We start from the raw sequence: 57,252 nt of genomic DNA, 5'->3' as shown, positions 1-57,252 counted from the left end.
CAACCACAATATTGCCACCCTGCACCGTTGTCAGATAGGCGATAATCGTCCACAGGGTGATCGTAATCATATTCCGAAAGCCCTGCTGAAACCCCCAGTACCCCCCCAGGGCCAGCAAAATCAACAGGAGCCGCGCACTATCCAGATCGACCTGAAAGCTCGCCTGCGCGAGAGGGAGCAGCGGCATTTCAAACAAGAGTGGGTGTGCAGCCGTCGCGTTATTCATCAGCTACAACTCCTTGCGGCCAGGCTGAGCACTGCTTCAGCCAGGTGGCGTGCCGCATCTGGACGGGCCAGGGCCCGACTCTGCTCGGCCATACGTTGACGTTCAAGTGGATTGTCGAGCAGTCGGGTGACCGCAGCAAAGAGCGGCCCCTCTTCTGGTTGATGCGACCCCAGCAAGGCTGCATCAGCCACTTTGACTGCCGCGCCACGTTCCACCAGGTAATCAGCATTCTCATCCTGATGCACATACGGATACGGCACAAGGACGGCTGGCAGGGCTGCTGCGGGCAGTTCAGCCAGGGTCGAAGCGCCACTCCGACAGATGCTCAGGTCAGCCGCACCAAAGGCTGCGGTCATTGATGGTTGGGATGCGCCATCGGTCTCTGCTTCGAGATAAGGGTAGAGGCGATAGCGGGCCTGGAGGGTTTGCGGCAAGGCCGCCGCAGCCTCTTTCAGCCAGACTTCATCTCCTTCGCGCCCGCATACATGGATCAGTTGGCACCGCTCGAGCAGTGCTCGCAAGAGCGCTGCAATCGCCCGGTTGATGCTCCGTGCACCGCGGCTTCCTCCATAGACTAACACGATGGGCAGCGCTGGATCAAGCGCAAAGCGGCTGACGCAGGTTGGCCGATCTTGCCCAAATAATTCGCTGCGGACAGGGTAGCCCGTCACGCGCACGCGTGCGTCGTTGCCCTGCAGCCCAAGCCGAGGCAGGGCATCTTCGACGTTGACGGCGGTGAGCGTCGCGATGCGTGACAGCATCTTTACCGCCAGACCAGGCACCACATCGGGCAAGTAAATCATCGTTGGTACACCCTTGCTGCGTGCAGCCAGAAAGAGCGGTACACAGACATACCCGCCTGTCCCCAGGATCGCACGTGGCTGAAGCGAGGTGAGTAAACGCCGGGCCATGCGGGTGCCTGCTACCATTGTGGCTAGCCCGCGCATCAGCGCCACCGGGTTGCGCCCGCGTAGCGCTGCGGCGGGCAAGGCCCGAAACGGCAACTGACTTTCCCGTGCGACAATGCGTTCCTCCATACCACCTTCGCTTCCCACATAGACGAGCGAGACAGGGGCTTGCCCGAGGTTGACGCTTCTTTTAACGTCGTCGAGCACTGCGGCTACTGCTAGCGCCGGATAGACGTGCCCGCCCGTTCCCCCGCCACACAGTAAGATGGTCGAGGAAGCGCAAGGCGGAACCACGGCGGGTGAACGGGCCATCACTACTCTCCTGAGCCTGTCCTGCAACCATGTGTTTGGAAATATTGAGCAAAATGCCCACTCCGATCATGGTCGTGTAGAGAGACGTACTGCCATACGAAAGAAACGGTAAGGTTAATCCGGTAAAAGGCAAGAGCGATGTGGTGACGCCAAGGTTGACCATCGCTTGAATAACGATCCAACTGGTAATGCCTACGGCTACCAGGGCGGCAAATGGATCAGGGGCGCGCCCGGCAATGCGATAACCCCGGTACGCAATCATCGCAAAGGCGATCAGAATGGCCGTCGTGCCAATCAGCCCCAACTCTTCGCCGATGATGGCAAAAATTGTGTCGGTGTGGGCCTGCGGCAACCACTGAAACTTCTGTCGCCCTTGCCCCAGGCCGAGCCCAAAGATGCCGCCGTTGCCCAGCGCATACATCGCGTGGATCGGCTGAAACCCGAAGGTGTCGTAGTATTTCCACGGATCCAAATAGGCCAGAATGCGGTAGTTGCGTACGCCCATCACGCCGACCAGCATCCAGAAGGCTAGAACTGCTGTGCCAATGGCCCCCGCTAGGTGCCAGAGATTGGCCCCAGCTGCAAAATAGACGGCGCCGCCAATCAGTACCAGAATGACCGCTGTGCCCAGGTCAGGCTGGAGCATCACTAGGCCACAGACAAGCCCGAGCATGACACTGAACGGGATGAGACCATAGCTTACGTTGCCGACATGCTCCCCCCGTCGAGAGAGCCAGTCGGCAAAGTAGATGATGATGGCTAGTTTCGCGAGTTCGGCTGGCTGAATGCTAAAGAGACCGAAGACCCCGCCTTCGCCAAAGCGGATCCACGAACGTGACCCATTGACTTCGGTCATCGAAGCCGGCAAAATTAGCACCAGGAAGAGCAAGAGCAGGCATATTCCCATGATGTGAACCGAGTATTTCCGCCAGACTTTATAGTCGATCCGCATCACGATGAGCAAGCCCACCGTCCCGATGACTGCCCCGACCAACTGTCGTAAGAGGTAGAAATACTGGTTTTTGTGGAGGACAAACGCCTCGATGAAGCTGGCACTATAAACCATCACGAGACCGAAGGCTACCAGCGAGCCGACGGTCGCCAGGAGGACATAGTCCGGCTTTGTGCTGCGATCGGTCACGCGCTTTTCCCTTTCTCAAACCTCCCCTGGATTTAACTAGCTCCGGGAAGGACGACTGCCAGGGCACTCAAGACGGCAAAGACGGCAACGGCCATGCCCCAGCCCCAGCTTTCAAAATGACGCACAAGCGTTGGTGGAAACCAGGTCTGATTGACGGTCAGACGTGGTGCGAGGGCAAACCCGACGGCAAGGCCAGCCATCAGGCCTCCCAGGTGGCCCCAGTTGTCAATCACACCTGGTGCCGAAAAGCCAATCACGAGGTTGATGCCGGCAATGGCCGCCATACTCTGCACCTGTGCTCGCCCCCAGGCGCCCAGAATCTGACGGTTGAGATAGAAGAAGATCCCAAGTCCCCCGATCAACCCGAAGATAGCCCCACTTGCTCCGACCGATGGCACGGGTGACATCAGGTACGAGGCGACGCTTCCTCCGATGCCAGCAATGAAATAGAGTGCGAGAAAGCGCCCTGTGCCATAGATGCGCTCACTCTCGGGCCCGAGGGCATAGAGGGCGAAACTGTTGAAAAAGATATGGACAAGGTTGCCATGGAGAAAGGTTGCGGTCAAGAGACGCCAGTACTGACCCTGGTCAATCAAGCTGTTCTCTTTGGCCCCGAGAACCAAGAGCGCCCGTAAACTTGGTTGAAACAGGCTCCCACTCAACAGACTACTCAGGATATAGATAACAATGATCGCCGCCAGAATAATCCAGACTGCAATCACTCTGGGGCGTTCACCTGATCCCGTAGCTGTCGTCTGGCCTGATGGCTCATCGGGAGGTGACGAGGGTGAAGGGTCGTTGTGCAACCGGTACAGGCCAATCCTGTCAATCATGCCGTTCCTGTCGTGCTCAAGTTTCATAGGTAGTTATGTGTCTGCTCGGGTCTGTTCGGGCGGGTCAGCTTCTTGCTGTGACGTCAGCGCGGTGACGTATTGCCGAAACATGTCGCCCCGGTGGAATTCGTTCCGAAACATGCCAAAACTCGCACATCCCGGCGAAAGGAGCACCGTATCACCTGGTTCGGCAAGTTCGCGTGCGCTGTTCAGTGCCGTCCCGAGATCGGGTAACGGCCCAACAACGGGGAGGTCGCGACGGTGGAGGGCGATGGTGCCAGCGAGCCGTGTGGTCGCTGTCCCTTCGAGTAAGATCAGGGCCTTGACCCGCTGCGCAATTACTGCCCCCAGGCTGGTAAACTCCAGGGCTTTGTCGGCACCCCCGGCAATCAGTACCAGCGGCGTTGTCAATGCCTCTAGGGCTGCAATGGTTGCCGCCGGATTGGTTGCCGTGGTGTCATTGACATAATGAACGCCGTCAAGCTCACGTACCAGTTCGAGGCGATGTTCAACACCAGTAAAATGCTGGAGGGCGCGCTGGATAGCGGCGCTAGCGAGGCCAAAGGCGCGTGCCAGGGCCGCTGCCTGCATGGCATTGGCGAGATTGTGCCAGCCCGGTACCCGTAGATCGGAGCGCCGGAAGAGAACCTCGCCCTCAACCGGGGTGGCCGGGCCGCTTCTGCCCCCGAGGTCATACCAGATCACCTCGTCGTGCCGTAGCTCAACGCGGGTTGAGACGTCACGAACAGATGGTTGCGGGTAATGACTGCGTACGCGTGACCAGTGTGGCCCCGCCCCAACCCAGATCGCCTGACCACCGCGCCGTGCGCCCTGTTCATCAAAGAGCGTGTAGTAGTCGACCGAACCGTCATCGGCTCCATTCAATACGACGGCCCCCTCAGCCTGTTGGTGCCAGTAGATCTGCCGCTTGGCCGCTGCGTACGCCTCAAGGGTGCCATGCCAGTTGAGGTGATCGCCCGAGAAATTGGTGAGCAGGCTATACTGGGGACTCAGCCCGATCGCCCCCATCCGCTCGAGTTGGAAACTCGACAATTCGAGCACGACCGGCGTTCCTTCGGGCAGGTGCTCCAGCGCTTCCAGGGCCGAGACCCGCAGATTGCCTGCCGCAAGGGTGGCAGGGTAGCGTTCGCGGAGCATAGCGGTCAACATCAGTGCCGTGGTCGTTTTGCCTTTGGTGCCAGTAACGCCCAGCACCGGCCCGCCGTAGGTACGCAAAAAGATCGTCATTTCGGTCTCGACCGGCACCCCGAGTTCGGCAGCCCGAGCGAGCCAGGGCGAGTCAGGCCGCACCGCCGGATTGACAACCACCAGATCCGCCGCTGCGAGGTCGGCATCCTCGTGGCGTCCCAGCGTATAGTGGACGCTCGTACCGAGCGCGCTTGCCGCTGTATCAAGCGCCTCGATCGAGCTAGCAAGCCACTCGCGTTCGGCGAGGTCTGTCACCGTAACTTGCGCACCCTGGGCAAGTAACCAGCGTGCCACGCCAAGCCCGCCACCGTGAACCCCCAACCCCATCACCAGCACATGTTTATCTGACCATTGCATACTATGGTTGACCTTCAACAACCTGCGAAGCTGGGGGCAACTCGGCGCGGATGGGCGCACTTGGAGCGGTGAAGATCAAGGCTAGCGAAATGCCAACCATCGCCGCAACGGTACCAATGAGCACAAAACGCTGCGTTACCTGCACCTGGCTCCATCCGAGCAATTCAAAATGGTGATGCAGCGGAGCCATGCGGAAGACGCGACGGCCTTCGCCAAAGCGCCACTTTGTCCATTTGAAATAGCCGGTTTGAATAATGACCGAAAGGGCTTCAACAACGAACACAATGCCGACGACCGGCAGCAACAACCACTGCTGCGATTGCAAGGCCACCACAGCCAGGGTTGCCCCGAGGGCAAGCGATCCGAGATCGCCCATAAAGACCTGTGCGGGATGCGCATTAAACCAGAGGAAGGCGGCACACGCCCCAACCAGGGTAAAACAAAAGCCCATCAGATTGATCAACTGTGGCTCGGCCAGGAAGGTCATCACCCCATACGCTGCAAAGGCGAGCGTCAGATTCCAACCAGCCAGACTATCGAGCCCATCGGTCAGGTTCACCGCGTTGGCCGTGCCTACGATGATGAGGGTCGCAATCGGAATGAAAAAAAGGCCGATATCGCGTTGCCCAACAAACGGTATCTGCACCAGGCCCTCGTGATCGAGGCCAAATGGTGGCGGTAGATAGAGGGCGAGGCTGGCGACCAAGGCCACCAAGATCATGAGCCAGAACTTGTAGCGTACGGTAAAGCCGTAGGTTTTTGACTTCGAGCCAGTCAGCGTCATCCAGTCATCAACGCCACCCAGGACGGCAAAGCTTACAAGCACTGCGAGGGGCAGCAAGATTGACCAGCGATCCACCACATTGACCAGCGCGGTCAAGACGACGACCGTACCCACAATCATCACCCCACCCATCGTCGGGGTGCCCATCTTCGTCAAATGGCTCTGCGGGCCATCAAGACGGATCTGCTTGCCAAGTTTATGTCGGCGAGCAAACCGTACCCACCAGGCCCCGACAAACAGGGTCAGCACAAAGGCTGCGGCTGCCAGCAACAAGGCTCGGGCCATATCTTGCACGAGAACCGCGCGTAGGACATCCAAGGTTTATTCCTCCTCCAGATAACGTTGTAGTGCTGCAACGATCTGCTCCATCTCCATACCGCGCGATCCTTTGATCAAGACATAATCGCCAGCGTGCAAGCTTGTGGTGAGCAGGGCAACCGCTTCGGTATTGGTTGCGCAGCAATGAATCTGATTAGTCGGCATGCCAGCGTCTCTTGCTCCTTCGGCGTACCAGTGTGCACGTGGCCCAACCGCAACTAGGGTGGTGACGATCGCCGCCGCGTATTGGCCAACCTCGTGGTGGCTGGCTTGCTCAACACTTCCCAGTTCTAGCATATCACCAAGCACGGCAATCCGTCGCCCCGGGGCTTCGGCCAGCAAGGCAAGGGCGGCACATGTTGAAGCTGGCGCTGCGTTGTAGGCATCATCAATGAGCGTCACTTCATGGCGTGTCTGGATGATGCTCACGCGACTCTGACTGCCCGAAGCTTGCAAGCCCGCAATGATTGCGGGCCATTCCATACCAAGAACGAGACCTGTACTGATGGCTGCCAGGGCTGTATATACATTATGTTTGCCTAGCAAGGGCACACGTATGTGTGCGGCATCAGTGGCAGTTGTGGCAACAAAGCCAAGACCAGCAAAGCCAAAACTCTCTACCTGCGTAGCACGCAGATCAGCTTCAGGGGCAAAACCAAAGCGGAAAACCCGCGCTGCGGTTTGCCCGGCCATGGCGGCTACCCGTGGATCATCAACATTGAGCAGACACCATCCATCGGCAGGCAAAGCCTCGGGCAACTCGGCTTTGGCGTGGGCAATCGCCTCGATACTTCCCAGACGCTCAAGGTGCGACGGCCCGACATTGGTGATAATCCCGACGTGGGGCCGGGCTAGTTCGGCCAGAAACCGAATCTCACCCGGCGCCCACATCCCCATCTCCAGCACCGCCACCTCGTGGTCAGCGGTCAACTGAAGCAGGGTTGTCGGAAGCGTTGCCTCGCTATTAAAACTACGTTGACTTTTTAAGGTTCGGAATTGGCGCGCCAGGACGGCTGCCGTGACTTCTTTTGTCGAAGTCTTGCCCACGCTGCCGGTGATACCAACAACGGTCGGCGTGAGCTTTCTACGATGGTAGACGGCCAGCCGCTGGATCGCCATCAGCGGGTCGTCTACGGCGATGAGCAGAAACGTATCGGGTGGAGCTTCGGCGAGGGTGGCCCCTGAAGCTGGATCAACCACGACCCAGGGACGCTCGCTTGTGCGTAAGCGTTCACTCCGCGCTTCAACCGCTGCCCGCGTGACGAGTGCCCCGCGTGCGCCGCGTTTCATAACATCGACCAGATAGTTGTGTCCGTCGGTACGCTCGCCACTCAGCGCCAGAAAGAGCTCGCCTGGCCCTACCTCGCGTGAGTCGGTGACCACCTTGCCGAGCGCCAGGCCCTGCCATTGGTGCGGCAGGTGCGGCATGCTCCGTGACCACGCTGGTTGCACACCATACAGTACATCTTCTAATTGCAGCACGATGCCCTCCAGAATTCCCTGTTTGTTCAGGGGCTACTGTGGGCAATTATAGCACCTCCCTCTTTCGTTCTGAGCATAGCTCATCCCTGCGTGCAATGATAGGTAGCTGATAGCGCCAGGGCAACTAGCGTTGCCCTGGGCTAAAGAGCGCCGGATCGGGTGGGATGCGTTCGTATTGCAGCAATTCTTTCATGACGTTGTAGAAGACCGGAATCGCCGTCCCTACACCCCAGATATCGTCTTTGGGCCGGTCAATTTTGACCAGCACGGCAAAATGAGCATCCTCGGCGGGCGCAAATCCGAGCACCGAGCCAATCGTATAGCTGCGATCGTACCCACCACCGGGCAGCGGAATGCTGGACGTGCCCGTCTTGGCCCCGATCTCGTAGCCCGGTACGAGCCACTGATCTGACCAGTTCCCGATCCGTGGCCCCCAGACAACCGGGGCATAGTGATTGGCCGACTTGACCATCATACGCCGTACGGTCCACGCTACGCCAGGCTCAACTGGCTCACCGGCTATGACAGGCTTGGTATCGGTGCAGTTTTCGTTTTCATAATCACATGTTCTTTCGATAATATATGGCTTCATCATCACGCCATCATTGGCGATCGCTGCTGCCGCTTGCACCATCTGGAGCGGTGTTACCGAAATGCTCTGACCGTACGAATTGATCAAAAATGAGAGATCGTTATAAAATGGGCTGCCTGGCCCATGCACAAGCCCAACTTCTTCGCCGCCGAGTTCAATACCCGTTGCCCGGCCAAACCCAAACGCATCAAGGCTGCGATAGAAGTTTTCTGGCCCCATCAACTCGTTGAGTTGGATGGCACCAACATTGCTTGAGTAATAGATCACGCCAGCCGAGTCGAGCATGCCATTGGCCCCGGCATTCCAGTTCCGCAGCATCTGATCGTGGCGAAAGATCACGCCGGTATCATTCACCAGCGTATCGGCGGTAAACGAACGACTTTGCAATCCCGCTGCCACCGTCACCATCTTGAACGTACTGCCTGGCTCGTAGAGGTTGCTGATCGCTGGGTTGCGCGCATAGACCTCTTCGGGATACTCGGTATACCGATTGGGATCAAAGGGCGGCCACGACGCCATGCCTCGAATCGCTCCAGTCCGCGGATCCATCACGATGATCGAGCCACCATCGGCGTTGTGGCGTTCCACTGCCTGTTTGAGTTCATTTTCGATCACATACTGAATCAACGGGTCAATCGTGGTCTGGATATTGATCCCATTGCGGGGTGAGATGGTACGGCTCTCGGCAATCGCGATCAGTTGCTGGCCGGGGCCAAATTCGCCCTCAATAGAGCCTGCAACCCCCTCGAGTTGACGATTGAAGAAGCCCTCAATCCCACTGATACCATCACCATTATGGTTGACAGCCCCAATAAGCTGCGCTGCAAAGGAACTTTGCGGATAGATGCGCCGCGGTTCGTGGATCAGCCGCAGCCCTGGCTCGCCTAGCGCCTCGATCTGGGCCGCTACCTCTGGTTCAAGCCAGCGGGCAATGGGGAGCCAGTAGAAGCGGGTATCACCAAGGGCCGCAGCGATGTTGTCGGAGTTTTTGCCAATCAGTGCCGACAGCGTGAGCGCCAGGCGTGTCGTACGGTCTTGATTGATGTGCGCTGGTACAACCCAGAGACTCTCGCGTTCAACATCCATCGCCAGCACATTGCCTGCATGATCAGTAATCAGACCGCGGGTGGGCAACAGGGCAATCTCTTGCTCGATCTCGCCCCGTGCCTTCATGCTCAATTCTTCATGGCGCATGACCTGCAATTCGCCGAGGCGCAAAAAGATGCGCCCAACGAGGATGACCGCAAAGAGCAGCAAAAAATTGATTCGCCAGCGCGGGAGCCGCACCCTGCTGGGCGCGGCTGACGCCGGAGGGCGTGTGCCAAGACGAGTTGTCGTGCGGGTTGCCATAGCTAGTGCTTGTGCTCCTCAATCCTCACGGTTGGCTCTCTTCTGTCGTAGCACCAGAAAGTTCTGGCGCTAGCGGAACGAGCGCTGGCTTGATCATCAGATCGACATAGCGCACCTGATCAGCGGTAACTGGCCGCATGCCAAGTTGCTCGGCTCGCCGACGAATTCGATCCAGTGACTGCGCACGCGCCTGGCGTTCTTGCAAGAGGCTTCGCTCGCGCAGCAAGGTCACCTTCTCGGCTTCGAGACCCGCGAGGGCGTATCCCTTGGTTGCAACAACCCCGGTCTGGACAAGGACAATGAGGCTCATCAGGCTCAAAATAAGCACTAGCCCCAGTAGGTAACGGCTCCCATCGATGCGTAGGTAGCGGGGCAGGGCCATTCGCCGTGCTCGAGCCCCTTCGATGAGCGAGATGCGTTGAGAATTGATAGCCATTGTGGCGTTCCCTTCAGCACAGAGTCAACTACGACACGACCTACAGTTTCTCGGCAACCCGCAATTTGGCACTACGCGCACGCGGATTCGCGTCACATTCGTCGGGGCCTGCCATGATCGGCTTGCGCGTGATGATGCGTAGACGGGGTGTTCGTTCATTCATGCTGCCGCCATAGCCTGATTCATCACGAAAAAATTGCTTGACAATGCGATCTTCTAACGAATGAAAACTGATTACTGCCAACCGCCCTCCCGAGCGGAGCAACGCCACCGCCTGGGGTAAGACACTTGTTAGTTGCTCAAGTTCGTCGTTCACCGCGATCCGTAGCGCCTGAAAGGTGCGCGTTGCCGGGTGGATGCGGTCACGCCCTCCTCGTCCAAGCGCCTGGATGACTAGGTCGGCCAGTGCGGCGGTTGTTGTGATCGGGGTGTGCCGCCGGCGTTCGACAATCAAACGTGCAATGCGGCGTGAGCCGCGTTCTTCACCATAACGATAAATAAGATCAGCCAGTTGCTGTTCGGTCAGTTCGGCGATCAACTCGGCTGCGGTTGATCCTTGGGTTGGATCGAGGCGCATATCGAGTGGGCCGTCAGCACGAAAACTAAAACCTCGTTCCGGTGTATCAAGTTGGTATGACGAGACCCCGAGATCGAGGAGAATGCCATCAACATTCACCAATTGAACTGCTTCAGCCAAGGTGGTCAGGTCACGAAAATGGCCGTGGCACAGATGAAACTGGTTTGTCGCGATCCCGCCTGCAACCAGGCGTTCGTGCGCCCTTGCAAGGGCTATTGGGTCAGCATCAAGGCCCAGCAAGTGACCATCTGGTTGGCTGGCTGTAAGCAAGGCGAGCGCGTGCCCTCCGGCCCCCAGGGTACAGTCAATGAAGCGACTGCCCGGCCCTGGGGTGAGCATGGTCTGAACTTCCTGGGGTAATACGGCAACATGCACAATTCTTCCCACCCTCGCTTCTTCGTCATCGCTCAACGCGATCCACGCTACCCTTCAGTTGGCTAGATCCCAAGTTCAGCCATCTGTTCGGCAATCGAGCTGCCACTGCCTTGCAACTCTGTTTGCAAGGTTTGCCATTGTGTCCGTGACCACACTTCAAAATAGGTGTTCATACCTGTGATCAGTACCTCTTCGGCGAGGCCTGCATACTCGCGTAACCCCTGGGGAATGACAATGCGCCCCTGACGATCAAGTTCTACTTCTGCGGCTGGTGCAAAGAGGATGCGCCGCATGTTACGCGCCTGAGGACTGCCGAGGGGCAACCGATCAACTTTTGTTGCGAGTTGTTCCCACATCATAAGTGGGAAGGCCTGAAGACATAGCTCAAAGCCCCGGGTCAACACAAAACGCTCGCCGAGCGCTTCACGAAAGCGGGCTGGAATGGCGACACGGCCCTTGTCGTCGATAACATGCTCGAACTCTCCAAGGAACACCGGATCCTCCATCTGCATAGTAAGAGAAAAGAGAACTTTCGTTCATATTCCCCACTTTGCCCCACTTTGCCCCACTTTTTGCTAGTTCTTAGGCATTATATACCAGTCCCTCCTTCATTTCAAGCAGAGATACGCGTGATTTTGCCGCAATCTGGGCTAGATCATGATCGATAGCACGCTTTTTGTGCTGATCGCTTTTGTGCCTAGCATAGCATAGCCGACGTAAAAAGTCTACTACAATGCGTGGTAAATAGCACAAAAGTGAAGAGAAAGTGTACAATGGGGTGACGATTTGTCACGATGTAGATAGATTATGAAGGAAAATAACACATATGAGCGAAGAGGAGTCTTCTTTAACCCATCTTGATCAGCAAGGCCGTGCGCATATGGTGGATGTAGGGGCAAAAGAGGTAACGCCACGTGAGGCGATCGCTGCTGGCCGTGTGGTTATGCAACCAGCTACCCTGGCCCTGCTTCTGCAGGGTGCTATGCCTAAAGGCGATGTGCTTGCCACCGCTCGCATCGCTGGTATTATGGCAGCTAAACGTACCCCCGAATTGATCCCGCTGTGCCATACCCTCTTGCTCACCCACGTCCATGTCGCCATCGAGCCTGTCGCTGATGCTTCCACCCTCGATATTCAGGCAACGGTACGTACAACTGGTCAGACCGGGGTCGAGATCGAGGCCCTGACCGCCGTGAGTGTGGCGGCCCTTACGATCTATGATATGTGCAAAGCAGTTGATCGCACCATGCGCATTACTGATGTCCGCCTGCTCGAAAAACGCGGTGGACGCAGTGGCGAGATGGTGCTTGAATAAGCGTATCGTATGCTTGACATTGTACAAATGTTCTGATATACTCGGGGCATAAGCAGAGGTTTTTACGTAACTGTTAGTGTCGGGCAAGTCGCTCGTGCGTCGCAACTTGTCTGGCTACAAAGGCCTGTGATGATGAATGTGCAAAGCCCGCCCTTTCTCGTCTGGTATGACGATAATCCCAAGATCAGTGTTACCCAGAAGATCGAGGCGGCTATTGCAGCGTATGGTCATCGTTTCCGTGGGGTTCAACCAACGCTGGTGCTCGTCAATGAAGCTGAAGTGACTGAACTCCAGGGCGTTGAGGTGCGCAGTGCCACCAATGTCCGCCGCCATACCTACTGGGTGGGGCTCGACGAGCAGACCGCCGCTGCGCTCCCCTCTCGCGAAACGGAGCCGCTCAAGCCTGCACCTGCCTCGCGCCGCAAAAAGTGACATCGCCAGTCTCCTAGTCACTGCTGCTCTCTGCGTCTCTGTGCCTCTGCGCCTCTGCGCCTCTGCGTTAAAAAAGGAGCCTGGATGTAACGTAGGGGCGTAGGGGCGTTGCGGCGCTACCTCACCTCGATCCGTTGCCCGTCACGCCCGATCTCGGCCTGCCCCGTAAACCCACCCGCCCGTATCGCCGCCAGAGCTTGCTCTTCAGCCATCGTCCAGCGTGGGCTATAGTGAACGAGAACCAGCCGCCTTACCCCCGCTGCCGCCGCTACTGCGCCGGCTTGCTCGGGTGAGCTATGTCCTTCAAACGGCTCCGCTGTGGTCGCTTCATGGATAAGCACCGTTGCCCCATTGGCAAGTTCCTGCACTTCAGGGCTCGGTTCGGTATCTGCCGAATAGACGAGCGCTTGCCCAGTTGCACTCTGTTCAAAGCGCAGGGCAAGGCACGGGCGGCTATGTTTGGCCGGTGCGGTCAGCAGGTGCCAGCCCTCATCAAGCGCAAGACGACTGCCTGGCGGCAACTTTTGCCACTCGAGTGGCACATGGTACTCGACCTGCATCGCCCCCATCGTCGCTTGTACGATGGCCAGCGTGGCATCGAGACCATAGATTGGGAGTGGGTCTTCCCGTCCTGCTAGGCGCATACTAAAGACCAGCCCGGGCAACCCGTTGATATGGTCACAATGGCTATGGGTCAACACAACCCCGGCTAGTTTCTGCGGATCAATCCCGGCCCGCAACAACCGCTCGTATGTACTTCCGCCTGCATCAATGAGGAGTGGGCCGCCTGGACCATCCCAAACCATATGTGTATTGCCCCGATCCACATCGGGCAGCCCGGTGCCGGTTCCCAATAAAATCATGGTTGCCATACAGCCTCCCTCCTTCTACTGATCATCCATTGGAACCAGACGTTTGCGCAACGCATAGATCGCCACCTGCGTGCGATCCGCCAGATGCAATTTCGAGAGGATATTGCTTAGGTGCGTTTTGGTCGTCTTTTCCGAGATAATCAGCGCTTCGGCGATCTCTTTGTTTGACATCCCCCGGGCAACCAGGCGCAACACATCCATCTCGCGGGGGGTCAATTGATCCACCGGCGCTTCGTTGGGGCGCGGTGAGCTAAATTCTTGCATCAGTTTCGTCGCGACCTCGGGGTGCAAGACGGCTTCATTGCGCTGCGCAGCACGAATGGCATGGGCCAGTTCTTCTGGTGAGATATCTTTGAGGAGGTAGGAAATCGCCCCCGCTTTGATCGCCGGAAAGACTTTTTCGTCGTCGGCAAAGCTTGTCAGGACGATCACCCTGGTGCTCGGACTCACCGCTTTCAGCCGTCGCGTTGTTTCGACGCCGTCAATCCCGGGCATGACCAGATCCATCAGCACCACATCGGGCAACAGTTCACGCGCCAGTTGCACGCCCTCTTCGCCACTTGATGCTTCGCCCACGATTTCAATCTCGTCTTGCAATTCCAGAAAATCGCGTAATCCCTGCCGTACAACGCGGTGATCGTCAATCAACATGACATTGATGGTATCCATCAAGGCTCCTTTCGCTCTCGCACTCGTGGTACCCTCACCAGTACCTCCGTTCCAACACCCAGGGTAGAGTGTAGATCCATGCTGCCGCCGAGTTCGATGGCACGCTCACGCATACTCAGGACACCAAGATGACCCCCGTGGCCGGTTGGTAATGAGGCAAGATCAAACCCAGTGCCGTTATCTGTGATGCGAACTTTGACATGTTCAGTGGTGAACTCTAGGACGACTTTTACATGGGTGGCCGACGCATGCTTGATCACGTTATTCAACGCCTCCTGGACAATCCGATAGAGGGGCTGTTCTAGGTTGCGTGCCAGGCGCTCATCGCCAACGACGGTCAAGCCGATGGCGATGCCTTCACGCCGTGAGAGCATCTGTGCGTGTTGTTGCAAGGCTGCCACCAGACCTTGATCGCGCAGCGCTGGCGGGCGCAGTTGAAAAATCAGCGCACGCATTTCGGCAAGGGCTGCTGCCGAGGTCTCTTGCAAGCGTTCCAGTTGCAATGCAACGCGCTGGGGATTGCGTTCGAGTTGGGCGCGTGCTGCCTGCGATGTCAGCGTCATGCTAAAGAGTTGTTGGGTCACACTATCATGCAACTCGCGTGCCAGCCGGTTCCGTTCTTCGAGGACGGCGGCGGCCTGCGCCCGTCGGTACAGATGCACATTCTCAACCGTTCCCGCCAGGATATCTGCAACCGTCTCGATCAGATGCATATCTTCTTCTGAAAAGGCATGCGAATCGGGCGAATCAAGATTGATCAGCCCGAGAACGCGCCCACTGGCGATAATCGGTACGATTAGTTCTGCACAGGTTGCTTCACGTTCTGCTAGGCCGAGAAAATCCGGATCTTCGCTCGCATTCGCAAAGCACAGGCTTTTTCCTTGGCGTGCTGCTCGCCCGATCAAGCCGAGGTTGAGATGCTGGCGGTAGCCGGCCATTAACGCGGTCAAGCGGCCCTCACTTGCGATGAGCACGAGTTCACTGGTCTCTTCGTCAATAAGGAAGAGATCAACCTGTGGGTAGCCAAACCCCTGTTGAATCTGCGCCGTTACCTGGGGGAGACTCTGGGTCTGTTCGAGTGAACCCGATGCGATGCGGGCAATCATGTTGAGCACCGCCAGTTGATCGGCTCGCCGTTGCACCTGTTCGGCCAGTGATTGGGCCTCGGCATAGAGTTGGGCCGAGGTGATCGGTCCGCTTACCTGTGCGGCAATTGCTTCAAGCAGATCGACCTCTTCGTAGGTAAAGGCATTGGGATGGCGTGCGCCGACATTGAGCGTGCCAATCACATGTCCACCACTGAGTAGCGGGACAACAATGCTTGACCGTGCCCCAGGATCAGGCGGGGCAAACCCTGGTTCTCCTACCGTGTCGTTACTCAGATATGCTTGTCCCTGCACCGCTACTCGTCCGATCATCCCTTCGCCCAGGCTGAAATGCCGTCCGACCAACGCTTGCTCGTGTGTGACTGCCGCAATCACTTCGAGCGTTCCATCCGCCCCAAGCAAGGCGAGTGAGCCGCTTCCAAAGGCCGTGCCGATCCGTTCGACGGTACGCCTCAGGATCGTCGGTCGGTCGAGGGTCGTACTCAAATCTCGCCCCAGGGCCGCCAGGAGTTGCTCTTTGGCAAGGAGGCGGGCACTGCGTTCGGCCAGGCGCACATTTTCCACCGCCATCGCGGCCTGGCGCGTGATCGCTTCGATCACGAGCACAACATTGGCATTGATCGTGTGCTCGGGGGTAGGCAAGACAATGCTAACGACGCCGATTAAACGGGTTCCTCGTCCACGCAAGGGTACCAGCAGCGTCGCTCCATCAAGTTGCAGTTCTTCTGGATGCACCAGTGCATGGGTTCCTGGTTTGAGCAGAAACGATTCACTGACCTGGTACAACGGGATCAGGAGAGCTTGGTAGGTTGAAGGCGCAACCACTGTCTTGCGCAAGAGTGCTGCTTGTTCTGGTGCCGTGCCGACACAGGCAACCGTCTCGAAGGCATCGGTCTCAAGGTTGCGCAACCGCACATAGACGAGCGGGCTGCCAACGACTCGGCACAGGCTTTCTGCAACGTCGTGCAAGAGGCTTTCGGGTGTGTCATCAATGCGCAGGTGACTACCCAGGGCCAGGAGATCCCCCAGAGGCAGGTGACTCATTGGATCAAGCTGGTTGTGCGTTTCTGAGCTTTGATTTTGCATCCATACCTTGCTTTCATGGCAGCAACTTGGCTCGCCCCAGGCTAATTGGCCCGAATAAGGCCTGCTGTTCAAGCACAATCATCCGTCGTTTCAAGAGTTCAAGGACTGCCCAGAAGGTGACAATCACATCTTCGCGGGTGACCGATAGCCCGAACAGATCGTCAAAACTGCACCATGCCTGGTGTTCGAGGCGCCGCTCGATCTGCTCGACAACCTCATGTACCGTCAGACGAGGCGCGAGACTCACGACCTCTGGTTCATCAAGCGTCGATCTCAGTTGCAAACGACGCTGAATTGCTGCCAGTAACTCGGCGATGCTCTGCTTGACGAGAGGCGGCTTCAGATCGAGCTTCATGGGAAGCGGGGCTACCCGGACGAATGTTTGCCGCTCGTCATCATAGCAGGCTCGCAGCCAGGCCGCTGCCTGTTGGTACCGCCGATATTCGCGCAACTGACGGGCCAGTGCGTCGGCATCATCCTCTTCCTCATCATCTGTTGCTCGTTCTAGCCGGGTTGGTCGCGGCAAGAGTAGGCGTGATTTGATCACCAGCAGACGCGCCGCGAGACTCACAAACTCGGCTAGCGCACGTGGTTCTGGTGCCTCCAGCGAACGCACATACGCAAGGTACTGATCGGCCACTTGCGCCAGCGCAATCGTGGTAATATCCAACTCTTCCCGTTCGATCAGGCGTAAGAGGAGATCGAGCGGCCCGGTAAAAGCTGGGAGCGTAATTTCATACTTAGTGCTGTTCATCGGCCCATTTGAGCAGGGCCGCCAGGCCCGTAGGATTTGGATCGTGATAGTGACGGAGCGCCTCAACCATGACCGGTGGGCTGCCCGCCTTCGCTGCCATCTGCGCCCCGCGCCAGGCATGTTCAGCATAGATTCTGATCGGTTGCAACACGCCTCCGTGACGCGCCACCGCCAGATAAAGCCCTGGGATCTGTTTGAGGATCGTTGCGACGACATACCATCCGAGGGCCATTGGCCGACCATGATCATCAACTTTGCCACAATCGTGGATCAACGCTGCTCGGCGCAACAATGGCTCATCATAGCCTGCCGCAACCAGCGTATGATGCACATCCAGGCAATGCCGCTGATCGTAACGCGGCATGGCACCAAAGAGACGTTGTTCTGGCTCGGTCAGGGTTGCGGCGACCATGGCTACCTCTGCGGGCGTCAGGTCGGCACGCAGCGCAGCACGGAACTGCGCGATGCGATAATGCCCCCTGATCTGTTCCTTCGCGTGCTGTACCATAACGACCGATCTCTTTTGGCTCGTCTCAACCTGATGCGTCTATTATAGCGCAGCCCAGGCGGTTTCTTGACTTTCCTGGCTCTCTCTCTACCCGATATGCTATAATACTCCGTATCACGAACCTGACCAGAGCGGTAAAGGTTGATCACATGTTGTTGCACAACCCCGAAGGTATGCCGCCGATTGTATCGAGCGTGATGGCCCGCATCGAGCGCCGTCTGCCCTATCCAGGTCAGATTCTTGTTCGTCAGGGTAGTCGTGTTGAACCTGAAGATACAATCGCCCGTACGCTCAAGCCCCTTCCTCCCTATAATGTCAATCTCGCCCGTGTGTTGAGGATCGCTCCTGAGCAGCTTGAACGTGCGCTCCTCGTTCAGCCGAACAGCAAGGTTGAGGTTGGTCAGATCCTTGCGCGTGCCCCCGGGATCTTTGGGCATACCTATCAGTCGCCGGTCAACGGTGTGGTGATGGAGGCTGATGCGCAGACAGGTTATCTGACCCTTGCGCCTGACCCTGTTGAACAGGCTATGCATGCGGCTGTCCGTGGTGTGGTGATGGAGGTTCGACCCTATGAGGGGGTTGTGATCGAGACCCTCGCTGCGCAGATCTACGGTGCCTTTGGGGTTGGTGAAGAACGGAGTGGGGTGCTCCGTCTGATGGCGCTTGAGCCATCTGATATTGTCCGCCCTGAACAAATTGATGCCCGTAGTGCCTATGCGGTGCTGATCTGTGGGGCAACGATGAGCGCAGCGGCCTTGCAGCGCGCCGTTGAAGCACAGGTTCGCGGGATTATCGTTGGTGGCCTCGAAGAGGCCGCTCTCCGTGAGTTTCTGGGTTGGTCGGGCCACGAGGGTTGGCGTCTTGATGCCCATTCCTGGCAGTGGCCTGCTCCACGGATGGTGCCTGATCTGCCGTTGACTATCGTCGTTACCGAGGGCTTCGGCGTTCGCCCAATGAACCAGGAGATCTTTGAACAGTTGAGCCTCCATGATGGGCAGGAGGCGCTGATTGATGGTCATACGATCCTCCGCCGCCCCCTCCGCCGCCCTCGGGTGGTCATTCCCCTTGGACGTGCGAGTAATGCTCAGCTCGAGCCGCCTTCGCCGCACCTTCGCCCTGGGGTCAAGGTTCGTCTCCTGGATGCGCAGCATCTCGGCCAGACAGCGGTTATCCACGCGCTTTCCGCTGCACCTCGCCGCGTTGCCTCTGGCATACGTCTTCCTGCGGTTGAGGTGATTGCTGCTGATCAGACCTCCTTCTGGCTCCCGCAGAGTTGTGTTGAAGTATTGGGATAAAGCACTCGTATGACCAAGCGCCTCCTCCTTGTTGCGGCTGACGATTCACCTTTGCGTGCTCTGGTTCACCAGTTTGCCGAGCGTATTCAGGTGCAAGTTTTCTCTTCACCAAATGAGGCCCTCTGGGAAATTCGTCTCGATCCACCCGAGGTGTTGCTCGCTGAGTGCGATCTCGCCGAGATGAGTGGCCTCGAGTTGCTTGAGATTGCGCTTAGTTTTGAACATGCACCACGGGTGCTTCTCTATAGTTCCTCCCCTGATAGTCGCTGCGCTACCGCTGAGACGATCGGTGCCTTCCGTTTCCTCCAGGGTGCGCTTGATTCCGAGCAACTCTTTGCCGTTGTCAGCCAGGCTGCCAATGCAGCCTCATCTCCTCGCGATGTCGATTCCTCCTCACTGCTTCCCGATACCCCTGCCGCGCCATCTGAGCCGCCGCCCCTCGCTTCGCCTGTTCAGGCCGCTCCTGATCAAGCGCGTCAGGCAACGGTTGAACCGCCGTTTCCTTCGGCGGTGCCATCATCTTCAACGGAGCAGTTAGCTCAGTCTGCCGCACTTCCCGCTGATCAACCACCACCCCGTCGTGATTTTACGCCCGCACGGGTGGTTCTGCCAACGATGCGTGAACGTGAAGCCGCGGCGGCGGCCGCGGCGGCCGCTGCGGCCGCGGCTCAGCCACCTGCGTTATCACCCCCATCAACGACTGCCTCGCCTCGTCCCAAGGGCCTCGCTGCACGCAGCCGTGCTGCTGCTGCGCGGATGCCCGAACCGTCGCGGATGCCCGAACCGTCGCCCCCGCCACCTGCCGCGCCGGCATCGGTTGCATGGCGCACGAGTGAAGGCAGTCTTGTTGTCACTGAGCACAATATTAATGCGATTCGTACGGTGATGAGCCATGTGGCTCAGGATCTGGGTACGCAGAGCATCATTTTGACTGATCGCGCCGGGATGCCCCTTGTTGAAGTCGGAAGTTCGTATCAACTGCCGATGATGGTCGTGTTGCCGCTGCTCTCGACGGGGTTTTCTACCACGGGTGAGGTAGGCCGCCAGCTTGGTGAAGAACAGGGTACGAGTGTCTATATTCACGAAGGCGTGAAGATAGATCTCTATTGCTTTGATGTCATGCAGCGTTTTTTGCTTGTTCTTGTCTTCAACAAGCAAGTGGCCCATTCCAAGCTCGGTGCTATCTGGATCAATGCCAAACGCGCTATTCGTGAATTGGATGAGATCCTCCGGCGTTAAATGCTGCGGCCTACTGCCTCCAAGAAGTTCGTGTGTGCAGGGTCAAGCAAGCTCAGGACTTTAGCCTTCACCTTGATTGACTCTGCGCAGCAACCAGTGCCTCAACCTCGGCTCGCCTCGGTAGTGCCGGCTGCGCTCCGGCACGGGTGACGGTGATGGCCCCCGCTGCCGCTCCCCAGATCGCCGCTTCCCGTGGACTCAAGCCTTCATATAAAGCGACCGCAAAAGCCCCCGCAAAGGCGTCGCCTGCCGCTGTGGTATCGACCGCCTCTACTCGAAACGGGGCAATCGCGGTGGCCCCTGCTTGGTCAACCACCAGCGCTCCTGCCGATCCCAGCGTCACAATCACGCTGCCGACACCCTGCGCACGCAGTTGCCTTGCTGCCTCTGCCGGGCGATCTTCGCCCCCACTCAAGAGGCCAACTTCGTGTTCGTTCGGTATCAGGTAGTCTACCATCCCGAGGATCTCGCGCCCAAGCGGTTGGGCCGGGGCAGGGTTGAGCAGCGTGGGGACACGATATCGACGGGCCAGGCTCAGCGCCTCGGTGACGGTCGCCACCGGTGTTTCCAGTTGCACCAGCAAGACCGCTGCTGTCCGAAAGAGCGCTTCGGTTGCCTGTAGATCTTCTGGTTGCAAGAGGGCATTCGCCCCCGGGGCGACAATGATGCTGTTCTGGCCTGTTGCATCAACGGCAATCAAGGCGATGCCGGTCGCTGCCTCAGACGTCACTGCGATATGGTTGATCCCAATCTGATCAGCGGCAAGTCCTTGCCGAAGCTCTTCCCCAAAACGATCATCCCCCGTACACCCAATCATGACGATGGGTGCCCCTAGGCGCGCTGCCGCAACGGCCTGGTTGGCTCCCTTGCCCCCCGGAACGGTCGCAAATGGCCCGCCCAAGAGCGTCTCGCCCGGCTGCGGGTGCCGTGGGGTTTGCACCACCAGATCCATATTCAGACTGCCTACCACTAGGATGTGCCGCTTCATCGTTGCGCCGCTTGATTCAGCCCTGAGGTATCGTTATAATACGCATACTATGGTTATCATACCAGTAAACCTACGCTGATGCGCGATCGTGTCTATCGAACCGAGGGTCTGATCTTACGGCGAAACGATTTCGGCGAGGCCGATCGCATCGTCTTGCTTGCCACGCCCGCCGGCAAACGCCGTGTGGTCGCCCGCGGTGTCCGCAAAACGACGAGCAAACTTGCCGGGCATATTGAACTCTTCACCCATACGAGTCTGATGCTTGCCCTTGGGCGCAATCTTGATATTATGACCCAGAGCCAGACCATCAGCCCCCATACCAATCTTCGCACAAGCCTCGCTCGCCTCAGTTGTGCCTATTATGCCGCTGAACTCTATGATCGCTTTACCGAAGAGCAAGATGAGAACCCTGCCCTTTTTGCGGCCCTGATCGAAACCTTTGGCCTGCTTGATCGTAGTGCTTCGCCAGATCTTGTGCTACGGGCCTACGAACTTCACCTTATGCAACTGCTCGGCTATCGTCCACAGTTGCACCAGTGTGTGGTCTGTGAGGCCCAGTTGACACCCGTAGCGGATCGTTTTAGCCCTGAATTGGGTGGCGTTCTCTGCCCCCTCCATCGTGACGCCGACCGGATGGCCCTGGTGATGGCTGAACCGGTCTTTCGTTTGCTGCGGTATCTTCAGAGCCATCCGCTTGGTGCCGTTGAGTCGCTGCTCCTTTCGCCAGAACTCCGCCGTGATGTTGAACGCTTGCTCCGTGCGTATGTGCGCCAGTTGCTTGAACGCGATCTCAAGTCCGTCGCTTTTCTTGACGAGAGCCTGCGCGTCGAATAGGAGTGAGGTCATGAATTACGTCGATAGCCTCCTCAGCCGTGGTGAACAAATTGTCTATGTTGCTCGTCAACATATCTTTGTCTTGATCAGCAATATCCTGGCTGAACTCTCGATGATTGCGTTGCTGGTCGCCGCAGGCGTTGCGTCTCATGTTGCGTTTGATACATCACATACGGTGATCAGCGATCTGACGGCGAGTTCCCTTATTTTGTTGATTAGCATTACGATGAGCCTGGTGGTGCTCGTTAGTGGTTTTATCGATTATCTGCGCTGGACTACCGAGCAGTATGTGGTCACCGATCGACGCGTTATTCAGGTTCAGGGGGTGCTCAATAAGCGTGCCACCGATTCGTCGCTCGAGAAGATCAATGATGTCGAGTTGCGTCAGAGCATTTTCGGGCGCATGATGAATTTTGGCACCGTGGCGATCTTGACGGCTTCAGGCAGTGAGGGCCTCAGCGTCATGGATCGTATCGCTGATCCCCTCGCGTTCAAACGGGCGATGATGGACGCGAAACATAATCTTGAACGTGGGTATGGTTTCCTCGAACATGCCTATCCCCATTCGTCTGGCGCAACCGGCGATATTCAGCGTACTATCGAAGATCTCGCCAACCTCCGTGATCGGGGCATCCTTTCGAGTGATGAGTTTGAAGCCAAGAAGCAGGAATTGCTGCGGAGAATTTAGATGAGTATCCTCTACGAGCAGATTACCCAGGCCTGTACGACGATCAAGATGCATGCCCGTGTCACTCCTCGCATTGGGCTGATCCTTGGCTCGGGCCTCGCTGCCCTCGCTGATGAGTTGACCCAGGCTGCTGTGATTCCGTATGCTTCGATCCCCGGTTTCCACGAGCCAAAGGTGCCCGGTCATCGCGGTGAACTTGCGCTTGGTTTGATGGCCGGCCAGCCCGTTGCGGTTCTCCGCGGACGTTTCCATTTCTATGAGGGCTATAGTATGGCCGAGGTGACGTTTCCCGTCCGTGTCCTCAAGGCCCTCGGGTGCCAGACCCTGATTGTGACCAATGCCGCTGGTGGCCTCCATGCTGATTGGCAGGTCGGCGATATTATGCGCATTACTGACCATATTTTTCTGCCTGGTTTGATGGGCATGCATCCGCTCATTGGCCCCAATGACGATCGCCTCGGTCCGCGGTTTCCTGCGATGCTCAATGCTTATCAGAATGATCTTGTGCCTTGTGCCCACGCTGCTGCTGCGAGTACTGGTGTCCGCCTTCGTTCTGGGGTCTATGCGATGCTCGCTGGCCCCAGTTTCGAGACCGCCGCCGAGATGCGGATGCTCCGGGCGATGGGGGCCGATGCTGTCGGGATGTCCACTGCCCCCGAGGTGGTCGTGGCCCGCCACGCCGGGATGCGCGTCCTTGGTTTTTCGCTTATTACGAATCTTGCGCTGCCTGATGGCTCCCCCGCTAATCACGCCGAGGTGCTGGAGGCCGGTGAGAAGGCGAAGCCTCGTTTCGCGGCGATGCTCCGGCAGGTGCTTGCTCAGGTTGTGAATTGAAAAGGTGAGTGATGCATGCCTCTATCGTTGACCTCGCTCGATCAGTTGACGCTCCTTGATGCTTCCCTTCGGGCGAAGCTTGAACCCTATTGGATTACCAGCGTTGAAGAACTGGTCACAACTGCGCGTGCGAGCAATCAACGCTATGGGAGTGGCCTCGTTGCCCTCGCTCTTGCCCTTGGCATCGGTGAGGCGACCCTTCGCCCGCTTATCGAGGCCGCTCTGCCTTTGATGCCTCCCGGCCTCTCTTTTGATGTCCCGGTGCAACAAGAGCACGGCGCTGGCCTTGTCCTTCCCGATGATGATGACGATCTCGATGCCGTTTCGTTTTCTGTCCCGACAAATCTTCCCTCCGTAGTTCCTCCGCTCTTCGCTCTCCCTCCCCCCGTCGATCAGGGCGTTCGCAATACATGTGTCGCCTTCGCTCTTAATGCGGCCCTTCAGGTGCTCAGTCAGGATCCGACTGCGCTCTCGGCTCAGTTTCTCTACTGGGCCGCCAAAGCTGTCGATGGCCTCCCCGGTGATGTTGGTACCGATCCCTTCAAGGCGGCTCTCATCCTCCAGTCGACCGGTGTCTGCCGCGAGCTTACCTGGCCCTATCAATCTGCTCCCCGCGATGACCAGAATCCGGGCCACGGTCCGCCTCCCCCCGAGGCCCACGCCGAAGCGCCTCAACGCCGTGTTAGGCTCTTCCATAAGTTGCCGAAAACGAGCGTTGTTCAGCTCAAAACGGCCCTCGCTGCCGGTCAGCCAGTGTTGATCGGTTTGACCATCTGGGAGCATTGGAGCGATTCATGGCAGGGGAGTCGCCTCGGGCGGCTGCGCCTTGCGTTGCCCGGCGAGGCTCGGCGGAGTGGCCACGCGCTGTGTGCCCTTGGTTATCGCGATGATCCTCTGGCTCCCGGGGGTGGCTATTTCATTGTCCGTAATTCCTGGGGCGACTCCTGGGCTAGCGAAAATAGCGATGGCCCTGGCTATTGCCACGTGCCCTATCGCCTCATTGCCGAAAACGGCCTTGCCTCCATCGCTCTCGAAGGTGCGCTGATCCAGGCTGCGCCTGTCCCGGAACCATCTGTCGCGCCTGCCGCGCCAACTACCTCGTTTCACCAGGGCGCAAGTCCGCCGTCCTCGGCGCCTGACCAACTTGCCACCCTCTATGCCGAGGCGACTGATCTCAAAGCGCGCCTTGATGCCTTTGTTGTTCGCCTCGGTAGCCTTCTTCACGCCGAGGCCGCCGCTGGTTCACCTCAGCCGTCTGATCCTTCAACTAGGCGTGCGTCAGATCCTGTAGGCGCAAGCTCTGGAGAGCAAAGCCCGGACTCTGCCATCGGTATGCCGCTCCTCCTTCTCACTCCGTCCGAGGCACCAGACTCCGAAGAGCTCTACCCCAATGGGCTTTCGCCCGATGGCCGACCATTGCTGCGCCTCAGCACGGCAGTGGCCGCCGATCTTGCCCGCAATAAAATTGCTGCTGATCCCCGGCCACTCGCTGATTTGCACAGAACAAAACTCGATGCTCAAGAACAGCACCTCGGTACCGTGGTTGATGTTGATATCCAGAGCCTACCCCAGGCGCACTGGGCCGTGGTGATCAATGCCAATGAAGATGCGGCTCTCCTCAAGGCAATCTGGCCTCTCATCGCCCATCGGATGCGCCAGATGGGCCATGCGCCTCCGTCGGTTGATTTCAGAGCGGGCGAAACTGCGGCAGCCTGGCTCCTTCGGCATACCGACAATGGCCGTCAGACCCTCAAAGATGCCTGGGGCCTGCTTCCACCGGTGCTCATCTATCGCCACGATGATACCGTGCGTACTTGGCTGAATCGCTATGGTGTTGCCCCTGGCCCCGTCGATCCAGGCCGTGGGGTGCCCTTCTATCTACTGCTCCTTGGGCATCCGGGGCCACGTCAGGCCAATGATACGGCCTTCATTCCCTTTCTCTTCCAGTATCAACTCGATATCTTCTGGGGCGTTGGGCGTCTCTGTTTCACCGATGCCAATGGTCTGCATCGCCTCGCTGACTATACTACCTACGCCGAACGCCTCGTTGCCTTCGAGCAGCGCCAGGACGCCGCTACGCTCGTCCGCAAAGAGGCGCTCTATGTCGCGACCCGCCATCCGCTTGATCCTGCCACCATCCGTAGCGCCGATGAGTTGATCCAGCCCCTGGCAGCCTGGAGCAGCGATCCAACACGTACGCCCCTTAAATATGGTTTTGCGCACCGCCTCATTGTTGGTGAGCAAGCGACCCGTGCGCAATTTGAGACGCTTTTGCGTGGTAACGGCGATGGTAAAGCTCCGGCCATTCTCTTCACCGCGACCCACGGCCTCGGCCTGCCGCTCAACGATGATCGCCTTGTCGCTGCTCAGGGTGCCCTTGTTTGGCAAGACTGGGATGGCGTTGGCAATGTGAAGCGTGAGCACTGGTTTGCTGGCGAGGATCTCGCTGCGCTTGGCGCTGCCCCACACCTCGAAGGCACGATGGCGCTGCTCTTCGCCTGTTATGGCCTGGGCTGCCCAGCCTACGACGAGTTTATTTTTGATGCTCAGCGTCGTCGTCCACGCATTGCCCCGTTCCCGCTGCTCGCGCAGTTGCCCCAGCAACTTCTGCGCAACGGTGCCCTCGGTGTGCTCGGTCACGTTGAACGCGCCTGGACCTTCTCTTTCACTGGTGTCGAGGGGGCGCGAGCCCAGTCGCAGGCTTTTGAAGATCTGCTGGGACGCCTCATGCGCGGCTGGCGGGTCGGCCACGCGACCGATCAGTTTAACGTCAATCAGGCCGAACGTGCCGCCGCGCTCGTCCAGGAACTAGAAAATACCGAGTTTATTCTTGCCAATGGGGGTACCCCCGATAACCGGCTCATCGCCAGGCTCTGGATGGCGCGCAACGATGCGCGCAACTATCTCTTCCTTGGTGATCCCGCGGCTCGCCTTCCCTTCGCCGAAGAAAGTTGAGTTATGTCACCGCTTGCCGAACAATTGACTGCCTGGCTCAGTCCTCGCTACTCGACCTATCTTGAAGAACTTCGCCAACTCTGTGCCTTTGAGTGTTTGACTGACCACAAACCTGGGGTTGACCAGGCTGGCAACTGGGTGCGTCAGTGGGCGATGCAGCGCGCCTGGTCGATTGATGCGTATCCCGATTCCGAGGTTGGTGACGGTCTCGTAGTCAGTTGCCGGGGCATTGGCCAGTTGCGCGTGATGCTCGTCGCTCATCTCGATACCGTCTATCCGGTCGGTACCGCAGCCGAACGCCCCCTGCGCATCGAAGGCGATAAATTGATCGGCCCTGGCACCGCCGACAATAAAAGCGGTCTGCTCTCGGGACTCTATGCCATTGAAGCGCTCGCCGCCCTTGCCCCGTCATCCTTTGGCCTGCTCAGTCTTGTCTGCGGTGGCGACGAAGAGACCAGCGCACGTGCGTCGGGTGCGATGCTGGCGACCCTTGCGCCGCACTACGATCTTGCGCTCGTGCTCGAAGCAGGCCGTGAAAATGGCGATATCGTCAGTGCCCGCAAAGGCGGTGGTCTCTTCACAGTCACGGTCACGGGCCGCGCTGCCCACGCCGGGGTCGAGCCCGAAAAGGGGGCCAATGCGATCCTCGCTCTCGCCCATCACATTCTTGCCCTCCAGGCAATGAATGGAATGTATCCGGGTATGACCGTCAATGTCGGGGTGATCACTGGGGGCAGTGTGCCCAATACCGTACCTGCCCTGGCCGAGGCTCAGGTTGATCTGCGTATCACCCATCCTGATCACACCGCCCCCGTTGAAGAGGCGCTGCAAGCTCTCATCCAACGCGACCTTGTCCAGGGTACCCGTACCACCCTCACTGGTGGATGGGGCTTTGCCCCGATGGCGCGTACGCCTGCGATTGCCAGGCTCGCCGAGCTTACCCGTAGCTGTGCCGACCAGCTTGGCTTTGCCCTCACCGACGCCGCGACGGGTGGCATTAGTTACGCCAATCTTCTCGCAGGCGCAGGCTTACCTGTGCTCGATGGCCTTGGTCCTGTCGGTGGGTTGGATCACAGCCCCGACGAATATATCGACCTTTCAAGCATCATACCGCGCACCGCCCTCCTCGCCCTTCTCATTGCCCGTACGGGCGAGCAGTAGCCCCTCTTCGCCCATCCAGTTGCACGTGCTGGAACCCAGCCAACCTGGACTCCAGCACGCGTAACCTAGTCCATTCGGGTGCCTTATACAATTTACCGTTGCGTAGGCCGCCGCTCGCCAAGGGATAGGTTCGCGGGCGTTGGGGCGCAGCGGGCTGCGCCCTTACCAGAAGACGGCTCGCCCGCCGTGGAAGAGGGACGGCGCACTAGCCCCGCCGCCCCGTCTGATCACTGTAGGTGCTCTCAAAGATCTTGTCGGCATTGCCTGCCTCGAAGCCCTCGCGCCGATGCTCACGCCGCAATTCATGTGCAGGCAGATGCGCATAGGCCTCAAGCGGACGCCGTTCGGCAAACTCGACATACGACCCCGAGATGGCATGTTTTTCGCCACCCGCGAAGGTCGCCTCAATCATCTCGGCCACGGTGCTGCTCTGCAACAAGGTGCCATCAGGACTGATCTTCACCTTGCCGCCCGCATCGTTCAGCTTGAAGCCGTGCTGCTCAAGGAACGCGTTAAAGGTCGGAATCGTATCATACCCCGTCGGCAAGTTGTGGATCGTTACCGTGAAATGGTTAAGATAATATCGATTATAGATCACCCACGCCGCATACTCGCTCTCTTCGGCCAGGCGACAATAATCCGCCCATGTCGGCAGGTGCCACAGACTCTTGTGCAGGAAGGCATCCACCTGACTGCCATCATCCAGATCGAGATCGTCAACGGGATCATGCGTGACTTCATCAGTATAACTGTGAATGATTGCCTGCGCTTCGGGCGATAGATCGCTCACCCGCAACTCCGAAATAAAGATCCGTGGCAGATCAACCCGTGGCGGATGATACCAGAATGCATTCAGCTTCTTCCCTTCAAAATGATACGCATCACGTCGCTCGTATCCATAGTGTAAAAAGATGCGTTCAAGTGACGCGATGCCAAGCTGAGGCACCCCCATCGTGCGGAAGGCAATATGATCGTTTTCGATCTGCTCAGGTGCCGTAATCAGTCCTTCGGCAAGCATCGCCGCAATAATCTTGCCCACATCAGGCACCCGCTCCTGGTACCGCCGCATCAACCCATCCAGCACCTGCTCAAGCGTGGTTAATCGATCAATCGTTGTCATAACACTGTTCTCCCTCTTTCGTCACGGACGCCACTGTCCTGTGAACTGACACCTTCAAGTATAATCTGAATTCTACCGTAAGAGAAGCTCTCAGGCACCTTTGTCGCTTGTGCTCATCTCGCTCTGCTCTTAAGACATGGTTTCAGGATGCTTTACAGTTGACGCTCATCGGAGTGCCGACTTCAGGCGGCTGAGCGGGAAGACGCCTGAAGTCGGCACTCCACGTCGAGGGTAAAGCTGATCCGGCCCTTCTGAAACCTTGTCTCAGAAACAAAACCGGCTTGAGACCTCACAGATCTTTCGTTTCGGCGCGCCTGCCCAGCGGGGGAGGGCGGCCTCTCACACAAGGTCTTCAAGACCGGTGAGGTCTGATGGGCGCTCCACCCTATTGCTCGCGGCACCACTGGCCCGTGGGGCTATTTGGTACTTAGGGTGACAATGCGGTAGGTTCAACGGGAATTGGTCTAAGACCAATGATGCTTGAAGGCAACGCCTGGTCATGCCGAAAGGTTCGTGTATGCAACGATTGATCACTTTGCTTGCTCTGGGGTTCCTGTTCCTCATCGTCTTCGCGGCTACACTTGTCTATGCGCAGATTAATCGGCCTGACCTCGTCGTGTCCCCAGAGCAATCCGTGCTCGCATCTGAGGTTCCCGCACCCTGGGTGCGCCCAACCCAAGCTACACCTCCATTTCCGTCCGAGGTTCCGACCATTGTGCCCTCACCCACTACGATTGCCCTTTCACAACAGACGAGTCCTTCACCTTCACGAGGGCAAACCCTCTATGATAGTACCCGCGAAGGCGAAAAACCAGACGATCAGGGCTTTTTCAGTTATCAAGCGACAACTCGCCAGCCCCCTCTTGTCGCCGATACGCTTTACGAAGCAGGTGGCACGACGATGCGCAGCCTCACCCAACTCGCTGATTATGCTGGCTACATTGGCTTCCTTGCCGAGCCACAGATCCTGACCAGAACGGTGGGCTATACGCTGACCATGACGGTTGAATTGCTCGCCGAAACACACGCCAGTCCGGATCGGGCCGGGTTTAGTCTGCTCATCCTGGATAATGAGAGCTGGGGGGTCGAGTTGGCGTTCTGGGAGGATCAGATCTGGGCCCAGAATGACGGTATACGTGATCCTGGTCCGCTCTTTACCCGAGGCGAAACAGTCCCTTTTACGCCGACGCTCCGCCCCTTTACCTACACCCTCGCTGTCCAGGGCGATCAGTATCGCCTTATTGCGGATGCAACGACCATCTTGACTGGTCCGCTGCGTCGGTACGAGCCAGTTATCTCGCTCGAAAACCCGCTTCGCCTGATCTATTACCAGTCCAACCTCATCTTTCTCGGTGACAATACCAGCGCTGCCGGTGCCAATGTCCGCCTCCACTACGTTGCCCTTGATAATGCCTTGCTCCCATCGACCCCAGCCGCATCGCGCCTCTTCATCCCGTTGCTCCGCCGGTAGTCAGGTGTCTGGTTAACAAGAATTGCCAAATCCAGGCCCGATGCTTGTGAAAAATCCAGCTTGTGTATAGAGATTCTCTCCCTGAAAGTGGCACTCCTTGTGTTGCAAATCATACAACTAGTGCTATGATATCCACGGGATAGCAATCATCAGTCCGGTGGAGCAACAGGTGAGCATTATCTTGCAAGCGATCAGGCCAGAATCAGACCCTTCAGGATCTGAAAAAGCCTCTTCCCACCGAAAAGTTGTCATTTTTCCTCTTTGTAGCCACAAGACAACCATCGCTTACCTTTGGTGCATATGAGTCATTTTTATTGACACTCCAAGACATTCATGGTACTATTGCCGCATATCTGAGCGATAGTCGAGATGTAAAGGGCATCAAAGTTTTTAGCATTTAAGCAAAAATGCCCACCACTGGATGGTCTACCCCGAATGTTTTCGCCCGCCTGTTAATGGATAAGCAGAGCAGCCCGCTCCTGGAAAGGTACCGATGCGAACCCTCATCTTTACGGGCAAAGGCGGTGTCGGCAAGACAAGTGTCGCCGCAGCAACAGCGTTGCGGGCCGCCGACATGGGCCTTCGCACCCTCGTGATGAGTACCGACCCGGCCCATAGCCTTGCTGACTCGCTGGATCTTGAAGGGCCTCTTGGCCCCGATCCTGTGCGTCTGACGCCAACACTCGATGCACTCGAAGTGAGCATTTATCACGACATCGAGTCAAACTGGGGTATCGTGCGCGAGCACTTCTCGCAGTTGATGGCGGAACAGGGTGTTGAGGGTATTCTGGCTGATGAGATGAGTATCCTCCCCGGTATGGACGAGGCTTTTCCACTCATTCGCATCAAGAAACACAAGGATAAAGGTGACTACGACCTCCTTGTGATCGACTGTGCTCCCACTGGTGAAACCCTTCGCCTGCTCTCGGCTCCCGAGACGTTCAAGTGGGCTATTGGGATGTTGCGTGGTGCTGAGAAGTTTCTGATCAAGCCGCTTCTTCGTCCGATGAGCAAGGTGACGCCTGGTCTCAGCAAAATGGTCGCTCCTGCTGAGGTCTATGAGGCAGTGGATGATATTTTCCAGCAACTGGAAGGTGTCACCGCTACCCTGGCTAATCCGCTCGAAACGTCAGTGCGTCTGGTGATGAATCCTGAGAAGATGGTCATTAAAGAGAGCCAGCGCGCTCTGACCTACCTCTCGATGTATGGGATGACCGTTGATACGGTCGTAGTTAATAAGATTTTGCCGGTCAATGAGGATAGTGGCTACCTCAACCACTGGAAAGATGTCCAGCAACGTTATCTCCAGGATGTCGAGCATTCGTTCGCGCCCCTGCCCATTCGTCACGTGCCTTACTACCCCGAGGAGGTAGTCGGTCTCGAGAAGTTGCGTGCGATGGGCCGTGACATCTATGGCGATACCGATCCGAGTGCGGTGCTCTATAATGAGGCACCAATGGATATCAGTAAGTTGCCTGATAATTCGTATCGGGTCAGGATTAAGTTGCCGTTCGCTGATGTGAGTCAGCTGGATCTCTTCCAGAACGGCGATGAACTGGTTATTCAGATCGGGGACTTCCGACGGATTATGACTTTGCCAACGAGCCTCGGAGGCCAGGAGGCGGGTCAGGCTGAGATGGAAGGGGACTGGTTGATTGTTCCTTTCTATGCAGCGAATGGTGTTCCTAGCTGAGTCCAGGTGTAACGTCCGATATCATCGGCGTGAGCCTGCAAGGCTACTTCACAATGGGGTTAATCGGGGTGTTTGCCCCGAAGCCTAATAAATCAGGGTGTTCGTTTAGGTTACAGGAGGTGTACGGATGGCCGTCACACGAGGCTGGTTCTCAGAGTCGTCAGCGCAAGTCGCGCAAATCGGCGACATCATGTTCCAGGGTCACTGGCAGTGGGTGTCGAATGCACTTCAGGCCACGTCGGCAGCGGTCGAGAATATCAACCGCAACGCCTACCCCGGTATCTCTCGCAGCGGTAGCGGCGAGGGTACGTTCACCGCTCCGGATGCAGGCTTCCGCCCGAAACGCATTCGGTCGCGCTTCAATCGGTAGCACGTTGTCCGTAGTCCGTAGTCCACGATCTGTGTGCTTCACAGGTCGCGGCCTACGGACTATCGGCTACAGGCCTTCCTCATGATCAGTTTGCTCTACCATAGCCATACCGTAGTTCCCGCCCATCTCGCTGAGCTTGAGGCGATGCATCTTGTCGAACCCGACGAGCAGATCCTCGTGGCATTCGATGGGGTCATCCTTGATGCCAATGGGCAGCGACTCAGTGGGCCAACCTTACATGATTATTGTCTGTTGACGAGCCTGCGCGTGATTCTGTGGGCACGTGATTATGGACAGCATCTCTGCTGTGCGTTTCCGCTCGCTGAACTGACGTCGGTTGAAGGTGTGGGGCTCGATCCGCTCCACGCGCAAATCACCATGACGTTTGCAGCACCTGATGAGGAAGAACAGCAGTTTACGCTGGCCCTGTTGCCCCTAGTGAATCTGCAGGCTGCCTTGGTGTTGATGCGCGCCGCCAGTGCTGCCGCACGTGAACTTGCTGACCATGGGGTCGATGCGCGTGAGGCTGGGCCTGAAATTATGGCGGTCTTGAGTGAACAGATCTATGGGCACGTGGATGGGTTGCGGCCCAATGAGACTCCCTATCGCTGGCCCGGTGCGGCGGTTGTTCAGCCGACTCTGAGCCCTACGCCTGCGTTTGCCCACGATCCCGCGAGTTTGCCGCCAGGTCAGATTTATGCGGCTGGTCGCCTTGCTCGTTCGGCCTGGGATACCCTTCGCCGTTCAATTCGTGAAGCTGATTTGCCGCTTCCGTTTGATCTGAATGGTAATAGTTTACGTGAGTTGACCGAGACGATCCGCGCAATTAATGATCTTGTGCATACGGTCTCAAGTAGCCCGACGGCTCAGCAGATGGCGATGGCGTTCCTTAACCGCAATAATAATGCCCAAGGTGCCCCGCCGTCTCCTATGGCAACTGCTGCTGACTTTGCCGCTCAGGCATGGCAGGCTCAGGTGCAACCTGAACCAGATCTTCCTGTGGCTGCAGTGCCACCATCGCCGCCAGCACCGCCGAATGATTATCACGAGATCCCGTTGCGTCGTCGCAATACGTCTCCTCTTGATGCTGTTGTTCCTGTTGTTCCTGTTGCTGAACCGCCTGTTGAGACGGTTCAAGCCGTGCAACCAGTGGTGGAACGCCGTCAGCCGCTTGCCGACCGCTCTCCATCTGTTGCCGCTGCACCTGATCATCGCGAGATTCCTTTGCGCCGTCGTAGTAGTTCCTCGCCTACAGCCCGTACGTTTGGTCAGGGTCATCGTACCCCGGCTATGAGTGGCTCAGGTGACGCCGGTTTGGAAGATCGCGCTATCCCGCCCGAAGACCGCCGCCCATAATGGACTCGCTGCGACCTGTTGATGATGGTCGCTTAGTAGCTTATTTAGACTAGATAGGGAGCGACTATGAGCACTCGCCCGTATCTCGGCATCAATGTGAACGCGGCTAGCGCTGATGAATTGCGCTACCGTGGGCTGCTCGAGGAGGGCGAGATTCTCCTCGCCCTCTTCGATGGTGTGCTGTTGGACGAGCGCCGCCGACGTGTTGGTGGCCTGGCCCTCTCCGATTTTGTGGCCCTTACCGAACGTCGGGTGATTACCTGGGCTCGTGGCTTTTTTAACGATACCGTTGATAGCTTCGAGTGGAAGGATGTCGATGTCGTTGAGGCTGAAACCTGGGATCCGTGGCACGGCCGCGTGACGCTCGCGTTCCGCTTGCCCCCCGTGGCCCCCCGCAAACGCCGCATCGCCGTCAATGGCTCCGTTGAGGATCCTGGCAGCGGTGAACGCTTGGTGATCAATACGCTCGATTATATGCCGACCGATGATGTGACAATCTTTGCGCGGATGGTCGAGTTGATCGGTGATCAGATTATTGTCGGTGTTGCCGGCGAAGAATTGGTCGCTGCGTTTGTTGAGGCCTTCCCTGTCGTTGAGCACGAGCCGCTGCAACCATTCTTTACGGCACCTGAACCGGCCCCGCCCCCTGTCGCTGAACCTCTTCCCGAGGCAACACAGACCCGCAAACGCTGGTGGCAGGTCGGTAGCGCTGGTGAAGAACAGCGTGAATTGGTTCCTCCGACGACACCTGGTAATCTGATTGCTGCGTATGAAAGTCAGCGTGGCGGCGCTCCTGCTGGGAGTGGTGTTTCCCCGCTCGCTTCGACTGGCCCTATTGGCCCACTGCCCAATTTGCCTGAACAGCCGAGTATGTATGAGGTCAGTCGCTCGCTACGTCTGGTGCTTGAAGCACCTCGTAAGTTGGCCCGCGGCCTCCGTCGTGCGACCGAGGCTGTGGGTGGCGCAAATGAAATGGTGAGCGGTCTCCAGGATCCGCGCGTCCGTCGCAATGCGATGCGGGGCCTCTATTATGCCGCTTCTCAGCAAGAGTCTGAGGGTGGGCCGTTTGCGCCGGTCGCGCCAGTGGTGCGTGCGGCCGTTCGCTTCGCCGAGCCGCTTGAGGATGAACAGGCTGACCAGCAACAGTCAAAGCGTATTCAGGTTCGTGCGGCTGTTCGTCGTGCGCCTCCTTCTACTCAGCAGGTTGCACCCGAGGCGAAAATGCCGCCTCCTCAAACGGTTGCGCAACCTCGTACAGCGCCAATGGAGGCAGATCGCCTCGACCCGCAACGCCCCGAGCCGGTTAAGCGCTCGATTAGCGTGCGTCGGATTGAGACGGCCCCTCAACCAGTCGCCTACGATGAGTCTGCTCAGGCTGAACCGGTTCAGCCTGCCGCTGATCATTCGCCAACGCTTGACCCTAATCGCGCTGCACCTGTCCGCCGCATTGCTGTTGGGCGCCCTGAACGGGTGCTCCATGCACAAGAAACGGTTGAAGCTGCAGGCCCACGCGTCATTAGTTATAATGGTAATGGCGTCCATCACGACGAGGATGAATGAGCTAGCAAGCCAGGTGGTGAGGCTAGGCCTCACCCCTTGTGCTCGTTGGCACAAGGTATCAACGATGAAGGCAGGCGTCTGGGGTGTGTGCCCCGGAAAAGCACCAGAGCAGAAGTTTGTGGTGATCTACCATAGCTCTTCTGCCAGCAAAGAGACACTATGACGCGCGTCATTATCTATTCAGGCAAAGGTGGAACCGGTAAAACCACCATCTCAGCGGCTACGGCTACCTTGTTGGCTCGCACCGGACGGCGTACGCTCGTTCTCTCTAGTGATCCGGCGCACTCGCTGGCCGATGCGCTTGGTACTGAGATTAGCCGCGATCGTCCGACGGCGATTGCTCCCCGACTCTATGGCTTGGAGATAGATACGATTTATGAGTGGCGCCATAATCTGGGTGGCTTTCAACAGTTTGTGGCCTCAACCTATTCGAACCGGGGCATTGATCGCTCGACCGCAGCGGAATTGGCGAATCAACCTGGCCTCGATGAGATCCTTGCCCTCCAACGGATGATGACTGAGGCGGAGAGCGGGCGCTGGGACGCGATTGTGCTCGATACCGCTCCGACAGGCAATACTCTGCGCCTCTTGGCCTATCCCGAGATGATTATCGGTGGCGATGCCGGTAAGAAGTTCTTTCGGGTCTATCGGGGCCTAGCGAATTTTGCGCGCCCCTTTAAACGCGATCTCCCCGATGACCGTTTCTTCAATGAGGTCGGGTCGTTGCTGGAACGGATGGATAAGCTCGCGAATTTCTTGCTGAGTCCTGAGATTTCGGTGCGCTTGGTGCTCAATCCCGAGAAGTTGCCACTCCTTGAGACCCGTCGGGCCTATACGTTCTTGAATCTCTATGGCTTGATGGTTGACGCGATTATGGTCAATAAGATTTTGCCCCTTCGCGCTGACCTTGGCCCCTATTTTGATTATTGGGTGAGCCTCCAGCGAGGCTATCTGCAAGATATTGATGATAGCTTTATGCCCACCCCGATCTTCCGTACTGTTCTGCAAGAGGGTGAGCCGATTGGGATGCCGGCCCTTGAAGCTATCGGGCGGGCCACGTTTGGTGAGCACGATCCAGGGGCGCTGCTCTTTGATGAGCGCCCGATCTGGCTTGAACAGTGGAGTGAAGAGGGTGAGCCGGGACGATATGACCTCTGCATGAAGCTGCCATTTATCAATGAGGAAGAAGCGGTTGATTTGGTGCGTAGTGGGCCGGATCTCGCCGTGTCGATTGGTCGTGTGCAACGCACAATTGCGCTGCCGCGCATCCTGTATTCATGCACCATGGGTGACCATCGCTATGAAGAGGGTGTGTTGCGTTTGGAGTTCTGCGAGGGTACCGGTGATGAGGCTGGTCTCCCCATTGAAGAAGAACCCGATGAGTTGCGGGTTGAGGCAGCATAATCATGAAGTTATTGATCTTCTCCGGCTTTAGCCAGATCTTGCAGAGTACTGCCGCCATCGCCTCGGCCTGCCATGCGGCGCGTCGTGGGCAGCGTGTTCTGCTTGCTTCGGTTGGGCCGGGGCATGTGCTCGGTTCGTTGCTTGGTCAGAGTCTGGGATCACGTCCGATGGAGTTGGAAGCGAATCTGGCTGCACTGGAAATCAATGCGCTCAGTGAGATCGGGGCACGCTGGGACGATGTCCGTCCGTCGTTGCGCAGTGGCCCCGCTGCGAAATTGCGTGAGCTTGGCCCCGAAGAATTGCCTTCGTTTCCTGGTATGGATGCGATCGCAGGGTTGCTGATTGCCGAAAAAGCCCGTCAGACCGGGCGCTTTGATCTGGTGGTGCTCGATGGTCCGTCTCCCGAAGGTCTCGTGCGGGCGATGACGCTGCCCGATGTGTTGCGCTGGTTGACCCGCTTGATCTTTGGGCTTGACCGTGGTGCCGGGCGTTCGCGTACCTCCCAAGAGGCGGCGTTTATTCCTGCTGCTCTACTTGGCCCGAATGCTGTCGCACCCCTCCAGGATCTGCGCGTTGAACTTGAAGTGCAACGCTCTCGCCTTGATGCCGCGACCGGTACCCGCGTACGCCTGGTGGCAACGAGTGATGAGTTGGTGCTTCCTCCTACCCGTACCATGCTGACGGCCCTTGGCCTCTATGGGCTCGCAAGTGATGAGTTGCTCGTTTCAGGCGAACCTTCGACGGTGAGTGATGCGACGCGCCTCGAATTTTCACCCGAGACCAGCAAGGCTCGCCCACATTTGCGTATCCATCCGCTCGTTGCGCGATCGGCGAATCGGGATGAGTGGGCGCTGCGTGGGGCCGCACTCTATCATGATGGCGAAGTCTTTGATCCTGCCAAGTCGCCCCGTGAAGCCGCAGGTGACCGCGAGGTGAAGTTGCATATCCCCTTCCTCGACTCGAAAGAATTGGATATTGCGCTGGCAAGCGAAGAAGTTGTGGTTCGCCTTGGTCAGTTGCGCCGCCACGTGCTGCTGCCTGGGATTGCGAGTGGTGGACGTTTGCGTGCCAAGGTCGATGCTGATGAAGTGCTTCGGCTTTGGGTTGAGTGAGCAGTTGCCCTCTGGAGAAGTAGCGATGTTGAACGAAGAGACCAGCCAGTCAGCGACAAGGTTGGGCACAGGGATCCCCCCCGCGCCAACGACAAAATATGTCACCTATCGGGAAGAGGTGGCAACGAAACTCGCAGGTAAGTTGAGTGCCCGCGAACTTCGCCGCCTCGAAGCCGAAGAATATCTGATGAGTCGGGCCAACTTTATCGAGTTGAATGGGGTTGTCCACCATTATATGGATGTCGGGCCACGCGATGGCGAACCGCTGGTGCTCATTCACGGTTGGGATTGCTCTTCGTATTGGTGGCATCATATTATTGACCCCTTGGCTTCGGTGGGCTATCGGGTGATTTGCTATGATCTCAAGGGTCATGGTTTTTCCGATAGCGATCCGCGTCGTGATTATACGGTCGCCGGCTTTAGCAATGACCTGCGTGCCCTCGCTGATGCCCTGCAGTTACCGTCCCACCATGTGTCGGCGTTTTCGCTCGGGGCGTTCGTGGCGCTTCATTACGCCGATACGAATCCTGATCGGGTTCGCTCGCTAACCTTCTTCAACTTTAGCCTCTTTGCCTACAATCGGGTGGCCTCGGCGATGATTCCGGGTGTGCTCGATACCGTCTTTAATACGATCCTTCGCCCAATCGAGCGCCGTGGCCTCTGGTGGATTCCTTACATTTATGCGCTCGTCGTGATGTCAAAGAATACTGCCCTGGTGAGTGATGTCAAACTGGCGACGCTGAGTCTTCGCTGTTGTGATCCTGCGGCGGTGCGCGTCTCGGCTGAGGAATTGGCTCGACGTGAGATCCTCGAAGGGGTCGCTGAGCAGATGGCTCGGGTTCACCATCCTACGTTGCTCGTGGCAGGTTCAGGTGATCCGATTATGCGCCCCCAGGGTGGGCGTAAGTTGATGCAACTTGCCCCCAATGGACAGTATCTCGAGGTACCACGTTGTGGGCACTTGATCCTCTTTGAACTGCCCGAACAGGTTATTCAGATCCAACGCCTCTTTTTGCGGGGTGTGCGCGAGTAGTTTTGAATTGCAACTCACGGCATCTCAGTTCGGCTGAGGTGTCTCAGAAACTGGAAAGTGCCAACGAGGAAGTCATATGCAGCTACTGCTTCGAGCAAATGGTCAGCAAGCCGTGATCACTATGGAGCAAGCCGGCGATCAGGTGTTGATGGTGGGCGAGTACCGCTATCGGCCTGCGCAGATGGCTCGCAAGGTGCGACGCCTTGCCGGTGCTATGTGGGGTGCTGATCTGGCAAGTGATATTCTCAATGAGAGACTTACCTTTGAGGCGCTTGATAGCGGCAAGCCAGGTGGACCCTGGACAGATAGTGGCAGTTTTTCGCCGCGCAGTGGTTCGTTTGTGAGCCTCGGTCGCTGGGATGAAGATGGTACGGTTGGCATTGCACTTCACGAACTGGCTCACGAGATGCACCTCCGTCGCGGTGGGTATGATGCTTCTGATGGGGTTGTCCGCGAGGCTGTGTCGCTGATGGCCGAGCGCGAAGCTGGCCTTGAGCGGACATTTGAGCGTGAACCATACTATACGGCAAGCAATCTGATCAGCCAGCTTGCCGCTCTCAACGCTTTTAGCCGTCAGCCGTTTCATAAGCGCTGGGATGAGCTTATGGAACTGACGAGTGATACGGGGTTGTCGGATCTGGTCAATTTTTACCTTGATAAGAGCGAGCGCTTTGGTCTTGAACGCTGGTTGAAGCGTTTTACGGAAGACCTTGATTTGCGCGATGCTATCCTCGGGAAATTGGCTGCGACGACATTGCGCTATAGCCTCGAATTGCGCCGCAAGCTGGTTGGTAATCTGGTACGCTGCGGCCCTCAGGTGCAGCCTGATCAACTCGCGTACGTGCTTGACTCGATCATCACGCTTGACCGACGCTACCCTGGTGATGACCTTGGTCGAATTATTGATTTCTGCTTCGCCCCCCATATGCAACCGAAACGGCGGCTCCTGGCGCTGGGGTAATGTGCGCGGAACACCGCGCTTATGATTGAGAGGACAGGCATATGTCCAGTTCAAATTCGTACAGCTGGATGCCGGAGTGGTTACGCAAGTTCTTGAACCTTGATAGCGAGCCAACAAGCTATGGTTCGGCAAGTAGCGTGAGCACACAGTCCAGTTATTCGCCACCTGCTCGTCAGTCGTTCGGCTATACGCCACCTCAAGCGACCTATACGCCGTCTAACCAGACGACCTATACGCCGCCCCAGGCGACCTATACGCCGTCTACTCAGACGGCCTATACGCCGCCTTCTTCAGGCGAGGCGTCAACGGCTGACAATGCAGAGACACCACCGCGTTTTGCGATCGAAGGCTCGTGGAAGCCGAACACGCCACCCCCGCCGGCCCCACGTACCAATGGCAGCGGCAATGGCAATGGTTCCTCGTACAATCTCGAAGGCTATGTTCAACCGATTGGCTATGGCGTGCGTACCTATCTACGAGGGTCGTTGCCACCTCAGGGGCTTGAGCAGTTTACCCGTGAATTTCGGGCGACCCTGACGGATGTCTGGAATTTCTATAGCTATTGGACACGCTTCCAGACGGATGAACTGGTGCGTATTGGTCGTGAAGCGGTTGATACCGTGATTGACAATCTGCCTGGTGATAGTGCGGCCAGCAGTGCGCCGACGGTGCGCCGTATCAAGGTCAATATGGCCAATGGTAATGGGCAAAACAAAGTTTCGGTAGCCCCCGAGGCAAAAGCTGCCCCCGAGGCAAAAGCTGCCCCCGAGGCAAAAGCTGCCCCCGAGGCAAAAGCTGCCCCTGAGGCAAGTGGTGGCCAACCGCCACCTGCTGCTGACAAGTCAGTTGATGCATCGAGCAGTGCCTCGCCAAGTGGATCTGACAAGAACAAAAAGCGACGATAAGCTCGCTTGAAAGAACAGAAATGGGCGCTGTGCAATGCAATTGGGGGCCACAGGCCCCCACTCTACCGTATAGTCTTTGTGTTGCATAGCTTGAGGAGAGAGGGTATGCATAGACCAATTGTTATTGTAGGCGGGTGGCTTTCATCGCCAGGGGACTATCTGGGGTTTGCCCGGATTCTCGCTCAACCGCCTTACAATCGCATTGTCTATATTACTGATTTTGGACGAACCCAGTGGGCATCGTTGCGTGACCCTGATTTTACGCCGATCCTGAATGTTGTGGCCCGTACGGTTGAACTGGCGTTGCACGAGACAGGTGCCGAGCAGATTGACCTGATTGGCCACAGTGCTGGTGGTCGGGTTGCGCGGGCGTATCTTGGCGACCAGCCGTACCATGGGGTGGTCTACAATGGTCAACGCCACGTAGCGACTTTGACGACGTTGGGAACCGCCCACACGACCTATGAAGTCTGGGTTCAAGAGTTTGCTGGAATGGTCAATGGCCGCTATCCGGGGGCTTACTATCCACATATTCGTTATACCTCGGTGGTTGGGCAGAGTGTGCAAGGCAAACGTCTCGGGACACCCGAAGAGATTCTTGCCTTCCGCTCGTATGAAGTCTCGTTCGGCGATGGTAACCAGCTTGGTGATGGCATTATTCCTACCCATGCCTGTTATCTCGAAGGAGCCGACAACCTGGTGCTTGAAGGTGTGCGCCACGCACCCTACAATGCCCCACGGACATGGTATGGCGCACGCGATGTCGTGTTGGCTTGGTGGGAAGGCAGTAGTCTTGATGAGACAATGCCTCGTAGCCAGTCAGCACGGCTGAGCGGTCTTGCGCACGGGTAGGGTCGCAAGAACTGGTCAAAAATATTGACCAGGACTTGCTCGTTTTGTACTATAATACAATTGCATGTTCAAAAGGCTAAGTGACCGACAAATTCTGTATGCAATGGCCCTGGTCAGTGGTATCTCACTCGTATGTTATACCGCCGTACTCCGGCTCTGTCGACTTGAAGCACAGGAGCATCAAGCCGAGCGCGCCGCACAACGTACACGATTAGCGAATATCGCACACGTGCTTGACTGGGTGATGAACGCGATGGTTGCTATCGTGGGAATTGGAAGGCTCTTTCGCGAAGAGAATTTTGGAGGGCAGCATCAGCCCCGGTGGCTGAAGATCTATTTTATGATTACCGGCCCACTACCAACCATTGGCATGGTTGGCGCGATGATCACGGGTCATCGTTGGGGGCCACAACTTGGGAGTGATCCCAGGCGGCGATACATCCATCGGGCGTTTGCCTGGGTTGGCTATATCAGTTGGTGGCTCAGCTATATTCCTATCTTTGCCCAGCCACTGCTCAACCGCATTAGTGAAGAGCGGGTCGAAAGTTCGAGACCGTTAAGTGAGTAGAAAGACCACAGACATGACCAGTGCGGAGGCACAGTTTCGTTGTTTTCCGAATTGTCGCTGCATGAGCGATGATGCTGAACTCTACTGTTCTATGGAACGGGCCTATGAGATGGTCTTCAAAGGCACCGTAGACTTCTTCGTGATCAAAGCGGCGTATGATCTTGATTTGTTCGAGGCTATGGCGAGTGGACCTCAGGAGGTTGAGACGCTGGCAAAAGCAACGGGCAGCGTCCCGATGCGTCTTGAGCGCTTGTTGATCACCATGGAACAGATTGGCCTGACGCACCTGCACGAAGGTGTCTGGGCGCTTACCCCCTTTGCCGAGCAGTTCTTTACGACCCCCGAGCAACATCGCAATATGACGATGCTGCCCTTTGTCAGCTATATGACTGACTTGATCCAGACCTACTATTCCAGTCTGGCTGATGTGACCCGTGGCAAGATGGACTTTACCAGTCATGTGCCTCATCCGCCTCGTACCCGCGAAGATAGTATCTTTTATGAAACAATCCATCGCAGCAATATCCACTTTGTGCAGAAATTCCTGCGTGATCATGCGGAACTGCATGGAGTTCAAGCGTTGACTGATGTTGGCGGTGGCATTGGTGATATTGCGTCTTCGTTGTGTGAGAAACACCCAGAGTTGCAGGTAACCCTGATCAATTTGCCGAGTGCGCTTGATCTGGTGCGTGAGAATGCAAAGGAGCGTGGGTTTGAGGGGCGGATCAAACCAATTGCGATCGACATGTATCGCGATCCCTATCCCAAAGCTGATGCGGTGCTTTTTGCACGAATTCTCTACCCGATGAATCGGCAATTCTGCACCATGTTGCTCCAAAAGGCCTATGAAGCCCTGGAACCGGGTGGGCGTGTGCTCGTCCTTGATATGATTATCAGTGATCGCAGCAAACCGAATTATGACTATCTCACGCATTATCTCTGTGGGATTGGTATGAACTTCTCGGTACTCGAATTCAAAGATCACGCCATCTATCCCGAATTGTTGCGGGAGATCGGGTTTGATCAGGTGACGTTCGCCGAAGGCTATGATCATGTGCTCTATCAGGCGGTGAAAGTCTGATCGCGTACGCGTATCGTGTGCAAGCGACCATATCTGAGTGTTAAAATGCTCTCTACTTCTGAAAAACAGGTGCCACTCGGCAAAAAGATCAAGGCTCATATTGATCTGGCTGATCCGGTGACGTGGATCTCGCCTTCGATTGTTACGATCTGTGGTGCCCTGGCATCCGGACCATTGATTGGTTTTCAGTGGACAAATCCGCAACACTGGGCGCTTGTCATGCTGGGGGCGTTGATGACTGGGCCGCTCGGGACGGGATTTAGCCAGAGCATCAATGATTACTATGATCGTCACCTGGATGCCATTAATGATCCTGAACGTCCCATTCCAGCTGGGCTTGTCACGCTCAATGAGGCTCGCCTGAACTGGATGTTTTTGGCAACAGCGACGCTGCTTGTCTCGTTTGTCTTTCAAAATCTCTGGATCGTCTTGCTGGCCCTGGGTGGGTTGGTTTTGTCGGTCGTTTATAGTATGCCGCCAATCAAACTCAAAAAACATTTCTGGCTTGGCCCGCCTGCGGTCGGGTTGGGCTATGTGAGTATGAGTTGGCTGGCAGGACATCTTATTTTTGCCCCGCTCACCTGGGAGAGTGTGGTTGTGGCGTGGATCAACGGCGCACTCGCCGCAGGTTTGCTCTTTCTCAACGACATTAAGAGCGTTGAGGGCGATCGGCAGCATGGGCTGCAATCGCTAGCGGTGGCAATTGGGGTGCATAAAACGTTACTGGTCGCCTATGTGACAATTAATCTGTCGCAGGCGCTGCTGATGGTTCTGGCGATTGTGTGGGGTTACTATGCGATCGCCGTGTTTATTGGATTGTCAATCGTTGTCCCGATTTATAATCAAATTAAACTCTATCAGGATCCATCGCAGAAGAACTATGTGCGGTATTTGCTTGCGAGCAATCCGTTCGTAGCGATTATCCAGTTCTTGTCGGGCTTTATGGTCGGCGGCTACTTTCGGTGATTGCAGATGGCAGTTGCTGCTCGGTGGAAGATGGACTGATGAATGGTGTCAGAGGCTTCCATCGCATCTGTAATCGGTAAGAGCACAAGGGAGGAAAACATGTCGGAAACCACAGGTGAAGTGAGAGTGCGTAGTGTCCGCCCACAGCGGAATGACAGCGCGATGGAGTCGGCAGTTGAGTTTGGTGGCGGGATCGTGCGGTTCGGCTTTTCGCTCGTCACGCTGCCGTTTGCCTTGCTCCCCAGCGAGAGCCGACAGCATATGCGCAATGCCTCCAAGGAGTTGATGTACGCGTTCGCCAGCCTGCCTAAAGATTTTGCTGATATCGCAGGTGAGGCTATTGAGGAGTGGGCCGCTCAGGGTGAGGATGCTCCGGCCAAGCAAGCGCCGAAGGATGAACTCGTTGCTGGGTAAGCGGTCTGAAGACGATAGAAGGAGTGACGCATATGAGCGAACAAACAAGCGTAGCCCGCACAGAACGTGATGGTGTGTTCGAGATGGGCGCGGCATTCGTAGGAGGTGCAGCTCGCATCGGGCTGACGATCGCTTCGGCACCGCTGGTGCTCTTGCCCCGTGGCTCACGCCGCCGGGTTCGTCGGGCGATGGTTGAAGTGGCCCGTGCGGTCGTTGTGCTCCCCAAAGAACTGGCGAATGTCTCGGAGCGGGTGGTGGATGACATTTTCACCGGCCCGGCTCCGACGCTCAATTTGCCGAATTTGCCAAGCCCTGACCGGATCGGTGAGCGTGCCCGTGCGTTTACCGAGCGTCTGGCGAAGGCTGCTGATGAGTTTGGCTCCAGTGTCGGTCGTGCGGCGAACCGTGCTGCCGATGGTGTCGAGCGCACGGCAGCGAAGGTGGATGAGTGGGTTGAAAAACCCCCGACGACGCCCTCGGCCTAAGATGACGATGGTCGTTCCCCTGAGGTGATGCTGTTTGCTTGCCTTGTTGAACAAGCAGCATCACTTCGCGCAGTGAGGATCGAGCCTCGCTGCGCGGTTGGGGCTAGATGACAATGGGCCTGGATTGGGGGCGGCTGGTCAGCCGCCCTTGTTGTCGTCATGAGCGTCACGAAGGCTGCGAATCCGTGCATTGATTTTTCAAAATCATGGTATGCTATTGGTATGCAAATCATCATTCTAGGTGCCGGTTATGCCGGTTTACGAACCGCGCTCGATCTTGATCAGATGCTCCGTGAGCGTGGACGCGACGACAAGGTTGTTCTGGTTGATCAGTTTTCGTACCATCAGATAGTACAAATTCTGCATCTTACCGCTACCGATAGGTCGCCTCAAGAAAAGGCGATCTATGAGCTCACTCCATTGTTGCGCAAGACGAGCGTTGAGTTCGTGCAGGGCCATGTCAAGCTCGTCGTGCCTGATCAGCGTGAGGTGCAGTTTGATGATGGACGAGTCTTGACGTATGATCGACTAGTCCTTGCGCTGGGGGCCGAGACTGATTTTCGTGATGTGCCCGGGGCGCGTGAGCATACGTTTCCCTTGCGTACCTATCAGCACGCAGTGCGCCTTCGTGACCATCTGATTGCTCAGTTCGAGGCGGCCGCTCGTACGAATGATCCGGTGGAGCAGCGGATCTTGATGACGACGGCTGTGGTAGGTGGTGGATATACCGGGTGCCAATTTTCGGGTGAACTCGCTGGCTGGGTGAGTGAGCTTTGTCAACGAACAGGGGCACCACGCGGGCATGCGCGCATTGCGCTGCTGCACCGTAATCCTCGTTTGCTCGAGCATTTTGAGCGTTCTTCCTCGCTTGAGGCTGCGCGAGTGCTCGATCAGTTGGGGGTAAGCATTTACCTTGATACCAGTGTGACCAGTGTTGAGCCGCATTTGTTGCGGGTCAATGATGGGCGTATCTTGCGTGCAGCCACCCTGGTCTGGGCTGGGGGCATTCGTGCCCCGGCGCTCCTCGCGAATTCGGGGTTTGTTGTTGATGAAATTGGGCGGGTTCTGGTTGATCGGTATATGCGGGTTCACGACCAGGCGCTAGTCTTTGCTATGGGCGATTGTGCCGCGATTCCCGATGGCTCGGGTAGCGTGGTACCGTCTACGGCGAGTTATGCAATGCGCCAGGGTGAGCATATGGCCGAGTCTTTGCTTGCCGAGGTGATGGGACGAGCCCCCCGTTCATATGAGCCGCTCAAACTTGGTGAATTGGTCTCGTTGGGTCCCAAAGATGCTGTTGGTAGCCCCCTCGGTCTTCCCGCCAGAGGCTACCCGCTTATTCTGCTCAAAAAAGGAATTGAGCAGTATTACCGTGCGTCGATTGAGAGTCCGTCGTTGTGAGGAGTTTTGTCTATGATTGTGCAAGAAGAGTGGGTCTCGATTACAACAACACCAGATGTTGTTGAACGCCATTTGACCGAGCCAGCCTTGATGGCGCAGTGGCGCTCACCGCTGGTGCAACTTCAACCTATTGAGGGTGACTTGATGAGTCTCGGCAGTGTCCACAAGATGCGCCTGGTCTCGCTGGGGTTGGCAGGATCTGATTATACGGTGGTCGAACGTGACCGCGAACATATCTTGATGAAGATCAATGGCCTCTGGGAAGGTCAGGAGTTGTGGCGCTGGTTTGCCGATGGCTCGCGGGTGGTGGTGCAGAACCGGGTTGAATATGAAGTGGCAAACGAGGGCCTGCGGGTGTTTGTGTTGGGTCTCGGACGCTTCGTGGCGGATTTGGATATGCGAGTACAACTCTTCCGCCTCCGTGAATTGATCGAAGGGCCGGCCTCTGGGCGTTCGTCAGATGGTCGTGGCCCTCAACGGATTGTGGTTGAGGAATAATGTGTTGCGAGGCGCGCTCGACGGGGCGTTGGCTGAGGCCAGCGCCCCGTTTGTTTTTCCCTGAGGCGTTGGGTAAGGTTGTCTTTCTGTAACAGCTTTTCAACTGTTCTACCACACAAGAACATGCTAGGATAACGGCATATGGTGTGAGCTTGTGAGACGATCCTCGTTAGGAAAGGTAGCGGCATGGCACAGCAGCAGCAGCGCCGTTTTAGTACACGTGATGAAGTCTATTTGAATAGCCCAGGCTTTGAGAGTTTTATGGTAGCCGGGATGGTCTTTGCGGCACTTTTTACGGCCATCTTTATCTATAGCATCAAAGCCCATAGCGAGTGGATGGTCTGGCCTGGTATTGCCATTGCTGGCGCAGTCTGCCTTGGAACGCTCAAGTTCCTGCAACGTCGCGAATATCAGCGTAAACTGGCTGAGCTTGAGACTGAACAGGAGCAGTTGCAGGGCTAGACGCACAAACTGCCAGCAAAGCTGGCAGTTTGTGCGTCTAGGCTTTGAAGCTTGGGTTAGCCGCGGATGGTGCGCTGGAACATCGAGAGGGCGAGCCAGGTACCGAGGAGGGCAAAGAGCGTGACTACGGCGATGCTGAGGGCCAGCGGCAGGGTTGCGGTCGTGCCAAAGGCAAGGGTGCGGATGGCGTCGATCAGGTAGGTCGTTGGATTGAGCAAGACAATGGCTTGCATCCAACCTGGCAAGACGGCAAGGGGATAGAGCGCGTTCGAGGCAAAGAGCAAGGGCAGGTTGAAGAGAAAGATCATGCCATGGTAGCCGGCAATCGAACGTGAAACTGCCGCAACGGCGAGCGCAATGCCGCTGAAGCCGAGCGCAAAGAGCCCGAGCAGGATCAGCGAGACGAGCCAACCGGCGGGGTTGAACGCCAGACGTGCGCCCATCAAGATCCCAACGAGCAACATGAGCACAGCCTGAAAAAGGGCTTTGGTTGCGGTACTCGTTGCACTGCCGAGCAAGATGCTGAGGCGTGGGATTGGGGCAGCGAGATATTCCTTCAGAATGCCACGCAGCCGTTCGTCGAGCATCACCATACCCCCACCGACCGCCCCGCCGAGCACACTCAGCGCCAGAATGCCCGGGAGGATGTAGGACATATAATCGCGGCCCTCAATTTCGCTGATCAGGCCACGCATGCCCACCCCAAAGAGGACGACCCAGAGCACGGACTGCAAGGCGAGCCCGAGCAATTCCTCGCGGTTGCGGAGGAACTTGACCATGTGCTTGTTCCAGATGACATAGGTTGGGTACATAGTGCGGTCTTTCAATCACGCAGGGCATTGCCCGTATGGTGGAGGAACACGTCGCCAAGCGAAGGCCGGGCGACGGTCACATCATCGATCTGAAAATGACTGGCACCTGCGCTCGTCACGATTTCGGCGAGACGGCGACTGCCACTATCGACATAGACCATCACAAATTCGCCCAGGTTGTCAAGGTCAACCCGGATGACAAACGGGATGTTGTTCAGGTGGGCAACGAACTGATCCCGTTCGCCCTGACCACGGATCCTGACTACATCGGCACCCAGGTTGCTCACGAGTGTAGCGGGCGCATCTTCAACTACCAAGCGCCCCTTGTCAACGATGCCGACCCGTGACGCCAGTGCTTCGGCCTCGTCCATATAGTGGGTTGTGAGCAAGAGGGTCAGATCGCGGGTCTGATTCAGGTCGCGAATATAATTCCAGATGCCAACGCGGTTCTGTGGATCGAGACCCTGGGTTGGTTCATCGAGAAAGAGGATCTCGGGATCGGTCATCAGGCCACGGGCGAGTTCGAGGCGACGCTTCATCCCTCCTGAGTACGTGCGGACACGGCGGTCAATGGCCTCAGTGAGTTGCACCAACTCAACCAGTTCGCTGATGCGACGCTGGCGTACGGCGGCTGGTTGGCGGTAGAGTCGTCCGTGGATATCGAGAACTTCGCGACCGGTGAGATCCTGATCCACCACAATATCTTGAAAGGTCACGCCGATCCGTGTACGTACCTGGTTAGCCGCACGCACAACATCGTGCCCAGCAACAGAGGCAGAGCCAGCCGTTGGGACAATGAGCGTTGTCAACATGTTGATCGTCGTCGTTTTGCCGGCCCCATTTGGCCCAAGCATCGCATAGATGCTGCCGCGGGGCACCGCTAGGTCAATACCAGCCACCGCTGTCAGGTCACCATAGCGCTTGACAAGTCCGTGGGCTTCAATCGCAAATGTTGTCATAGGGTTTGTATCATGCTGGAGCTAGCTAGGAGAGCTGCTCTTCGATCCAATCAAGTTCAGCCGCAACGTGGATCAAATGGTGGCGGATGATGGCAAGATGATCGGCGGGGAGTACCGTCGCAAGGCTTTTGAGTTTCTCCTGATGGGCCAGGATGTTTTGGCGGCGTGTTTCAAGCAAGGTACGCACCTCGGCAGGGGGGAGATGATGGTGAAAGATGAGGCCAATATCATTGGCATAGGTTGGAGGGGTATAGGTGGCAAGATTGGTGCGTAGCAGGGCTTGAAAATGGGTTTCACCAGCGGGAGTAATGCGATACACGCGTCGTTCGGGGCGATTGCCGGTGCGCTCGGTCTCTTCGGTCACATACCCTTCGTGGCGCAGACGCTCGAGCAGATAGTAGGCGGTTGAACGTTTGAGGTCAACACAGAACGCCATCTGCTCGTCAATAAACTCGTTGATCTGATAGCCGTGCATCTCTTGGTGGCGCAGGAGACCGAGGAGCAAAAGCTGGCGTTCACCGTGATCTGGCATTTGTCTAGCCTGCACTGATTGGCTAACCGAAATAGTCAGACTTGAGTATAGCGAAAAAAGATTCCTCTGTCAAATCTCAGATCATTCACAGACGATTGCGCTCACGGTTGCACAAAGATCTGATACGACCCATTGCGGGCCGCAGCGGCATTGACGGTATAGCGCAACTGGCCGCGTTCATTGGTACGGACAGAGCCAGAGCGAGTGACCTGGAGATCGGGGCGGGCGGCGACGGTGAAGACAACCGATCCTTCGGGTTGGAGCAGCGACAGGGCCAGATCGCCCGACTCGACGCCAACGATGACGATCACCTGTAATTCCGTTGCGGGCAGGCCGACATCAAGGATTCGTTCTTGTTGCCCTTCCGCACCCACAAAGGTTGTCAAGAGATTGCCACTGCCATCTTGCAGGTCAATCATCGTTGTTTCACCACTGATCAAAAGGCATCCAGTCAACAAGAGCAGCGCAATAGCCGTGGTGAGCCTGCGCATCCAGGTGAGGTACGACCGGGTTTGGTGTTGTTTAGCCATACGACTCGGGGCGAAAATCAACGTGATAGGTTTCCGCCTCGGGTACCGGCTCAACCTGGAGCGGGCGACGACGGATGATGCGAAGGCTGGTACCGCAACGGGGATTCGCGCAAACGACGAGCGACCCTGGCGTAATATACTTCTGCAGGGCAAGCTTCTGCTTGCAGGTTGGGCATGTGACAAATTCGACGTTCACAGCGATCCCTTTCAGCTAAAGAGCGCATCAACAAACGTCTGAGCATCAAAGAGGGCCAGGTCAGACATCTTTTCGCCGGTACCGAGATAGCGGATCGGTCGTTCGATATCCTGGGCAATGGCGAAAGCGATCCCCCCCTTGGCGGTGCCGTCCATCTTGCTAACGGCCACATCGGTGACCCCGGCAGACTTGAGGAACGCCTTGGCTTGCAAGACCCCATTCTGGCCGGTTGTCGCATCGATCACGAGCAACACCTCGTGGGGGGCCTCGGGGATCTTACGCGCAATAATATTGCGCATCTTTTCAAGTTCTTGCATCAGATTGAACTTGGCTTGCAGGCGGCCTGCGGTATCAATGATAAGCACATCAACTTGCTGTTCGAGCGCCGCATCAATCGCCTTAAAAACAACTGCCGAGGAATCGGCCCCCTGCCCAAGGCTAACGCAGGGCACGCCAGCGCGTTCGGCCCAGGTCTCAAGTTGTTCGGTAGCGGCAGCGCGAAAGGTATCGCCTGCGGCGAGCAGGATGCTCTTGCCAAAGCGAAACTTCATGCGGTGGGCAAGCTTGGCGATCAGCGTGGTCTTGCCGGCCCCATTGACGCCAACGACGAGGATGACAAACGGTGTGGGTGTCGTGGCGGATTGGGGGCGCACCTGATCCTGAAAGACGCGCACCATCTCGGCCTTGAGCATATCGCGGGCCTCACTCGCCTTTTTGGTGCCATAGCGATTGACGCGGTCTTTGGTACGATTGACGAGATACTGGGTTGTTTCGAGGCCAACATCGCCTTGAATCAACGCTTCTTCCAGTTCATCCCAGAGTTCTTCGGTAATCGGATCATCGGTCGCAAAGATCTGCGCGATGCGGCCAAAGATACCCTGACGGGACTTTTCGAGACTCTGTGTAACCTGTTCCTCTTCAACTTGGGCTTCTTCTTCTGTGCGTGGCGCATCTTGTCCGCGCCCAAATAAGCGTTTGAACATAGATTCTGAATTGATCCTTTTGGTAATTTAAGAACAGTCTACCGCAAATTATAGCGCTTTTCAGGGAAGTGTGGGTGGTGAACTTGGAGTCAGAACTTGCCGAGCACGATCCTCTGTGGTACAGTAGGTTACTTTCCTCGTGCAAGCAAACAACGTGGGCTGATCGTTAGCGGATCAGTGTGAGCGAAGGTTGAGATCTATGCCGATTGCAATGATCGTTCATGGCGGTGCCTGGGACATCCCGGATGAGCAGGTGGAGGCACACCTTCATGGGTGCCGTGTCGCGCTGGAAGCGGGCCTGAGGATTCTGCGGGCTGGTGGGACAGCCTTGGAAGCGTGTGAAGCGGCGGTTCGCCTGATGGAAGACGACCCCATTTTTGACGCGGGCACCGGCTCGGTTTTGACCAGTGCAGGCACGGTTGAACTTGATGCAGCCTTGATGGACGGTCGTTCGCTGCGTTATGGAGCGGTGGCTAATCTAAAGCGCATCCGTAATCCGATCACGCTGGCACGTCATGTGCTCGAAGGCCCGGCGACATTTATTGGTGGCGAAGGGGCCGAGCACTTTGCTGCCAGTTGTGGGATGCCTTTTTGTGACAATGCGGAATTGATTGTCGAGCGTGAAGTGGCTCTTTGGCAAGCCTGGAAGGCGAGTCGTCGTCAGGACGAAGAGAGCACCTTGGAGGCACAGCCCGATCCTGCTGTAGTACATGGTCATGATACCGTGGGGGCGATTGCGCTTGATAAGAGTGGCAATCTTGTTGCGGCCAATTCAACTGGTGGCACGCCGTTCAAGCTTCCGGGTCGTATTGGTGATACCCCGATGGTTGGATGTGGTCTGTATGCTGATGCAACGATTGGTGGAGCGGTTTGTACTGGTTGGGGTGAAGGCATTGTCCGTGTGGCGCTGGCCCGTCGTGCAATTGAACAACTTGAGCGTGGTGTACCGCCCCAAACGGCCGCTGAAAGTGCGATGCATACCCTTGCCCGTTATGTTGATGGAGGCCGTGGCGGCTGCATCATCCTGACCCCGAGTGGTCAGATTGGCCTGGCCTGGAATACGCGACGGATGGCGTATGCCTATGCAACCGAGGATACTCCGCTTATTGCGGGGGTCTGATGGATTTTTGCTGTTGATTTGCCTAGACAGATAGACGTACAGCGGCTACAATGGTCAACTGTATTTCCCGCCTGTGGATTGAACGACTACAGCAGGCCGCTTGTAGCCCTGGCAAGCCTGAGTGAGGAGAGCACATGGTTCGGCTGGAACACGAAATTTTGTTTACCCCGATTCCCGAGCGTATCGCCCGTCTGCGCGAACTTGCCTACAACCTCTGGTGGACCTGGCATCCTGAGGCGCAGGATCTCTACCGCCAGATCGATCCTGATCTGTGGGAGCTTGATTACCACAATCCGGTCGATTTCCTGCGTGATGTTCGTCAGCGCAAGCTTGAAGAAGCATCAGCCAATGCTGGCTATCTCAAGCTATATGACGCTGTGATGAAGAGCTTCGATGCCTATGTTGGTGCAAAGAAGACCTGGTTTCGCAAGCACTATGCTGATGTGAAAGATGTGCAGATCGCCTATTTCAGTGCCGAGTTTGGCCTGCACGAGTCGCTGCCTATCTATTCAGGGGGCCTTGGTATTTTGTCAGGCGATCACGTCAAAGAGGCGTCTGACATGGATCTGCCCTTTGTGGCAGTGGGCTTTATCTATCCGCAGGGCTATTTTCGGCAGCGTCTTGACCCGAGTGGCTGGCAATTTGCCGAGTACAACAAGATGAACTTCGCGGATGTGCCTGCGATTCCGGCACTTGACCCCGAGGGGCACGAGGTTGTCATTGAGGTTGAGTTGCCCGGACGCACCATCTATGCGAAGGTCTACAAATTCAAGGTTGGGCGGGTCGAGTTGTTATTGATGGATACGGATATCCACCCGAATAGCCCGCAAGACCGCGAATTGTCGGCACGTTTGTATGGTGGCGACCAAGAGATGCGCATTTCGCAAGAGTTGGTGCTGGGCATTGGTGGGGTGCGTGCGCTGCGCCGTCTCGGGTATAGCCCGACGGTGTGGCATATGAATGAAGGGCACTCGGCCTTCTTGGTGCTGGAACTCTGCCGCGAATTGGTTGTTCAGGGCGTGACGTTTGAAGACGCGATGCAACAGGTGAAGACGCAGTGTGTCTTTACAACCCATACCCCTGTGCCGGCAGGCAATGATGCCTTCCCGTTGCCCTTGATCGAGCGTTTCTTCTGGAGCTACTGGCCACAGTTGAATCTGACGCGTGATGAGTTTATGTCGATTGCGTTGCAAGAGCAGCAGTGGGGGCCGACCTTTGCGATGACGGCGCTGGCGTTGCGGGCTTCCGACTACCACAACGGTGTGAGCAAGCTGCACGGCCATGTCGCCCGCGGGATGTGGCAGTGGCTCTATCCGGGCAAGAGCCGCGATGAGGTGCCGATTACCTCCATTACCAATGGCGTCCATACCTCAACCTGGCTTGCGCCTGAATTGCATGAGTTGTTCAATGCGTACCTTGGGAAGACCTGGGAAGACAATCTGGATGACCCCAAGGTCTGGAAGAAGATCTATCAGATTCCTGATGATGTCCTGTGGAATACGCGTCAGGGGCTGAAGAGCCAGTTGATCACCTTTGCCCGTGGGCGTCTGGCTGCGCATTACAAGCATCTTAACCAAAATGCTCCCGTCTGGCCGGTCCTCGAAGATGGCATTCTAACCCTTGGCTTTGCGCGTCGTTTTGCGACCTACAAGCGTGCCACGCTCATTTTCAAGGATATCGAGCGGCTGAAGTATCTGCTCAACCGACCCGGTAAGCCGATCCAGATTATTTTTGCGGGTAAAGCGCATCCCAAGGATGATCCCGGCAAGCTCTTTATCCAGAATGTCTACCAACTGGCTCAGCAGCCAGGCTTGGCTGGGCGCATTGTTTTCCTGGAAGAGTATGATATGGCGGTCGGGCGGTCAATGACCCAGGGTGTTGATGTCTGGCTGAATAATCCGCGACGACCGTACGAGGCGAGTGGTACGAGCGGGATGAAAGCCAGCCTGAATGGGGCACCGAATTGTTCGATCCTCGATGGCTGGTGGCCCGAGGCGTACAATGGCAAGAATGGCTGGGCTATTGGTGAAGAGCGTGAGTATAGCAATCAGGATGAGCAGGATTGGAATGATGCGCAGTCGCTCTATCACCTGATTGAGCACGAGATTGCCTCGACATTTTACGATGGACGTGATGCCAATGGGGTGCCGACGGCGTGGGTTCAGATCTGCAAAGAAGCGATTGCTACCGTTGCACCTGCCTTTAGTATGCGCCGTATGCTCGCTGATTATGTGCGCGAGTTGTATATGCCTGCGGCAGCATCAGTGACCGAGTAGGCTTGACGTGAGGCCAGCGTGCTCCCTCTGCCAGTAAGCAAAACTGACTGGTGGAGGGAGCATGTTGTTGTCGGGAGATCCTGTGACTTCCCCAACGCTTGAGGCTGTCTATACCCGGCTCCTCGCCCATTTTGGTCGCTTGCATGGGCCGCTGGCGGTGCGCCCCTGGTGGCCGATCTTTGGCGATGATCCCGCTTTCGAGATACTTGTTGGGGCTGTGCTGGTGCAACAGACGCGCTGGGAGACGGTCGAGCAGGTCGTTCAGCGGTTGCTTGCGGCTGATCTGTTGTCGCCCGTTGCCCTGGTGCAGGTGGCAGCGGCTGACCTAGTGCCACTGTTGCGTCCGGTGGCCTTTTATCCGCAGAAGGCGACCGGATTGCGTGCGCTTGCCGAGTATCTTGTGACCAAGTATCAGGGGAGGACGGCGACGCTGTTGGCGCGTCCCTTGGATGCGCTTCGCGCCGAGTTGCTTGCGTTGCCCCGCATTGGTTCCGAGACCTGCGATGTGACGATGCTTTATGGTGGTGGGCATCCGGTCTTTGTGGTTGATGCGTATACGCGGCGACTCTTTGCGCGCGTCGGGCCTGCGCCTCACCAGCATGAACCTGAACGCTGGCATCGTGACCGTTACGAGCAGGTGCGTCAGACGATTGAAGCGACTCTGACTGAGCTCGTGCCCGCCGAGCCGCCGGTGGCGCTCTATGCCGAGTTTCATGCGCAGATCAACGAGGTCTGTGTGCGCTATTGCCTTGCTCGTCCGCGCTGCGACGGGCCTCCCTCGCGCCGAGTCTATAGTCGTCAGGATGGCCGCGAGAGCTACCTTGACCGCGCTGATGGCTGTCCGTTACGGAAGATCTGTCGGTATTATTGCGAGGAGCAGGGCGATGCAACGTCGCGAGCAAGTGTTGACCGCAACCGGGGGAAGCCTGCTTGAAGTTCTGGTGGTCTTTACCCGGCTTGGGTTGACCTCGTTTGGCGGGCCGGTGGCGCATCTGGGCTATTTTCGTGAAGAGCTTGTGCAACGGCGGCGCTGGGTAGACGAGGTAACCTATGCGGATCTGGTGGCGCTCTGTCAATTTTTGCCCGGGCCTGCCAGTAGTCAGGTTGGCATTGCGCTGGGAACGGTACGGGCAGGAGTTTGGGGCGGCCTGATGGCCTGGCTTGGCTTTACGTTGCCCTCAGCTCTGGCTCTGACGGCGTTTGCGCTTGGGTTGGCTGCCCTGGGTACCGGTGGCGACAGTGGTTGGCTCCAGGGCCTCAAAGTGGTTGCCGTTGCGGTGGTAGCCCAGGCCGTCTGGGGGATGGCGAAGAATTTGACGCCCGATCGCCTGCGGGTGACCCTGGCTTTTGCGGCTGCGGTGCTGATTCTGGCCTGGCCAACGGCGCTTAGCCAGGTCGTTGCGATTCTCGTGGGTGGGTTGGTGGGTTGGCGTTTGCTGAACGATGGCTCGGTTGTCAAGACAGAGACGACGACCTTGATCCGTGTCCCGCGGTTGCTTTCACTGCTCAGCATCTTCCTGATGGTGCTTGGCCTGGTTGGGTTGCCGTTGCTGACGGTCGCAACGCAGAGCCAGCCGATTGCGTTGATCGATGCCTTTTTTCGGGCTGGTTCACTTGTCTTCGGTGGCGGACACGTTGTGTTACCCCTGCTTGAAGCGTATGTGGTTGCCCCAGGATGGGTGAGCGCCGAACAGTTTATGGCAGGTTATGGGGCGGCTCAGGCGGTACCGGGGCCGCTCTTTACCTTTGCAGCGTATCTTGGTGCGATCAGCAGCGTTCCGCCAAATGGTGTGTTAGGGGCGGCGATGGCTCTAGTTGCCATCTTTTTACCCTCCTTTTTCCTGGTCTGGGCGGCTTTGCCCCTGTGGGCGCGGCTGCGTTCGGCGGCACCTGCGCAGGCAACCTTGCGCGGGGTGAATGCGGCAGTGGTCGGGATTTTGCTCGCTGCCCTGTATGATCCGGTGATTACCAGTGCGATCCGCGGGCCACTTGAGGTTGCGGTGGCGCTGGTTGCCTTTGCCGCGCTGCAATTCTGGCGGGTTGCGCCGTGGATTGTGGTGATTGGGGCTGCACTGATCGGGGCAGTCGTGCTGCGGTAGCCCTAACGTCGAACACCACGGGTAGCCACCGATGCGCCACGACGGCGGAGTTCGAGGAGATCGCGGCTGACGGTGGCGGTGCTGACCTGTAGCATCCGTGCGAGGTCGGCCAGCGTCGGTGCAGCCTCTTGCTCGCTCGCCTGGATAAGCAGGTCGTGCAGGTTCCGTTGACGTACCGTGCGGTTGTGCCGTTCATCGGTAGTGTCGGGGAGTGACCAGACAAGGCGGACTTCTTCCCAGGGATGCAAGGGCCGCCCGGTTGGGGCATATTTGCCGGGGAGGGTCATCAGGGCTGTCTGCGCCTGTTGACGTGCGACTGCGCGTGCGAGGCGCTTGGCAAAGGGTGTTGTCGGCATCCCTGCGGCGAGGTCAGGGGGGAGCGTTGCGGCCTGGGTGC

Annotated in this window: 57 protein-coding genes (2 of these 57 running past the window's edge); 32 read left to right on the top strand and 25 right to left on the bottom strand. The window is 57.2% G+C overall.

Annotation, left to right across the window (positions count from 1 at the left end; translation table 11 throughout):
* The 11 genes from A9Q02_RS00850 to mraZ form a co-directional block, all read right to left on the bottom strand.
* Positions 1–226, bottom strand: the 5' portion of a protein-coding gene (locus A9Q02_RS00850; RefSeq protein ID WP_097650441.1) for a hypothetical protein. Its footprint begins 485 nt before the window's first position; 226 of the gene's 711 nt are visible here — the first part of the coding sequence; its start codon is at positions 224–226; the stop codon falls past the left edge of the window.
* The gene (locus A9Q02_RS00845; protein WP_172450460.1) at positions 226–1,428 is read right to left on the bottom strand and encodes a UDP-N-acetylglucosamine--N-acetylmuramyl-(pentapeptide) pyrophosphoryl-undecaprenol N-acetylglucosamine transferase; all 1,203 of its coding nucleotides are present in this window, start codon (positions 1,426–1,428) and stop codon (positions 226–228) included. The genes A9Q02_RS00850 and A9Q02_RS00845 overlap by 1 nt, the downstream gene beginning before the upstream one ends.
* Complete coding sequence (gene ftsW / locus A9Q02_RS00840; RefSeq protein ID WP_097650440.1) at positions 1,325–2,587, bottom strand: putative lipid II flippase FtsW; 1,263 nt, start codon at positions 2,585–2,587, stop codon at positions 1,325–1,327. Before ftsW ends, A9Q02_RS00845 begins: the two co-directional genes overlap by 104 nt.
* 32 nt (positions 2,588–2,619) lie before the next feature.
* On the bottom strand, positions 2,620–3,420 hold the full coding sequence (locus A9Q02_RS00835) for a rhomboid family intramembrane serine protease (protein WP_097650439.1): 801 nt from the start codon (positions 3,418–3,420) through the stop codon (positions 2,620–2,622).
* Positions 3,421–3,453: 33 nt separating this feature from the next.
* Positions 3,454–4,986, bottom strand: a complete 1,533-nt coding sequence (murD, locus tag A9Q02_RS00830; RefSeq protein WP_172450458.1) for a UDP-N-acetylmuramoyl-L-alanine--D-glutamate ligase — start codon at positions 4,984–4,986, stop codon at positions 3,454–3,456.
* A 1-nt stretch (position 4,987) separates the two neighbouring features.
* Complete coding sequence (gene mraY, locus A9Q02_RS00825) at positions 4,988–6,088, bottom strand: phospho-N-acetylmuramoyl-pentapeptide-transferase (RefSeq protein WP_097650438.1); 1,101 nt, start codon at positions 6,086–6,088, stop codon at positions 4,988–4,990.
* A 3-nt stretch (positions 6,089–6,091) separates the two neighbouring features.
* Entirely contained in the window at positions 6,092–7,570 is a 1,479-nt protein-coding gene (locus A9Q02_RS00820) for a UDP-N-acetylmuramoyl-tripeptide--D-alanyl-D-alanine ligase (RefSeq protein ID WP_172450456.1), read from the bottom strand.
* A 124-nt stretch (positions 7,571–7,694) separates the two neighbouring features.
* Entirely contained in the window at positions 7,695–9,512 is a 1,818-nt protein-coding gene (locus tag A9Q02_RS00815; RefSeq protein WP_097650437.1) for a peptidoglycan D,D-transpeptidase FtsI family protein, read from the bottom strand.
* A 25-nt stretch (positions 9,513–9,537) separates the two neighbouring features.
* Positions 9,538–9,948 carry a hypothetical protein gene (locus A9Q02_RS00810; protein ID WP_216361422.1) on the bottom strand — a complete coding sequence of 137 codons (411 nt, stop codon included), beginning with the start codon at positions 9,946–9,948 and terminating at the stop codon, positions 9,538–9,540.
* A 40-nt stretch (positions 9,949–9,988) separates the two neighbouring features.
* Positions 9,989–10,864 (bottom strand): 16S rRNA (cytosine(1402)-N(4))-methyltransferase RsmH, encoded by an 876-nt coding sequence (rsmH, locus tag A9Q02_RS00805; RefSeq protein ID WP_097650436.1) that lies wholly within the window; start codon positions 10,862–10,864, stop codon positions 9,989–9,991.
* A gap of 98 nt (positions 10,865–10,962) precedes the next feature.
* Positions 10,963–11,394 (bottom strand): division/cell wall cluster transcriptional repressor MraZ, encoded by a 432-nt coding sequence (mraZ, locus tag A9Q02_RS00800; protein ID WP_097650435.1) that lies wholly within the window; start codon positions 11,392–11,394, stop codon positions 10,963–10,965.
* 332 nt (positions 11,395–11,726) lie between these two features.
* Here mraZ and moaC point away from each other — a divergent pair, with 332 nt between their 5' ends.
* Positions 11,727–12,215: a cyclic pyranopterin monophosphate synthase MoaC gene (moaC, locus tag A9Q02_RS00795; RefSeq protein ID WP_097650434.1), complete on the top strand. Its 489-nt coding sequence runs from the start codon at positions 11,727–11,729 to the stop codon at positions 12,213–12,215.
* Positions 12,216–12,344: 129 nt separating this feature from the next.
* A complete protein-coding gene (locus A9Q02_RS00790) occupies positions 12,345–12,647 on the top strand; it encodes a hypothetical protein (RefSeq protein WP_216361421.1) in 303 nt (100 codons plus the stop codon).
* A 116-nt stretch (positions 12,648–12,763) separates the two neighbouring features.
* Here the strand turns inward: A9Q02_RS00790 and A9Q02_RS00785 are convergent, their stop codons facing one another.
* From A9Q02_RS00785 to A9Q02_RS00765, 5 genes are read right to left on the bottom strand one after another with little or no spacing between them, the layout of a single operon-like run.
* Positions 12,764–13,519 carry an MBL fold metallo-hydrolase gene (locus tag A9Q02_RS00785; RefSeq protein ID WP_097650433.1) on the bottom strand — a complete coding sequence of 252 codons (756 nt, stop codon included), beginning with the start codon at positions 13,517–13,519 and terminating at the stop codon, positions 12,764–12,766.
* 15 nt (positions 13,520–13,534) lie between these two features.
* Positions 13,535–14,188, bottom strand: coding sequence for a response regulator (locus A9Q02_RS00780; protein ID WP_097650432.1), 654 nt, complete (start codon positions 14,186–14,188; stop codon positions 13,535–13,537).
* Positions 14,188–16,380: a GAF domain-containing sensor histidine kinase gene (locus A9Q02_RS00775; RefSeq protein WP_245860153.1), complete on the bottom strand. Its 2,193-nt coding sequence runs from the start codon at positions 16,378–16,380 to the stop codon at positions 14,188–14,190. Before A9Q02_RS00775 ends, A9Q02_RS00780 begins: the two co-directional genes overlap by 1 nt.
* Before the next feature lie 13 nt (positions 16,381–16,393).
* Entirely contained in the window at positions 16,394–17,134 is a 741-nt protein-coding gene (locus A9Q02_RS00770; protein ID WP_097650431.1) for a segregation and condensation protein A, read from the bottom strand.
* The gene (locus tag A9Q02_RS00765; RefSeq protein ID WP_245860151.1) at positions 17,121–17,642 is read right to left on the bottom strand and encodes a hypothetical protein; all 522 of its coding nucleotides are present in this window, start codon (positions 17,640–17,642) and stop codon (positions 17,121–17,123) included. Before A9Q02_RS00765 ends, A9Q02_RS00770 begins: the two co-directional genes overlap by 14 nt.
* 149 nt (positions 17,643–17,791) lie before the next feature.
* Here A9Q02_RS00765 and A9Q02_RS00760 point away from each other — a divergent pair, with 149 nt between their 5' ends.
* Complete coding sequence (locus A9Q02_RS00760) at positions 17,792–18,937, top strand: hypothetical protein (RefSeq protein ID WP_097650430.1); 1,146 nt, start codon at positions 17,792–17,794, stop codon at positions 18,935–18,937.
* 9 nt (positions 18,938–18,946) lie between these two features.
* Complete coding sequence (locus A9Q02_RS00755; protein ID WP_097650429.1) at positions 18,947–20,176, top strand: response regulator; 1,230 nt, start codon at positions 18,947–18,949, stop codon at positions 20,174–20,176.
* Positions 20,177–20,243: 67 nt separating this feature from the next.
* On the opposite strand, the gene rbsK is transcribed toward A9Q02_RS00755, so the two are convergent.
* Positions 20,244–21,164 carry a ribokinase gene (rbsK, locus tag A9Q02_RS00750; protein WP_097650428.1) on the bottom strand — a complete coding sequence of 307 codons (921 nt, stop codon included), beginning with the start codon at positions 21,162–21,164 and terminating at the stop codon, positions 20,244–20,246.
* Positions 21,165–21,242: 78 nt separating this feature from the next.
* On the opposite strand from rbsK, the gene recO reads away from it, so the two are divergent.
* From recO to A9Q02_RS00725, 5 genes are read left to right on the top strand one after another with little or no spacing between them, the layout of a single operon-like run.
* Positions 21,243–21,998: a DNA repair protein RecO gene (gene recO / locus A9Q02_RS00745; protein WP_097650427.1), complete on the top strand. Its 756-nt coding sequence runs from the start codon at positions 21,243–21,245 to the stop codon at positions 21,996–21,998.
* 10 nt (positions 21,999–22,008) lie between these two features.
* On the top strand, positions 22,009–22,686 hold the full coding sequence (locus A9Q02_RS00740) for a PH domain-containing protein (RefSeq protein ID WP_097650426.1): 678 nt from the start codon (positions 22,009–22,011) through the stop codon (positions 22,684–22,686).
* Positions 22,687–23,520, top strand: coding sequence for a purine-nucleoside phosphorylase (locus tag A9Q02_RS00735; protein ID WP_097650425.1), 834 nt, complete (start codon positions 22,687–22,689; stop codon positions 23,518–23,520).
* A 15-nt stretch (positions 23,521–23,535) separates the two neighbouring features.
* Positions 23,536–26,475, top strand: coding sequence for a C1 family peptidase (locus A9Q02_RS00730; RefSeq protein ID WP_097650424.1), 2,940 nt, complete (start codon positions 23,536–23,538; stop codon positions 26,473–26,475).
* A 3-nt stretch (positions 26,476–26,478) separates the two neighbouring features.
* Positions 26,479–27,636: a M20 family metallopeptidase gene (locus A9Q02_RS00725; protein ID WP_097650423.1), complete on the top strand. Its 1,158-nt coding sequence runs from the start codon at positions 26,479–26,481 to the stop codon at positions 27,634–27,636.
* A gap of 205 nt (positions 27,637–27,841) precedes the next feature.
* On the opposite strand, the gene A9Q02_RS00720 is transcribed toward A9Q02_RS00725, so the two are convergent.
* Positions 27,842–28,756 carry a DUF1338 domain-containing protein gene (locus A9Q02_RS00720; RefSeq protein WP_097650422.1) on the bottom strand — a complete coding sequence of 305 codons (915 nt, stop codon included), beginning with the start codon at positions 28,754–28,756 and terminating at the stop codon, positions 27,842–27,844.
* 517 nt (positions 28,757–29,273) lie between these two features.
* Here A9Q02_RS00720 and A9Q02_RS00715 point away from each other — a divergent pair.
* From A9Q02_RS00715 to A9Q02_RS00625, 19 genes are all read left to right on the top strand, one after another.
* On the top strand, positions 29,274–30,227 hold the full coding sequence (locus A9Q02_RS00715; RefSeq protein ID WP_097650421.1) for a choice-of-anchor Y domain-containing protein: 954 nt from the start codon (positions 29,274–29,276) through the stop codon (positions 30,225–30,227).
* 493 nt (positions 30,228–30,720) lie between these two features.
* On the top strand, positions 30,721–31,920 hold the full coding sequence (locus A9Q02_RS00710; protein WP_097650420.1) for an ArsA family ATPase: 1,200 nt from the start codon (positions 30,721–30,723) through the stop codon (positions 31,918–31,920).
* A gap of 127 nt (positions 31,921–32,047) precedes the next feature.
* A complete protein-coding gene (locus tag A9Q02_RS00705) occupies positions 32,048–32,290 on the top strand; it encodes a bacteriochlorophyll c-binding family protein (protein WP_097650419.1) in 243 nt (80 codons plus the stop codon).
* Positions 32,291–32,371: 81 nt separating this feature from the next.
* Positions 32,372–33,646 (top strand): hypothetical protein, encoded by a 1,275-nt coding sequence (locus A9Q02_RS00700; RefSeq protein WP_097650418.1) that lies wholly within the window; start codon positions 32,372–32,374, stop codon positions 33,644–33,646.
* Positions 33,647–33,712: 66 nt separating this feature from the next.
* Positions 33,713–35,206 carry a hypothetical protein gene (locus tag A9Q02_RS00695; RefSeq protein WP_097650417.1) on the top strand — a complete coding sequence of 498 codons (1,494 nt, stop codon included), beginning with the start codon at positions 33,713–33,715 and terminating at the stop codon, positions 35,204–35,206.
* Positions 35,207–35,365: 159 nt separating this feature from the next.
* Entirely contained in the window at positions 35,366–36,610 is a 1,245-nt protein-coding gene (locus tag A9Q02_RS00690; protein WP_097650416.1) for an ArsA family ATPase, read from the top strand.
* 2 nt (positions 36,611–36,612) lie between these two features.
* On the top strand, positions 36,613–37,722 hold the full coding sequence (locus tag A9Q02_RS00685; RefSeq protein ID WP_097650415.1) for an ArsA family ATPase: 1,110 nt from the start codon (positions 36,613–36,615) through the stop codon (positions 37,720–37,722).
* Positions 37,694–38,755 (top strand): alpha/beta fold hydrolase, encoded by a 1,062-nt coding sequence (locus tag A9Q02_RS00680; protein WP_245860149.1) that lies wholly within the window; start codon positions 37,694–37,696, stop codon positions 38,753–38,755. The genes A9Q02_RS00685 and A9Q02_RS00680 overlap by 29 nt, the downstream gene beginning before the upstream one ends.
* Positions 38,756–38,831: 76 nt before the next feature.
* A complete protein-coding gene (locus A9Q02_RS00675) occupies positions 38,832–39,716 on the top strand; it encodes a hypothetical protein (RefSeq protein WP_097650413.1) in 885 nt (294 codons plus the stop codon).
* Positions 39,717–39,757: 41 nt separating this feature from the next.
* Positions 39,758–40,621 (top strand): hypothetical protein, encoded by an 864-nt coding sequence (locus A9Q02_RS00670; protein WP_141508628.1) that lies wholly within the window; start codon positions 39,758–39,760, stop codon positions 40,619–40,621.
* 105 nt (positions 40,622–40,726) lie between these two features.
* Entirely contained in the window at positions 40,727–41,473 is a 747-nt protein-coding gene (locus A9Q02_RS00665) for an esterase/lipase family protein (RefSeq protein ID WP_245860147.1), read from the top strand.
* Positions 41,474–41,537: 64 nt separating this feature from the next.
* Positions 41,538–42,041 (top strand): hypothetical protein, encoded by a 504-nt coding sequence (locus tag A9Q02_RS00660; protein ID WP_097650411.1) that lies wholly within the window; start codon positions 41,538–41,540, stop codon positions 42,039–42,041.
* 13 nt (positions 42,042–42,054) lie between these two features.
* Complete coding sequence (bchU, locus tag A9Q02_RS00655) at positions 42,055–43,122, top strand: bacteriochlorophyllide d C-20 methyltransferase BchU (RefSeq protein WP_097650410.1); 1,068 nt, start codon at positions 42,055–42,057, stop codon at positions 43,120–43,122.
* 45 nt (positions 43,123–43,167) lie between these two features.
* Positions 43,168–44,088: a (bacterio)chlorophyll synthase gene (gene bchG / locus A9Q02_RS00650; protein WP_097650409.1), complete on the top strand. Its 921-nt coding sequence runs from the start codon at positions 43,168–43,170 to the stop codon at positions 44,086–44,088.
* A 99-nt stretch (positions 44,089–44,187) separates the two neighbouring features.
* Positions 44,188–44,502, top strand: a complete 315-nt coding sequence (locus A9Q02_RS00645; RefSeq protein WP_097650453.1) for a hypothetical protein — start codon at positions 44,188–44,190, stop codon at positions 44,500–44,502.
* 32 nt (positions 44,503–44,534) lie between these two features.
* Positions 44,535–44,987, top strand: coding sequence for a hypothetical protein (locus tag A9Q02_RS00640; protein WP_097650408.1), 453 nt, complete (start codon positions 44,535–44,537; stop codon positions 44,985–44,987).
* A 222-nt stretch (positions 44,988–45,209) separates the two neighbouring features.
* Complete coding sequence (locus A9Q02_RS00635; RefSeq protein WP_097650452.1) at positions 45,210–46,388, top strand: NAD(P)/FAD-dependent oxidoreductase; 1,179 nt, start codon at positions 45,210–45,212, stop codon at positions 46,386–46,388.
* Positions 46,389–46,400: 12 nt separating this feature from the next.
* Positions 46,401–46,886, top strand: a complete 486-nt coding sequence (locus A9Q02_RS00630; RefSeq protein ID WP_097650407.1) for an SRPBCC family protein — start codon at positions 46,401–46,403, stop codon at positions 46,884–46,886.
* 186 nt (positions 46,887–47,072) lie between these two features.
* Complete coding sequence (locus A9Q02_RS00625; protein ID WP_097650406.1) at positions 47,073–47,348, top strand: hypothetical protein; 276 nt, start codon at positions 47,073–47,075, stop codon at positions 47,346–47,348.
* 56 nt (positions 47,349–47,404) lie between these two features.
* On the opposite strand, the gene A9Q02_RS00620 is transcribed toward A9Q02_RS00625, so the two are convergent.
* From A9Q02_RS00620 to ftsY, 6 genes are all read right to left on the bottom strand, one after another.
* Positions 47,405–48,160: an ABC transporter permease gene (locus tag A9Q02_RS00620; RefSeq protein ID WP_097650405.1), complete on the bottom strand. Its 756-nt coding sequence runs from the start codon at positions 48,158–48,160 to the stop codon at positions 47,405–47,407.
* An 11-nt stretch (positions 48,161–48,171) separates the two neighbouring features.
* A complete protein-coding gene (locus A9Q02_RS00615) occupies positions 48,172–49,119 on the bottom strand; it encodes an ATP-binding cassette domain-containing protein (RefSeq protein ID WP_097650404.1) in 948 nt (315 codons plus the stop codon).
* A gap of 25 nt (positions 49,120–49,144) precedes the next feature.
* Positions 49,145–49,651: a PadR family transcriptional regulator gene (locus A9Q02_RS00610; protein ID WP_097650403.1), complete on the bottom strand. Its 507-nt coding sequence runs from the start codon at positions 49,649–49,651 to the stop codon at positions 49,145–49,147.
* Between the two features lie 101 nt (positions 49,652–49,752).
* Positions 49,753–50,181, bottom strand: coding sequence for a hypothetical protein (locus A9Q02_RS00605; protein WP_245860143.1), 429 nt, complete (start codon positions 50,179–50,181; stop codon positions 49,753–49,755).
* Positions 50,174–50,377: a hypothetical protein gene (locus A9Q02_RS00600; RefSeq protein ID WP_097650402.1), complete on the bottom strand. Its 204-nt coding sequence runs from the start codon at positions 50,375–50,377 to the stop codon at positions 50,174–50,176. The genes A9Q02_RS00605 and A9Q02_RS00600 overlap by 8 nt, the downstream gene beginning before the upstream one ends.
* Before the next feature lie 11 nt (positions 50,378–50,388).
* Positions 50,389–51,360 (bottom strand): signal recognition particle-docking protein FtsY, encoded by a 972-nt coding sequence (ftsY, locus tag A9Q02_RS00595; protein ID WP_097650401.1) that lies wholly within the window; start codon positions 51,358–51,360, stop codon positions 50,389–50,391.
* A gap of 199 nt (positions 51,361–51,559) precedes the next feature.
* Between ftsY and A9Q02_RS00590 the strand changes: the two genes are divergently transcribed.
* From A9Q02_RS00590 to chrA, 4 genes are all read left to right on the top strand, one after another.
* Positions 51,560–52,480: an isoaspartyl peptidase/L-asparaginase family protein gene (locus tag A9Q02_RS00590; RefSeq protein WP_097650400.1), complete on the top strand. Its 921-nt coding sequence runs from the start codon at positions 51,560–51,562 to the stop codon at positions 52,478–52,480.
* Between the two features lie 134 nt (positions 52,481–52,614).
* Positions 52,615–54,756 carry an alpha-glucan family phosphorylase gene (gene glgP, locus A9Q02_RS00585; protein WP_097650399.1) on the top strand — a complete coding sequence of 714 codons (2,142 nt, stop codon included), beginning with the start codon at positions 52,615–52,617 and terminating at the stop codon, positions 54,754–54,756.
* 82 nt (positions 54,757–54,838) lie between these two features.
* Positions 54,839–55,690: an endonuclease III domain-containing protein gene (locus A9Q02_RS00580; protein WP_245860140.1), complete on the top strand. Its 852-nt coding sequence runs from the start codon at positions 54,839–54,841 to the stop codon at positions 55,688–55,690.
* Complete coding sequence (gene chrA, locus A9Q02_RS00575) at positions 55,641–56,855, top strand: chromate efflux transporter (RefSeq protein ID WP_097650397.1); 1,215 nt, start codon at positions 55,641–55,643, stop codon at positions 56,853–56,855. Before A9Q02_RS00580 ends, chrA begins: the two co-directional genes overlap by 50 nt.
* Before the next feature lie 2 nt (positions 56,856–56,857).
* On the opposite strand, the gene A9Q02_RS00570 is transcribed toward chrA, so the two are convergent.
* Positions 56,858–57,252, bottom strand: the 3' end of a protein-coding gene (locus tag A9Q02_RS00570) for an ATP-binding protein (RefSeq protein ID WP_097650396.1). Its footprint extends 3,256 nt past the window's final position; only the last 395 of its 3,651 coding nucleotides appear in the window; its start codon lies beyond the right edge, outside the window; the stop codon is at positions 56,858–56,860.

The sequence above is a fragment of the Candidatus Chloroploca asiatica genome (assembly GCF_002532075.1).
GTDB classification, from domain to species: domain Bacteria; phylum Chloroflexota; class Chloroflexia; order Chloroflexales; family Chloroflexaceae; genus Chloroploca; species Chloroploca asiatica.
The sequence above is the reverse complement of the archived record's forward strand: the minus strand, read 5'-3'. Positions and strand labels throughout refer to the sequence as shown.

Coding starts and splice junctions, on each gene's coding strand:
- A9Q02_RS00835 (WP_097650439.1), bottom strand. CDS start 3,420: ATGATTGACAGGATTGGCCTGTACCGGTTGCACAACGACCCTTCACCC.
- murD (WP_172450458.1), bottom strand. CDS start 4,986: ATGCAATGGTCAGATAAACATGTGCTGGTGATGGGGTTGGGGGTTCAC.
- A9Q02_RS00815 (WP_097650437.1), bottom strand. CDS start 9,512: ATGGCAACCCGCACGACAACTCGTCTTGGCACACGCCCTCCGGCGTCA.
- A9Q02_RS00810 (WP_216361422.1), bottom strand. CDS start 9,948: ATGGCTATCAATTCTCAACGCATCTCGCTCATCGAAGGGGCTCGAGCA.
- rsmH (WP_097650436.1), bottom strand. CDS start 10,864: ATGCTCACCCCAGGGCCGGGCAGTCGCTTCATTGACTGTACCCTGGGG.
- moaC (WP_097650434.1), top strand. CDS start 11,727: ATGAGCGAAGAGGAGTCTTCTTTAACCCATCTTGATCAGCAAGGCCGT.
- A9Q02_RS00790 (WP_216361421.1), top strand. CDS start 12,345: ATGATGAATGTGCAAAGCCCGCCCTTTCTCGTCTGGTATGACGATAAT.
- A9Q02_RS00785 (WP_097650433.1), bottom strand. CDS start 13,519: ATGGCAACCATGATTTTATTGGGAACCGGCACCGGGCTGCCCGATGTG.
- A9Q02_RS00780 (WP_097650432.1), bottom strand. CDS start 14,188: ATGGATACCATCAATGTCATGTTGATTGACGATCACCGCGTTGTACGG.
- A9Q02_RS00775 (WP_245860153.1), bottom strand. CDS start 16,380: ATGCAAAATCAAAGCTCAGAAACGCACAACCAGCTTGATCCAATGAGT.
- A9Q02_RS00770 (WP_097650431.1), bottom strand. CDS start 17,134: ATGAACAGCACTAAGTATGAAATTACGCTCCCAGCTTTTACCGGGCCG.
- A9Q02_RS00765 (WP_245860151.1), bottom strand. CDS start 17,642: ATGGTACAGCACGCGAAGGAACAGATCAGGGGGCATTATCGCATCGCG.
- A9Q02_RS00760 (WP_097650430.1), top strand. CDS start 17,792: ATGTTGTTGCACAACCCCGAAGGTATGCCGCCGATTGTATCGAGCGTG.
- A9Q02_RS00755 (WP_097650429.1), top strand. CDS start 18,947: ATGACCAAGCGCCTCCTCCTTGTTGCGGCTGACGATTCACCTTTGCGT.
- rbsK (WP_097650428.1), bottom strand. CDS start 21,164: ATGAAGCGGCACATCCTAGTGGTAGGCAGTCTGAATATGGATCTGGTG.
- recO (WP_097650427.1), top strand. CDS start 21,243: ATGCGCGATCGTGTCTATCGAACCGAGGGTCTGATCTTACGGCGAAAC.
- A9Q02_RS00740 (WP_097650426.1), top strand. CDS start 22,009: ATGAATTACGTCGATAGCCTCCTCAGCCGTGGTGAACAAATTGTCTAT.
- A9Q02_RS00735 (WP_097650425.1), top strand. CDS start 22,687: ATGAGTATCCTCTACGAGCAGATTACCCAGGCCTGTACGACGATCAAG.
- A9Q02_RS00730 (WP_097650424.1), top strand. CDS start 23,536: ATGCCTCTATCGTTGACCTCGCTCGATCAGTTGACGCTCCTTGATGCT.
- A9Q02_RS00725 (WP_097650423.1), top strand. CDS start 26,479: ATGTCACCGCTTGCCGAACAATTGACTGCCTGGCTCAGTCCTCGCTAC.
- A9Q02_RS00720 (WP_097650422.1), bottom strand. CDS start 28,756: ATGACAACGATTGATCGATTAACCACGCTTGAGCAGGTGCTGGATGGG.
- A9Q02_RS00715 (WP_097650421.1), top strand. CDS start 29,274: ATGCAACGATTGATCACTTTGCTTGCTCTGGGGTTCCTGTTCCTCATC.
- A9Q02_RS00710 (WP_097650420.1), top strand. CDS start 30,721: ATGCGAACCCTCATCTTTACGGGCAAAGGCGGTGTCGGCAAGACAAGT.
- A9Q02_RS00705 (WP_097650419.1), top strand. CDS start 32,048: ATGGCCGTCACACGAGGCTGGTTCTCAGAGTCGTCAGCGCAAGTCGCG.
- A9Q02_RS00700 (WP_097650418.1), top strand. CDS start 32,372: ATGATCAGTTTGCTCTACCATAGCCATACCGTAGTTCCCGCCCATCTC.
- A9Q02_RS00695 (WP_097650417.1), top strand. CDS start 33,713: ATGAGCACTCGCCCGTATCTCGGCATCAATGTGAACGCGGCTAGCGCT.
- A9Q02_RS00690 (WP_097650416.1), top strand. CDS start 35,366: ATGACGCGCGTCATTATCTATTCAGGCAAAGGTGGAACCGGTAAAACC.
- A9Q02_RS00685 (WP_097650415.1), top strand. CDS start 36,613: ATGAAGTTATTGATCTTCTCCGGCTTTAGCCAGATCTTGCAGAGTACT.
- A9Q02_RS00680 (WP_245860149.1), top strand. CDS start 37,694: ATGAAGTGCTTCGGCTTTGGGTTGAGTGAGCAGTTGCCCTCTGGAGAA.
- A9Q02_RS00675 (WP_097650413.1), top strand. CDS start 38,832: ATGCAGCTACTGCTTCGAGCAAATGGTCAGCAAGCCGTGATCACTATG.
- A9Q02_RS00670 (WP_141508628.1), top strand. CDS start 39,758: ATGTCCAGTTCAAATTCGTACAGCTGGATGCCGGAGTGGTTACGCAAG.
- A9Q02_RS00665 (WP_245860147.1), top strand. CDS start 40,727: ATGCATAGACCAATTGTTATTGTAGGCGGGTGGCTTTCATCGCCAGGG.
- A9Q02_RS00660 (WP_097650411.1), top strand. CDS start 41,538: ATGTTCAAAAGGCTAAGTGACCGACAAATTCTGTATGCAATGGCCCTG.
- bchU (WP_097650410.1), top strand. CDS start 42,055: ATGACCAGTGCGGAGGCACAGTTTCGTTGTTTTCCGAATTGTCGCTGC.
- bchG (WP_097650409.1), top strand. CDS start 43,168: ATGCTCTCTACTTCTGAAAAACAGGTGCCACTCGGCAAAAAGATCAAG.
- A9Q02_RS00645 (WP_097650453.1), top strand. CDS start 44,188: ATGTCGGAAACCACAGGTGAAGTGAGAGTGCGTAGTGTCCGCCCACAG.
- A9Q02_RS00640 (WP_097650408.1), top strand. CDS start 44,535: ATGAGCGAACAAACAAGCGTAGCCCGCACAGAACGTGATGGTGTGTTC.
- A9Q02_RS00635 (WP_097650452.1), top strand. CDS start 45,210: ATGCAAATCATCATTCTAGGTGCCGGTTATGCCGGTTTACGAACCGCG.
- A9Q02_RS00630 (WP_097650407.1), top strand. CDS start 46,401: ATGATTGTGCAAGAAGAGTGGGTCTCGATTACAACAACACCAGATGTT.
- A9Q02_RS00625 (WP_097650406.1), top strand. CDS start 47,073: ATGGCACAGCAGCAGCAGCGCCGTTTTAGTACACGTGATGAAGTCTAT.
- A9Q02_RS00620 (WP_097650405.1), bottom strand. CDS start 48,160: ATGTACCCAACCTATGTCATCTGGAACAAGCACATGGTCAAGTTCCTC.
- A9Q02_RS00615 (WP_097650404.1), bottom strand. CDS start 49,119: ATGACAACATTTGCGATTGAAGCCCACGGACTTGTCAAGCGCTATGGT.
- A9Q02_RS00610 (WP_097650403.1), bottom strand. CDS start 49,651: ATGCCAGATCACGGTGAACGCCAGCTTTTGCTCCTCGGTCTCCTGCGC.
- A9Q02_RS00605 (WP_245860143.1), bottom strand. CDS start 50,181: ATGGCTAAACAACACCAAACCCGGTCGTACCTCACCTGGATGCGCAGG.
- ftsY (WP_097650401.1), bottom strand. CDS start 51,360: ATGTTCAAACGCTTATTTGGGCGCGGACAAGATGCGCCACGCACAGAA.
- A9Q02_RS00590 (WP_097650400.1), top strand. CDS start 51,560: ATGCCGATTGCAATGATCGTTCATGGCGGTGCCTGGGACATCCCGGAT.
- glgP (WP_097650399.1), top strand. CDS start 52,615: ATGGTTCGGCTGGAACACGAAATTTTGTTTACCCCGATTCCCGAGCGT.
- chrA (WP_097650397.1), top strand. CDS start 55,641: ATGCAACGTCGCGAGCAAGTGTTGACCGCAACCGGGGGAAGCCTGCTT.